Source organism: Pseudomonas sp. S1_E05, assembly GCF_056337105.1.
The window spans coordinates 6222826-6278396 of record NZ_JBFRHM010000001.1 but is presented as its reverse complement, the minus strand read 5'-3'; the positions used below and the strand labels follow the sequence as shown (position 1 = coordinate 6278396).

Annotated in this window: 55 protein-coding genes, 4 tRNA genes and 2 pseudogenes (2 of these 61 only partly in view); 26 read left to right on the top strand and 35 right to left on the bottom strand. The window is 60.8% G+C overall.

The features are described 5' to 3' along the window. Positions 1 to 67: the end of a DUF2062 domain-containing protein gene (locus AB4N33_RS29095; RefSeq protein ID WP_460141122.1), read on the top strand. Its footprint begins 452 nt before the window's first position; only the last 67 of its 519 coding nucleotides appear in the window; the start codon falls outside the window, past its left edge; it ends in the stop codon at positions 65 to 67. 60 nt (positions 68 to 127) lie between these two features. On the opposite strand, the gene AB4N33_RS29090 is transcribed toward AB4N33_RS29095, so the two are convergent. The 4 genes from AB4N33_RS29090 to AB4N33_RS29075 all read right to left on the bottom strand — a co-directional run bounded on the left by AB4N33_RS29090 (position 128) and on the right by AB4N33_RS29075 (position 3296). After that, on the bottom strand, positions 128 to 907 hold the full coding sequence (locus tag AB4N33_RS29090) for an ABC transporter permease (protein WP_460121891.1): 780 nt from the start codon (positions 905 to 907) through the stop codon (positions 128 to 130). Continuing rightward, positions 904 to 1836: an ABC transporter ATP-binding protein gene (locus tag AB4N33_RS29085; RefSeq protein ID WP_460121889.1), complete on the bottom strand. Its 933-nt coding sequence runs from the start codon at positions 1834 to 1836 to the stop codon at positions 904 to 906. The genes AB4N33_RS29090 and AB4N33_RS29085 overlap by 4 nt, the downstream gene beginning before the upstream one ends. A gap of 133 nt (positions 1837 to 1969) precedes the next feature. Then, positions 1970 to 2593 carry a glutathione S-transferase family protein gene (locus tag AB4N33_RS29080; protein WP_460121887.1) on the bottom strand — a complete coding sequence of 208 codons (624 nt, stop codon included), beginning with the start codon at positions 2591 to 2593 and terminating at the stop codon, positions 1970 to 1972. Positions 2594 to 2636: 43 nt separating this feature from the next. Next, positions 2637 to 3296, bottom strand: a complete 660-nt coding sequence (locus tag AB4N33_RS29075; protein WP_476458762.1) for a transglutaminase-like domain-containing protein — start codon at positions 3294 to 3296, stop codon at positions 2637 to 2639. 248 nt (positions 3297 to 3544) lie between these two features. Here AB4N33_RS29075 and AB4N33_RS29070 point away from each other — a divergent pair, with 248 nt between their 5' ends. Beyond that, a complete protein-coding gene (locus AB4N33_RS29070) occupies positions 3545 to 5992 on the top strand; it encodes an acyl-CoA dehydrogenase (protein WP_476458761.1) in 2448 nt (815 codons plus the stop codon). Positions 5993 to 6066: 74 nt separating this feature from the next. Then, positions 6067 to 6474 carry a PA2817 family protein gene (locus AB4N33_RS29065; RefSeq protein ID WP_460121882.1) on the top strand — a complete coding sequence of 136 codons (408 nt, stop codon included), beginning with the start codon at positions 6067 to 6069 and terminating at the stop codon, positions 6472 to 6474. A 29-nt stretch (positions 6475 to 6503) separates the two neighbouring features. Here AB4N33_RS29065 and AB4N33_RS29060 read toward each other — a convergent pair whose 3' ends face one another. Next, positions 6504 to 7478: a LysR family transcriptional regulator gene (locus AB4N33_RS29060; RefSeq protein WP_476458760.1), complete on the bottom strand. Its 975-nt coding sequence runs from the start codon at positions 7476 to 7478 to the stop codon at positions 6504 to 6506. 172 nt (positions 7479 to 7650) lie between these two features. On the opposite strand from AB4N33_RS29060, the gene AB4N33_RS29055 reads away from it, so the two are divergent. Then, positions 7651 to 8292: a LysE family translocator gene (locus AB4N33_RS29055; RefSeq protein ID WP_460121878.1), complete on the top strand. Its 642-nt coding sequence runs from the start codon at positions 7651 to 7653 to the stop codon at positions 8290 to 8292. A 114-nt stretch (positions 8293 to 8406) separates the two neighbouring features. On the opposite strand, the gene AB4N33_RS29050 is transcribed toward AB4N33_RS29055, so the two are convergent. The 4 genes from AB4N33_RS29050 to AB4N33_RS29035 all read right to left on the bottom strand — a co-directional run bounded on the left by AB4N33_RS29050 (position 8407) and on the right by AB4N33_RS29035 (position 8820). Further along, positions 8407 to 8482 (bottom strand) — tRNA-Gly (locus tag AB4N33_RS29050). A gap of 3 nt (positions 8483 to 8485) precedes the next feature. Further along, a tRNA-Glu gene (locus AB4N33_RS29045) sits at positions 8486 to 8561 on the bottom strand. 105 nt (positions 8562 to 8666) lie between these two features. Continuing rightward, positions 8667 to 8742: transfer RNA gene (locus AB4N33_RS29040), tRNA-Gly, on the bottom strand. 2 nt (positions 8743 to 8744) lie between these two features. Continuing rightward, a tRNA-Glu gene (locus AB4N33_RS29035) sits at positions 8745 to 8820 on the bottom strand. A 393-nt stretch (positions 8821 to 9213) separates the two neighbouring features. On the opposite strand from AB4N33_RS29035, the gene AB4N33_RS29030 reads away from it, so the two are divergent. Next, a complete protein-coding gene (locus AB4N33_RS29030; protein ID WP_460121877.1) occupies positions 9214 to 9966 on the top strand; it encodes a hypothetical protein in 753 nt (250 codons plus the stop codon). Between the two features lie 174 nt (positions 9967 to 10140). On the opposite strand, the gene AB4N33_RS29025 is transcribed toward AB4N33_RS29030, so the two are convergent. From AB4N33_RS29025 to AB4N33_RS29010, 4 genes and pseudogenes are all read right to left on the bottom strand, one after another. Beyond that, positions 10141 to 10845: a methyl-accepting chemotaxis protein gene (locus tag AB4N33_RS29025; RefSeq protein ID WP_460126585.1), complete on the bottom strand. Its 705-nt coding sequence runs from the start codon at positions 10843 to 10845 to the stop codon at positions 10141 to 10143. 204 nt (positions 10846 to 11049) lie between these two features. Next, positions 11050 to 11226 (bottom strand): annotated as a pseudogene (locus tag AB4N33_RS29020) (HAMP domain-containing protein); the annotation flags it as partial. Positions 11227 to 12210: 984 nt separating this feature from the next. Continuing rightward, complete coding sequence (locus tag AB4N33_RS29015; RefSeq protein ID WP_460121875.1) at positions 12211 to 13581, bottom strand: aminotransferase-like domain-containing protein; 1371 nt, start codon at positions 13579 to 13581, stop codon at positions 12211 to 12213. Between the two features lie 190 nt (positions 13582 to 13771). Then, positions 13772 to 14533, bottom strand: a complete 762-nt coding sequence (locus tag AB4N33_RS29010; RefSeq protein WP_460121873.1) for an SDR family oxidoreductase — start codon at positions 14531 to 14533, stop codon at positions 13772 to 13774. A gap of 92 nt (positions 14534 to 14625) precedes the next feature. Between AB4N33_RS29010 and AB4N33_RS29005 the strand changes: the two genes are divergently transcribed. Both AB4N33_RS29005 and AB4N33_RS29000 read left to right on the top strand, forming a co-directional pair. Beyond that, on the top strand, positions 14626 to 14751 hold the full coding sequence (locus tag AB4N33_RS29005) for a hypothetical protein (RefSeq protein WP_476458759.1): 126 nt from the start codon (positions 14626 to 14628) through the stop codon (positions 14749 to 14751). A 9-nt stretch (positions 14752 to 14760) separates the two neighbouring features. Continuing rightward, positions 14761 to 15765, top strand: coding sequence for an NADP-dependent oxidoreductase (locus AB4N33_RS29000; RefSeq protein WP_460141118.1), 1005 nt, complete (start codon positions 14761 to 14763; stop codon positions 15763 to 15765). Between the two features lie 127 nt (positions 15766 to 15892). Here AB4N33_RS29000 and pyrF read toward each other — a convergent pair whose 3' ends face one another. Next, positions 15893 to 16591 carry an orotidine-5'-phosphate decarboxylase gene (gene pyrF / locus AB4N33_RS28995; protein WP_476458758.1) on the bottom strand — a complete coding sequence of 233 codons (699 nt, stop codon included), beginning with the start codon at positions 16589 to 16591 and terminating at the stop codon, positions 15893 to 15895. 293 nt (positions 16592 to 16884) lie between these two features. Between pyrF and AB4N33_RS28990 the strand changes: the two genes are divergently transcribed. From AB4N33_RS28990 to xopAW, 3 genes are all read left to right on the top strand, one after another. Further along, the gene (locus AB4N33_RS28990) at positions 16885 to 17643 is read left to right on the top strand and encodes a response regulator (protein WP_460121867.1); all 759 of its coding nucleotides are present in this window, start codon (positions 16885 to 16887) and stop codon (positions 17641 to 17643) included. After that, positions 17643 to 18716: a sensor histidine kinase gene (locus AB4N33_RS28985; RefSeq protein ID WP_460141117.1), complete on the top strand. Its 1074-nt coding sequence runs from the start codon at positions 17643 to 17645 to the stop codon at positions 18714 to 18716. Before AB4N33_RS28990 ends, AB4N33_RS28985 begins: the two co-directional genes overlap by 1 nt. A gap of 96 nt (positions 18717 to 18812) precedes the next feature. After that, positions 18813 to 19469 (top strand): XopAW family type III secretion system calcium-binding effector, encoded by a 657-nt coding sequence (gene xopAW, locus AB4N33_RS28980; protein ID WP_460141116.1) that lies wholly within the window; start codon positions 18813 to 18815, stop codon positions 19467 to 19469. A gap of 304 nt (positions 19470 to 19773) precedes the next feature. Here xopAW and AB4N33_RS28975 read toward each other — a convergent pair whose 3' ends face one another. From AB4N33_RS28975 to AB4N33_RS28935, 9 genes are all read right to left on the bottom strand, one after another. Then, entirely contained in the window at positions 19774 to 20814 is a 1041-nt protein-coding gene (locus AB4N33_RS28975) for an AI-2E family transporter (RefSeq protein WP_460121862.1), read from the bottom strand. A gap of 68 nt (positions 20815 to 20882) precedes the next feature. Continuing rightward, the gene (locus AB4N33_RS28970; protein ID WP_460126582.1) at positions 20883 to 21689 is read right to left on the bottom strand and encodes a DUF4892 domain-containing protein; all 807 of its coding nucleotides are present in this window, start codon (positions 21687 to 21689) and stop codon (positions 20883 to 20885) included. Between the two features lie 106 nt (positions 21690 to 21795). Further along, on the bottom strand, positions 21796 to 22650 hold the full coding sequence (locus AB4N33_RS28965; protein WP_460141114.1) for an alpha/beta hydrolase: 855 nt from the start codon (positions 22648 to 22650) through the stop codon (positions 21796 to 21798). Beyond that, positions 22647 to 23453 carry an alpha/beta fold hydrolase gene (locus AB4N33_RS28960; RefSeq protein ID WP_460121858.1) on the bottom strand — a complete coding sequence of 269 codons (807 nt, stop codon included), beginning with the start codon at positions 23451 to 23453 and terminating at the stop codon, positions 22647 to 22649. Before AB4N33_RS28960 ends, AB4N33_RS28965 begins: the two co-directional genes overlap by 4 nt. 121 nt (positions 23454 to 23574) lie before the next feature. Further along, entirely contained in the window at positions 23575 to 24018 is a 444-nt protein-coding gene (locus tag AB4N33_RS28955) for a hotdog fold thioesterase (RefSeq protein ID WP_095056564.1), read from the bottom strand. 32 nt (positions 24019 to 24050) lie between these two features. Next, positions 24051 to 25718, bottom strand: coding sequence for an AMP-binding protein (locus AB4N33_RS28950; protein ID WP_476458757.1), 1668 nt, complete (start codon positions 25716 to 25718; stop codon positions 24051 to 24053). A 94-nt stretch (positions 25719 to 25812) separates the two neighbouring features. Beyond that, a complete protein-coding gene (gene sixA / locus AB4N33_RS28945) occupies positions 25813 to 26265 on the bottom strand; it encodes a phosphohistidine phosphatase SixA (protein WP_460141111.1) in 453 nt (150 codons plus the stop codon). Next, entirely contained in the window at positions 26262 to 26609 is a 348-nt protein-coding gene (locus AB4N33_RS28940; RefSeq protein ID WP_476458756.1) for a DUF4389 domain-containing protein, read from the bottom strand. Before AB4N33_RS28940 ends, sixA begins: the two co-directional genes overlap by 4 nt. Positions 26610 to 26640: 31 nt before the next feature. Further along, a complete protein-coding gene (locus AB4N33_RS28935) occupies positions 26641 to 27666 on the bottom strand; it encodes an NAD(P)H-dependent glycerol-3-phosphate dehydrogenase (RefSeq protein WP_460141109.1) in 1026 nt (341 codons plus the stop codon). Between the two features lie 196 nt (positions 27667 to 27862). Between AB4N33_RS28935 and AB4N33_RS28930 the strand changes: the two genes are divergently transcribed. From AB4N33_RS28930 to AB4N33_RS28905, 6 genes and pseudogenes are all read left to right on the top strand, one after another. Next, positions 27863 to 29986: a TonB-dependent receptor plug domain-containing protein gene (locus tag AB4N33_RS28930; RefSeq protein WP_476458755.1), complete on the top strand. Its 2124-nt coding sequence runs from the start codon at positions 27863 to 27865 to the stop codon at positions 29984 to 29986. Further along, positions 29987 to 30918 (top strand): annotated as a pseudogene (locus AB4N33_RS28925) (ABC transporter substrate-binding protein). Beyond that, the gene (locus AB4N33_RS28920) at positions 30915 to 32816 is read left to right on the top strand and encodes an ATP-binding protein (protein ID WP_476458754.1); all 1902 of its coding nucleotides are present in this window, start codon (positions 30915 to 30917) and stop codon (positions 32814 to 32816) included. The pseudogene AB4N33_RS28925 and the gene AB4N33_RS28920 overlap by 4 nt, the downstream one beginning before the upstream one ends. A gap of 247 nt (positions 32817 to 33063) precedes the next feature. Next, a complete protein-coding gene (gene fabA / locus AB4N33_RS28915) occupies positions 33064 to 33579 on the top strand; it encodes a 3-hydroxyacyl-[acyl-carrier-protein] dehydratase FabA (protein WP_003227150.1) in 516 nt (171 codons plus the stop codon). An 11-nt stretch (positions 33580 to 33590) separates the two neighbouring features. Next, complete coding sequence (gene fabB / locus AB4N33_RS28910; protein ID WP_460121840.1) at positions 33591 to 34811, top strand: beta-ketoacyl-ACP synthase I; 1221 nt, start codon at positions 33591 to 33593, stop codon at positions 34809 to 34811. 380 nt (positions 34812 to 35191) lie between these two features. Beyond that, the gene (locus AB4N33_RS28905; protein WP_460121838.1) at positions 35192 to 35380 is read left to right on the top strand and encodes a hypothetical protein; all 189 of its coding nucleotides are present in this window, start codon (positions 35192 to 35194) and stop codon (positions 35378 to 35380) included. Positions 35381 to 35442: 62 nt separating this feature from the next. Here AB4N33_RS28905 and AB4N33_RS28900 read toward each other — a convergent pair whose 3' ends face one another. From AB4N33_RS28900 to AB4N33_RS28870, 7 genes are all read right to left on the bottom strand, one after another. Next, positions 35443 to 35985 (bottom strand): DUF2058 domain-containing protein, encoded by a 543-nt coding sequence (locus AB4N33_RS28900; protein ID WP_460121836.1) that lies wholly within the window; start codon positions 35983 to 35985, stop codon positions 35443 to 35445. 28 nt (positions 35986 to 36013) lie between these two features. Next, positions 36014 to 36847 (bottom strand): nucleoside triphosphate pyrophosphohydrolase, encoded by an 834-nt coding sequence (gene mazG / locus AB4N33_RS28895; RefSeq protein WP_476458857.1) that lies wholly within the window; start codon positions 36845 to 36847, stop codon positions 36014 to 36016. A gap of 143 nt (positions 36848 to 36990) precedes the next feature. Next, positions 36991 to 39234 (bottom strand): GTP diphosphokinase, encoded by a 2244-nt coding sequence (relA, locus tag AB4N33_RS28890; RefSeq protein WP_460121834.1) that lies wholly within the window; start codon positions 39232 to 39234, stop codon positions 36991 to 36993. Between the two features lie 121 nt (positions 39235 to 39355). Further along, positions 39356 to 40708: a 23S rRNA (uracil(1939)-C(5))-methyltransferase RlmD gene (gene rlmD, locus AB4N33_RS28885; protein WP_460121831.1), complete on the bottom strand. Its 1353-nt coding sequence runs from the start codon at positions 40706 to 40708 to the stop codon at positions 39356 to 39358. Beyond that, complete coding sequence (cysM, locus tag AB4N33_RS28880; RefSeq protein WP_476458753.1) at positions 40708 to 41610, bottom strand: cysteine synthase CysM; 903 nt, start codon at positions 41608 to 41610, stop codon at positions 40708 to 40710. The genes rlmD and cysM overlap by 1 nt, the downstream gene beginning before the upstream one ends. 128 nt (positions 41611 to 41738) lie before the next feature. After that, the gene (locus tag AB4N33_RS28875) at positions 41739 to 43148 is read right to left on the bottom strand and encodes a histidine kinase sensor domain-containing protein (protein WP_476458752.1); all 1410 of its coding nucleotides are present in this window, start codon (positions 43146 to 43148) and stop codon (positions 41739 to 41741) included. Continuing rightward, entirely contained in the window at positions 43135 to 43857 is a 723-nt protein-coding gene (locus tag AB4N33_RS28870) for a response regulator transcription factor (protein ID WP_460121826.1), read from the bottom strand. The genes AB4N33_RS28875 and AB4N33_RS28870 overlap by 14 nt, the downstream gene beginning before the upstream one ends. A 26-nt stretch (positions 43858 to 43883) precedes the next feature. On the opposite strand from AB4N33_RS28870, the gene AB4N33_RS28865 reads away from it, so the two are divergent. From AB4N33_RS28865 to AB4N33_RS28845, 5 genes are all read left to right on the top strand, one after another. After that, positions 43884 to 44048 (top strand): hypothetical protein, encoded by a 165-nt coding sequence (locus AB4N33_RS28865; protein WP_460141101.1) that lies wholly within the window; start codon positions 43884 to 43886, stop codon positions 44046 to 44048. A gap of 23 nt (positions 44049 to 44071) precedes the next feature. Further along, positions 44072 to 46825 (top strand): response regulator, encoded by a 2754-nt coding sequence (locus AB4N33_RS28860; RefSeq protein WP_476458751.1) that lies wholly within the window; start codon positions 44072 to 44074, stop codon positions 46823 to 46825. A 158-nt stretch (positions 46826 to 46983) separates the two neighbouring features. Next, positions 46984 to 47976 (top strand): 2-hydroxyacid dehydrogenase, encoded by a 993-nt coding sequence (locus AB4N33_RS28855; protein WP_460121821.1) that lies wholly within the window; start codon positions 46984 to 46986, stop codon positions 47974 to 47976. 77 nt (positions 47977 to 48053) lie between these two features. Next, positions 48054 to 48488 carry a hypothetical protein gene (locus AB4N33_RS28850; protein ID WP_460141099.1) on the top strand — a complete coding sequence of 145 codons (435 nt, stop codon included), beginning with the start codon at positions 48054 to 48056 and terminating at the stop codon, positions 48486 to 48488. Next, positions 48488 to 48892, top strand: a complete 405-nt coding sequence (locus AB4N33_RS28845) for an META domain-containing protein (RefSeq protein WP_460121817.1) — start codon at positions 48488 to 48490, stop codon at positions 48890 to 48892. The genes AB4N33_RS28850 and AB4N33_RS28845 overlap by 1 nt, the downstream gene beginning before the upstream one ends. A 51-nt stretch (positions 48893 to 48943) precedes the next feature. On the opposite strand, the gene AB4N33_RS28840 is transcribed toward AB4N33_RS28845, so the two are convergent. Then, a complete protein-coding gene (locus tag AB4N33_RS28840) occupies positions 48944 to 49411 on the bottom strand; it encodes a TlpA disulfide reductase family protein (RefSeq protein WP_460141098.1) in 468 nt (155 codons plus the stop codon). Between the two features lie 114 nt (positions 49412 to 49525). On the opposite strand from AB4N33_RS28840, the gene arsC reads away from it, so the two are divergent. The 3 genes from arsC to AB4N33_RS28825 are packed head-to-tail and all read left to right on the top strand — an operon-like array spanning position 49526 to position 50900. Next, complete coding sequence (gene arsC / locus AB4N33_RS28835; RefSeq protein ID WP_460121814.1) at positions 49526 to 49879, top strand: arsenate reductase (glutaredoxin); 354 nt, start codon at positions 49526 to 49528, stop codon at positions 49877 to 49879. After that, a complete protein-coding gene (gene wrbA / locus AB4N33_RS28830) occupies positions 49876 to 50472 on the top strand; it encodes an NAD(P)H:quinone oxidoreductase (protein ID WP_460141097.1) in 597 nt (198 codons plus the stop codon). The genes arsC and wrbA overlap by 4 nt, the downstream gene beginning before the upstream one ends. 2 nt (positions 50473 to 50474) lie before the next feature. Further along, positions 50475 to 50900, top strand: a complete 426-nt coding sequence (locus AB4N33_RS28825) for a DUF2069 domain-containing protein (RefSeq protein ID WP_460121810.1) — start codon at positions 50475 to 50477, stop codon at positions 50898 to 50900. A gap of 102 nt (positions 50901 to 51002) precedes the next feature. On the opposite strand, the gene AB4N33_RS28820 is transcribed toward AB4N33_RS28825, so the two are convergent. Then, positions 51003 to 51677 carry a DNA-3-methyladenine glycosylase I gene (locus tag AB4N33_RS28820; protein WP_476458750.1) on the bottom strand — a complete coding sequence of 225 codons (675 nt, stop codon included), beginning with the start codon at positions 51675 to 51677 and terminating at the stop codon, positions 51003 to 51005. A 21-nt stretch (positions 51678 to 51698) separates the two neighbouring features. Beyond that, entirely contained in the window at positions 51699 to 52523 is an 825-nt protein-coding gene (ttcA, locus tag AB4N33_RS28815; RefSeq protein WP_476458749.1) for a tRNA 2-thiocytidine(32) synthetase TtcA, read from the bottom strand. A 295-nt stretch (positions 52524 to 52818) separates the two neighbouring features. On the opposite strand from ttcA, the gene AB4N33_RS28810 reads away from it, so the two are divergent. Both AB4N33_RS28810 and AB4N33_RS28805 read left to right on the top strand, forming a co-directional pair. After that, entirely contained in the window at positions 52819 to 53421 is a 603-nt protein-coding gene (locus tag AB4N33_RS28810) for a Yip1 family protein (RefSeq protein WP_476458748.1), read from the top strand. Between the two features lie 158 nt (positions 53422 to 53579). Further along, a complete protein-coding gene (locus tag AB4N33_RS28805) occupies positions 53580 to 54074 on the top strand; it encodes a SprT family zinc-dependent metalloprotease (protein ID WP_460141096.1) in 495 nt (164 codons plus the stop codon). 119 nt (positions 54075 to 54193) lie between these two features. Here the strand turns inward: AB4N33_RS28805 and AB4N33_RS28800 are convergent, their stop codons facing one another. Then, a complete protein-coding gene (locus AB4N33_RS28800) occupies positions 54194 to 55375 on the bottom strand; it encodes a CaiB/BaiF CoA transferase family protein (protein WP_476458747.1) in 1182 nt (393 codons plus the stop codon). Positions 55376 to 55519: 144 nt separating this feature from the next. After that, positions 55520 to 55571: the 3' end of a dicarboxylate/amino acid:cation symporter gene (locus tag AB4N33_RS28795; RefSeq protein WP_476458746.1), read on the bottom strand. 1283 nt of this gene lie beyond the right edge of the window; 52 of the gene's 1335 nt are visible here — the last part of the coding sequence; its start codon lies beyond the right edge, outside the window — the gene reads right to left on this strand; the stop codon is at positions 55520 to 55522.

The window sequence follows — 55571 nt, the reverse complement described above, 5'->3', positions numbered from 1 at the left end:
GATGATGTACTGGCGCTGGTGGGTCAGCCGGCAGTGGGCGCGGCGCAAGAAAAAGCGTATGCAATGAACACAAAAGGCCTCCATCTGGAGGCCTTTTCAATGGCACAACGCAACCCCTGTAGGAGCGTTAAGTCCGCATCCCCCGCCCACTCACGAGCAACCGCGCGCAGCCGATGTACAACACCACCGTGGCCACCAGCATGAACGTAATCGCCACACTGATCCTGATGTCCGAAACGCCCAGGATTCCGTAGCGGAAAGCGTTGACCATGTGCAACACCGGATTGGCCAGCGATACCGTCTGCCAGAACGGCGACAGCAGCGAGATCGAATAAAACACCCCGCCCAGGTAAGTCAGTGGCGTCAGCACAAAGGTCGGGATGATCGAAATATCATCGAAGTTGCGTGCGAACACCGCGTTGATGAAGCCCAGCAGCGAGAAGATCGTCGCCGTCAGCACCACCACCAGGATGGTGAGCCCCAGGTGATGCACCTGCAAGTGGGTGAAGAACATCGACAGGACCGTCACGATTAGCCCGACCATCAACCCGCGCAGCACGCCGCCCAGGGTGAAGCCGATCAGAATCGTATGCGGTGACACCGGCGACACCATCAATTCCTCGATGGAACGCTGGAACTTGCTACCGAAGAAACTCGATACCACGTTGCCGTAGGAGTTGGTGATCACCGACATCATGATCAGCCCGGGCACGATGTACTCCATGTAACTGAAGCCACCCATGTCACCAATCTGCCGGCCAATCAGGTTGCCGAAGATCACAAAGTACAGAACCATCGTGATGGCGGGTGGCAGCAGCGTTTGTGGCCAGATGCGGGTAAAGCGCCTGACCTCACGGTAAACGATGGTGTTGAGGGCGACGAGATTGGGTCGCAGCTCGGAATTCATACCGCCACCTTCGACAGATTTTTCTCCACCAGGGACACGAACAACTCCTCGAGGCGATTGGTTTTGTTACGCAGGCTCAGCACTTCGATGTTCTGCTGCGCCAACTGGGTGAACAGCGCCGTGATACCCATGGTCTTCTCGACCTGGACTTCCAGGGTATGCGCGTCGAGCAATCGGCTCGGGTAACCGAGCAACTGCGGCGCCACGCTCAGGGCGTTCTTCGTGTCGAGCAGGAACGTCTCCACATGCAGCTGGCTGAGCAGCTGTTTCATGCTGGTGTTTTCGACGATGGTGCCGTGATCGATGATACCGATGTGGCGGCACAGCTGCTCAGCCTCCTCCAGGTAATGCGTGGTGAGGATGATGGTGATGCCTTTCTGGTTCAGCTCGGTCAGGAACGACCACATCGAACGGCGCAGTTCGATATCCACCCCCGCGGTCGGCTCGTCGAGGATCAACAGACGCGGTTCATGAACCAGAGCGCGAGCGATCATCAGGCGCCGCTTCATGCCGCCGGACAGTGAACGCGAAGGTACATCGCGCTTGTCCCAAAGGCCGAGCTGCGTCAGGTACTGCTCGGCGCGCTCCTTGGCGACTTTCGGCGGGATGCCGTAATACCCGGCCTGGGTCACGACGATGTCGAAGGTCTTTTCGAACTGGTTGAAGTTGAATTCCTGCGGCACAACGCCAATGGAGCGCTTGAGCTGCGCAGGATTCTTGTCCAGGTCGTGGCCAAAGATGTTCACCGTGCCGCTGGTCTTGTTCACCAGGGTGGAGAGAATGCCGATGGTCGTGGATTTGCCGGCACCATTGGGGCCGAGCAAGGCGAAAAAGTCACCCTCGGCGACGTCCAGATCGATACCACTCAGGGCCTGGAAACCGTTGCCGTAGGTTTTGGTTAGCTGCCGGATGGACAGAGCGGAACTCATATCGGATCTACGCACCAAGAAGGGAAAGAAGGAATAAACGAGGGTGGGCGGCGCACAAGGCAGCCACGGCACATGAGTGCAATGGTGCTTGTCGCCGCCAGACAAGTACAGTGAAGTGTGTCGATAGTAAGTATTAAGTCAACGCGGTCATGACCGCTTTTTTGTACGCTGGACGCTCTTTCAACCGTGCATACCAGGCCTGCAGATGAGGTTGCGGCGCACGCTCGATCGGCATCTCGAACCAGGCATAAATAAAACTGCCGAGGGGGATGTCGCCCATGCCGATTTCATCACCCGACAGGTACGGTTTCACGGCGAGCGCCTCATTGGCCATCGACAACAACGTGTCGCATTCCTTGATCGCGGCGTGGATCGCAGGCCAGTCCTGTTGCTCGGCCGGCGTGCGCAGGACACCCCAGAACACGGTTCGGAACGGGCCGGCAAAACTGGAAGTGGTCCAGTCCATCCATTTATCGGCGAGGGCACGCTGCTTCAGGTCGGCCGGATACCACGCGGTGCCACCGGCATGCAGGGCCAGGAGGTAACGTACGATGGCGTTGGACTCCCAGAGTACAAAGCCGTCATCTTCGATCACCGGCACTCGCCCATTAGGATTCATCGCGCGGTATTGCGGCGTATCGACCACACCAAAGGCGCCACCGGCGTCGATGGCCTCATAGGCCAGGTTCAGCTCCTCGGCGGCCCACAAGGGTTTCCTGACATTCGACGAATTTTTCCGACCCCAGATCTTCAGCATGTCTGCCTCTTTATGGATGAATGCGCAGGCAGCATACGCTGGATCAGGCGCGGCTCAAATCGCTCTGCATATCACCCAGCAGCAGCGGCAGTTCATCGCTGAACAGATGCGGGTAGCACTGTTGCAGATGCTCGAAGAAGAAGGTTTCGGGTACGTCGGCGAACTGACCGTGATCGACCAGATACTCCATCAGTTGCTCACCGTCACGATTGAAAGGGTGGAAAACGCTATCGTTGATGCCATCGAATTCCAGCGGCGCCACGTTGAACAGTTCACACAATTGCTGGTTGAACGCCGGCGTGGCCTTGACCCAGGCGCCGTTCAGGTACAGCTCGGTATAACCGTGCATGGCGAACACATCGCTTTTGAGCAACGCCAGCAAGCGAGGGGTCGACAAATGATTGCGAACATCGGCCAGGCCAATTCGCGCGGGGATGCCGCAATGACGCGCGGCCCCCGCCAGCAATGTGGCTTTGGGCACACAATAACTTTCACCGGCGGCCAGTGCATGACTGCCACGCAAGGTGTGCGGATCACGACTGAATGTGTAAGGGTTGTACCGCACAGCCTCGCGCACCGCGTAGTAAAGATTGATGGCCTGCTCGAGCGGATCGCGCCGGCTGCCACGGTGTTTCTCCGCGAACTCCACGACCGACGGGTGGTCACTATCGATGAAGCGACCGGGATTCAAATACTCGTGCATGCGATTGATCTCCTGGGGGTGCCCCCGAGTCTAGCGACAGGCTCAGCACAGAGATAACGACGTTTCGGCCAAACTTGGACGCTTTGCCGCCCGCTCTCGAACGATTGGTGTGATCCGCTGCCAACCGCTCCTACAAACTCATCGAAGGTTTCTCACGATTTCTGTCTCACCGCTCTGGTCAACCTGTTCGGCCGATGCCGTCTAAGCTCTGAAGGTTGTTTTTGCCCTTGTTTCACGGAGGATTAAATATGCTGCTGTTGTGGATACTGGTTCTGGTTGTCGGGATTGCGTATTTAGCCCACCGTCGCGTCGCCCCCCTGCCCGCCTTGTGTATCGTTGCCGTTTATGTCGTGGCGATGGGCGCCTTCAGTCGCGCGCCTGGCTGGCTACTGCTGATCTTTTGGCTGCTGATCGCCGCTGTCGCAGCGCCCTTGCTGTTGCCTGACCTGCGTCGCAAATTTTTCAGCGCGCCGCTCTTCGACTGGTTTCAGAAAACGCTGCCGCCCATGTCCGAAACCGAGCGAGATGCCATCGACGCCGGCACGGTCTGGTGGGACGGTGAACTGTTCAGCGGCCGCCCGGACTGGGACAAACTGCTGTCCTACCCCAAGGTGCAATTGACCGAAGAGGAGCAGGCGTTCATCGACGGGCCGACTGACGAACTCTGCGCGATGGTGACCGACTGGCAGATTGGCCAGGACATGGACCTGCCCGCCGAAGCCTGGGCCCACATCAAAAACAACGGCTTTTTTGCGCTGATCATTCCCAAGGAATACGGTGGCAAGGGCTTCTCGGCCTACGCCCACTCCCAGGTGGCGATGAAACTGGCCACCCGCAGCGGCGACCTCGCCTCAACCGTGATGGTTCCGAACTCACTTGGCCCGGCAGAGCTGTTGCTGCACTACGGCACCGACGAACAACGCAACCATTACTTGCCACGCCTGGCCCGTGGCGATGACATCCCCTGTTTCGCCCTCACCGGACCACTCGCCGGCTCGGACGCCGGTGCAATGCCCGACACTGGCATCATCTGCAAAGGCCAATGGAACGGCGAGGAAACCCTCGGCCTGCGCCTGAACTGGGAAAAACGCTACATCACCCTCGGCCCGGTCGCCACCCTGCTCGGCCTGGCGTTCAAAGCCTATGACCCGGACCATTTGCTGGGCGATGAAGTGGACCTTGGCATCAGTCTGGCGCTGATCCCCACCGACACGCCCGGTGTGGAAATCGGCCGTCGACATCTGCCACTGGGCGCAGCATTCATGAACGGCCCCAACGCCGGCAAAGACGTGTTCATTCCTCTGGACTTCCTGATCGGCGGCCAGGAAATGCTCGGCAAAGGCTGGATGATGCTGATGAACTGCCTGTCGGTGGGGCGGTCGATTTCGTTGCCGGCAGTCGGCACCGGTGCGGCAAAATTCACCAGCCTGGTGACCGGCCAATATGCGCAGATCCGCGAGCAGTTCAACGTGCCACTGTCGGCGTTCGAAGGCATCCAGGAAGCCATGGCGCGCATCGGCGGCAATGCCTGGATGATGGACGCAGCGCGGATGCTCACCGCCAACGCGGTGGACCTGGGCGAGAAACCGTCGGTACTGTCGGCGATCCTCAAGTACCACCTCACCGAACGCGGCCGCGAATGCATCAGCCACGCCATGGATGTCCACGGTGGCAAGGCCATCATCATGGGGCCCAACAATTACCTGGGGCGCAGCTGGAATGGCGCACCCATCTTCATCACCGTGGAAGGCGCGAACATCCTCTCGCGAAACCTGATGATCTTCGGCCAGGGTGCGATCCGTTGCCATCCTTTCGTCCTGAAAGAAATGGCCTTGGCCGGTCGCGAGGACAAGCAGCAAGCCCTCACCGAATTCGATGGATTGCTGCTCAGGCATATCGGGTTCGCCGTGAGCAATGCGGCCAGTACGTTGGTACTCAACCTGGGCTTCGGTCACTTCGAGAGGGCGCCAGGCAACAAGCTCAGCCAAGGCTACTTCCGCGCCCTCAACCGCCAGGCAGCCGCTTTCGCCATGTTGGCCGATTTGAGCATGATGCTGCTGGGCGGTGAGCTGAAGCGCCGCGAACGCCTGTCGGCACGCCTGGGAGATGTACTCAGCAACCTGTATCTGGCGTCGGCCGCACTCAAGCGTTATCACGACCTGGATTCTCCCGAACACATGGCGCCTCTGTTCACCTGGGCCATGGAAGAAAGCCTTGGGCAGTCCGAGCGAGCCCTGGATGAGTTGCTGACCAACTTCCCCAACAAAGTGCTCGGTTGCCTGCTTCGGGTCATCGTGTTCCCGTTCGGTCGCCGTCACAAAGGCCCATCGGACAGGCTCGGCGCCGAAGTGGCAGCGGTGATCGGCCGGGCGAAGGGTGATCCAACCCTGGAAGAATTGCTCGGCGGCTGCTTCCGTCCACAATCACCCGATGACGCCGTGGGCGCGTTGCAACACGCGTGCAACCTGTTGAACGCGACGCAACCGGTGCATAAAAAGTTGCACGTGGCGCTCAAAGGCGGTCAGTTCAAACCGCTGGCCGGGGAACACGTCATCGACGCGGCGCTGGAGGCTGGTGTCTTGCAGCCCATGGAAGCGCATAACCTGCGTGAAGCCGAAGTGGCGCGGCGCAAGGTGATCGATGTGGATGATTTCGACAAAGAGGAATTGGCACCGACACCAGGAAAAGTCCGCTGATCCTGCCAACCATGTAAAAACGGGCGCGGGAGCTTTATACTCCCGCGCCCGTTTTGCTCTTGAGGACTTATCTCGTGTCCAACGTCGTTGCCGATCATCTCGTCTTGCTTGACCACTTGCGCAGCATCCTGGTCGCCGTGGGTGAGGCCGAACAGGTTCCCGAAGAAAGCCATGCCCTGTTCCTGGAGCGCTTCGACGAACTTCGTGCATCCCTGCCGATCGATCCGATCGAAAGCCAGTACCTGGGCCAGGACATCCTGTGCCAGGTGATGACCCGCTACCCACAGATCGCCCACCTGGTCCCGCGCGACCTGCTGTGGTACTTCGCCGGTGACTGCCTGCACTACATGCCCGACGACGAGATCGACCTGTATCAGGCACTGGAAGAACGGCGCTACGAAGCTGAACAGAACGACGAACCGTTCGACTGGCATCAGGAAAAACAGTTGCTGGCGATGTCGAACGACGACAGCAAGCACTGATACCAAAAGGCCCGCATCGCGGGCCTTTTTTATTGGGACTTTGACCCTGAAGGACGGGGGGTGGGTTGTTTGCCGGGTTTGCCCAGCGTCGGCTCTTTCTCAAGGCATTCCACCAGATAATCGATCAACACCCGCAGCTTCGGCGGCAGGTAACGAGTGGGCGAATGCAGCAGCCACGCACCGCCGTGGTATGAGGCGAGAAACGTCCAGTCTGGCAGCACCTGTACGAGCAAGCCCTGCTCCAGTGCATGACGCGCGGTGAAATACGGCAGGCTGCCAATCCCGATGTGCTGCAACACTGCACCCAGACGCACCCCGGTGTGATTGGCGGCATAGCGCCCGCGCACGCCAACGGTGACAGCCTTGGTGCCCTTCTTGAATTTCCAGCGTGCATCACTTGGCGTTTCGCCCAGGTAGATGCAGCTGTGATTGAGCAGGTCATGGGGATGAGTTGGCGTGCCATGCTCCGCCAGATACTGCGGTGTCGCACACAGTAGGTGATCGATGGTCAGCAATTGTCGCCCTACCAGCCCCGCAGGTGGATGATCGGTGATGCGAATCGCCAGATCGACGTGATCGTCGATCAGATCCACCTGGCGATCCTCGAGCAACAACTCCACATCCACCTTGGGATAACGCCGCAGAAACTCCGGCATGTGTGGGTGTATCACAAATCGACCCACTGCCTTGGGCACGCTGAGACGGACCAACCCTTGTGCTTCATCGGTGAACTGGCCGCTGATTTCCATCACCGATCTGGCGGCGTTGACCATCTCCTGGCAACGCTTGAACACCTCTTCGCCACCGTCGCTCAGGCGCAATTTACGTGTGGTGCGTTGTAGCAAACGCATGGCCAGCGCCTTTTCCAGGCGCGAAATGCTGCGGCTGACCGCCGACGGTGAACTGCCCAACTGACGTGCAGCCTCGGAAAAGCTCCCGGTCTCGACAACCTTGACGAAAATGGCCATTTCACCGAGTAACGGCAGGGGAAGATTTATGCTCACGACGCAACAGTCCTTTGATGTTTGAACGGATTATCACGCAATTGCACGCTTCATATAATGAAATACATAAACGTGAGTGAGAGCATGGAATATGACGCTTCGCCTCTTTTTCCATAGTGATGACCTCAAGGCCGACGTGGAAGTGCTTCACCCCTGACCTCATGGAGCTGAGATGCAGTTTTCGATTTACCTGGGAGAATTCCTGGCGTTGGCGACCATCCACTTTCTGGCCGTGGTCGCCCCCGGACCCGATTTTGCAGTCACCATTCGCCAAAGCGTACGTTTCGGACGTGGCATAGGAATCTGGACCGCCTTGGGCATTGGCGCAGGCATTTCCGTGCACGTGCTCTACACCGTGCTGGGGGTTGGCGCATTGATGCACACCCTGCCCTGGCTGTTGACCGTGGCCAAGATCATCGGCGGCGCCTACATCCTGTACCTCGGTGTCAGCCTGTTACGCAGCCAACCGAAAACAGTGCTCGAAGGTGAAAAGGAGGGTCATGAGCCGGCTGTCGAACAAACCCGGCTCAAGGCGTTCACCACAGGATTTCTGACCAACGCGACCAACCCGAAGGCCACGTTGTTCTTCCTGGCGATTTTCACCACCCTCATCAGCACCTCGACACCCCTTGTCATCCAGGCGCTTTACGGGTTGTGGATGTGCTTCGTCAATGCCCTGTGGTTCGTCATTGTCGCGCTGTTTTTCTCCAGCAACCGAGTGCGAGTGCTGTTCATACGCATGGGACACTGGTTCGAACGCACGATGGGGGTGATGCTGATTCTGTTCGCAGGGCGCCTGATTCTGTCGATGTAAAGCAGCGCCCACGCAAACGGCCCGCTCAGCCTGACTGACGGGCCTTTTTTCCGGCCTGGAGACGAATTGCAGACAAACAAAAACGCCGCTCAATGAGCGGCGTTTTTGTGAATTTGGAGCGGGAAACGAGACTCGAACTCGCGACCCCGACCTTGGCAAGGTCGTGCTCTACCAACTGAGCTATTCCCGCAAATGGCGTCCCCTAGGGGACTCGAACCCCTGTTACCGCCGTGAAAGGGCGGTGTCCTAGGCCACTAGACGAAGGGGACACGCTACCCGGAACACATGGTGTGTGTTTCGGTGTCCAGATCCCGCATCCGAAGATTGGGTTCTGGTTTCACTCAGTATCACCCGAAAGCAACACTGTTTAAAATTGGAGCGGGAAACGAGACTCGAACTCGCGACCCCGACCTTGGCAAGGTCGTGCTCTACCAACTGAGCTATTCCCGCATTGGCGTCCCCTAGGGGACTCGAACCCCTGTTACCGCCGTGAAAGGGCGGTGTCCTAGGCCACTAGACGAAGGGGACACACGTACAACATTCACTGCCTGCCGCGTTTCGCTGTGTGCTTTACGCTGCAAGTGGCGCGCATTCTATGGATGGATTGAAGGGTCGTCAACCCCCGAATATAAATTTATTTAAATCAATGACTTCGCCCCGCTTTGCGCCACGATTCAGGCTTTTTGCTCGCCCGTCGTTTGGCGCCTATATTCTGACACTCGCCAAGACGTTATAGTCCACCCATGAAAAACATGATGGCAATGTGCAATTTGATTGTGCCTGCTTATATAAGAAGCGTTGCGGTCGATACAGTGACAAGCGCATTCGATCCAACCCGTCGAGCGGCCCTATGCGGCCCCATGCCAAGCCACTAAACTCGCTCGCGAATCCCATAAAGAGGTCTTACCGTTGACTCCACTCATGATCACCCTGCTCGTCGTAGCCGGGATAGCACTTTTGATCGCCATTGGGTACATGAACCATGTGGTGGAAGCCAACAAACTGGAACGGGCTCGTACCAAGGTCGAACTCAATGACCGTCTGCGCCGCTGCGGCGAGATCACCGAGACCTTTCCGGGCCAGTTGATGACCCCGGCCCTCAAGCTGCTGTTGACCCGCCTGGAGCTGAACGTCTGCCAGCGCCTGTTGAACCTGGAAAAAACCAGCGCCAACCTGAAGTCCCGGATCAACGAGCTGAGTACGCTGATCGGCCAAGGTGAATCGATCCCGGTCAACAATCCGCCCGCACCGATCCAGACCGAAGCCAAGGCCAAGGATGTTCGCTTCCTGCTCGAGGCCCTGCACGGTCAGATCACCCGTGCGGCACAGGATGGTTTCCTGCCGCCAAACGAGGCCAAGCGCTGGATCCGCGAAGTTCGCCACATCCTGGTGTTGTTGCACATTGAGTTCTTCAACAACCTGGGCCAACAGTGCCTGCAACAAGACCAGCCTGGCCAGGCACGTCTCGCTTTCGAACGCGGCGTGCAATACCTGCGCAAGCAACAGGAACCGCAGGTCTATGCCGAACAACTCGAATACCTGGAAAAACTCCTGGCCCGCGCCAACGCCCAGGTCATGGACCAACACGCGCAGTCCGAAGACGAGGCAAACCAGTTGAACGAAGGCCTCAAGGAAGTCGAGGCGGATTGGAAGAAGCGCGTGATCTACGACTGATTCATGGCTCGGATGCTCGCACAACGGCCGCACCGAAGCTGAATGAGCGAGCATGTCGCAGCGTCGTGATGGTCATCAACGATTATGCGGGCTGTCTGAATGCCCGCGGTGCCTGGGCTACCATCGCGACGGTTCGACGCCCCGACAAGCCCGCTCCTACAGGAGCGGGTTCAGCTACAACCTGAAATGCCCCACCATCCCCTTAAGCTCACTGCCCAATTGCGCCAGCTCGATACTCGACGCTGCGTTGCCCTGCATCGCCAACGATGACTGATCGGCACTGGCGCGGATGCTGGTCACGCTGCGGTTGATCTCCTCGGCCACGGAGCTCTGTTCCTCGGCGGCTGCGGCAATCTGCTGGTTCATCTGCTGAATCAACGACACTGCCGAAGCGATACTGCCCAGAGCGCTCTCGGTCTGGAGCGCATCACTGACCGCCAGCTTCACCAACTCGCCACTGCTCTGGATCTGCTGCACCGACGACTGCGCCGCCGCGCGCAAGGCGCTGACCAGGCGCTCGATTTCCTCGGTCGATTGCTGGGTTCGCTTGGCCAGTGCCCGGACTTCGTCGGCGACCACTGCAAAGCCCCTGCCCTGCTCACCAGCCCGCGCAGCCTCGATAGCCGCATTGAGCGCCAGCAGATTGGTCTGCTCGGCAACACTCTTGATCACGCCGAGCACGGCACCGATGTTCTGGATTTCCGCACTCAGGCTCTCGATACTGGAACTGGCCGAGGACGCCGAATCCGCCAGTTGCTCGATCCGCGCCATGCTCTGACGTACCACGGCCTGGCCACTTTCGACTTTGCCGTCCGCTGTCTGCGCCGCCAGTGCAGCCTCCTCGGCATTGCGCGCCACATCATGTACCGTCGCGGTCATCTGGTTCATGGCCGTGGCGACCTGTTCGGTTTCCTCTTTCTGGCTGCTGACCTCCAGATTGGTCTGCTCGGTCACCGCCGACAGCGACTGAGCGGAGCTGGCCAACTGCTCGATACCCGCCTGCAGACCGCTGACGATTGTGCTAAGCCCCGCCCCCATCTGCTGCATTGCCTGCATTAACTGGCCGATCTCGTCCCGACGAGTCACCTCGATCGTGGCGCTCAAATCGCCTGCCGCGATCTGCTGGGCAACGCCGATCACTCGACGCAACGGCCCTACGATCAAACGAGTGATGACCAATGCCGCAATCAACCCGACCAGCAAAGCCAATGCCGACGAAGCGATAATCAGCAGCGCGTTCTTTTTCAGCTCGGTCTGCATCGATTGGTCTTCGGCGACGTAAGCCTGGTCAACGCGCTCCATCACTTGGGCCGCGCGCTGATTCAACTGCCCGTAGACGGTTTTTTCCTGGGCCAGAAGATCTGTATATTCCGCGAGTTTTTCACTGAAACCGCCGATATGCCCCACCACTTCATTGAGGACCGTCAGGTAACCCTCATCCTTGACCGTGGTTTTCAGTTGCTCGGCCTGGGCCAGCGCCTGATCGGCCTGTTCGATCTTGCCTTGGGCGCTATCATCGCCCTTGCGGCTTTGATCCAGGCGCATACGCGCTTCGTTCATGGCCTGCAGCATCAGTCGCGATACCTGGCTGACCTGACTGGCCTGCTCGATGAACTGGGCGCCGTCCTTGCCTTCGGAATCCTTCAGGGTGTAGGCGCCATCATCAGCGAGGCCCGATTGCAGCACATCGAGATTATTGGCGACGCTGGACACCGACCAACTGGCCATTTCCAGCGCCAGATCCTTGGCTTGGCTGAGCGAGACAAACTCGTCAAAGGCCTTGCGATAAGCCGCCAGGGACTGCTCGACATCGTTCATCACCGGGACGTTGGTCGGTGACTGTTCCTTGAGCTGATTAGCCAAGGCAATCAGCCCATCGACGCCCTCGCGCAGGGCTGTGGCAACTTTTGGGTTGCCATGCAAGGCGTACTCCTGCTCGAGCAGACGCACCTTGAGCAGGCCGCTGTTAAGCGACGACATCTGCTTGAGACCATCGAAACGCTGACTGATGGTCTGCAGGGACCAGATGCCAATGGCGGCGACCAATGCCGTCAACAACAGCACCAGCACAAACCCGATACCCAGTTTTTTCGCCATACCGAGGTTGGCAAAACGTCCTTGCACGGCCGAAATCATTGCACTGAGTCCCCTGACATAGTCTGTAGACGCAGATTCGCAACGGGCCTGTGTCAGCACAAGTCTCTGACGTCGGAATAATGGCAAAAAGCTACGCCAACGTCGTTTTCAGAACGCTTGAGGTCGATCCGAAGCGGTGGCCTGAAAGAACGCCCGGGCTCGGGGGTCGCAGGCACACGCTACATTGATACGCTGCCAGTCGCTGGCCTCGTCCGCAGGGCTGAACGCCGTGGCGGACGACAACAAAACCCCAAGGCGCTGGGCGTGCTGCCGCATCTGAGCGTAGTTGGAGAAACGAGGTCTCGCCCAGATAAACAAGCCGCCAACGGGCTTGCCGAAAACCTCCCAGTCGGCATCGTCCAGCAGATGCAGCGCAACCTCGCGGTCATGCCGCAGACGCTGGCGCAAGCGCAGCAGAAGCTTGCGGTAGGCACCACTGGCCAGCAAACACGCCAGCACCGCTTCACAAAACCCGGAAGCCCCCAGGCTGCTCACCCGCTTGAACTCGGCCAGACGCGATATCACCTCGGCACTGGCCATCACAAAGCCGACCCGCAATGAACTGCTGAGCGTCTTGGAGAAGCTGCCGACGTAGATGACATCCTCATCAAGCGCGGCCAGCCGGGTGCCGGGGCTTGCGTGCAGGTCGGCGTAGACGTCGTCTTCGATCACCTGCACGCCATGACGCCTGCTCAGTTGCAAGACCTGTTGTGCCACCATCGGAGCCAGATTGCTGCCCGTCGGGTTGTGATAAAAACTGTTGATGAACATCGCTCGCGGCTTGTTCTTTTGAAGCAGCGCCTCGAGCACCTCGATGTCAGGCCCGCGTGGTGTACGCGGGACTTCGATCATCGACACCCCCTGCAACCTGAGCAACTCGAACAGCTGAGCGTAGCCGGGACTTTCGACCACCACGCAGTCCCCTGGCTTGAGCAGGACTCGTGCGATCAGGTCAAGGCCCTGGCTGGCGCCGGCCGTGGTCATGATGCGTTGATCATCTGCGGCAATGCCCAATCTATTCAAGCGTTTGCCAATTTGGCGACGCAATGCCGGCAGCCCCAGTGGTGTGCTGTAGTTGAACAGGCTCGCCATGTCAGTGCGGCTGACCTCGCGAATCGCGTACGTCAGATCATCCGTCTCCCGCCAGCTTTCGGGGAGTCCACCGCCTCCCAGGGATAACTCACCCGCCAACGGCTGTAACTCCACACCCTCGAACCAGGGTGGACCTGCGATGGGTAACGGGGGCGTCGCAACAATGAACCCACAGCCGTGACGCGAGGACAACACGCCCTGCGCGACAAGGCGATCGCACGCTTCGACCACACTGGACTGGCTGAGCAGATTGATCCGGGCGATCTGCCGGGCGGAGGGCAGACGCGTTCCCGGCTCGATGGCGCCCTGGCGTAGCCAGCACGCCAGCGCATCGACGATTTGTTGTACGACGGGCACCAAAGCCTGTCGATCAATTCTCAATTCCATGAGCAAGCAAACTCCTGTTCGTTTGACCGAATCAGTAAATCACAAGCGCGCTCAATGGGTTGTGCGACAACGCCGCCAAAATTGGCGGTTCTAACCATTTGAAACAAAAATGCGGCAAAGAGGACATCCCTGTGGAAGCGAGCTGGCTCGCCTCACAGAAGGGGAGAAAAAGGCGGTGAACAGCGCCGCGTCAGAAAGCGGTGACGCCGCCGTCCACTGCCAGTGAATGCCCGGTGGTAAAGGCTGCACCATCGCTGCACAAGTACAGCACCGCGCTGGCAATTTCCTCGACCTTTCCGATGCGCCCCACGGGATGCATGGCATTGGCGAACTCGCCTTTTTTAGGATCCGCTTCATAGGCGCGGCGGAACATATCCGTATCGATGACTGCCGGGCACACCGCATTCACACGAATTTTCTTCTTGGCGTATTCGATGGCCGCCGATTTGGTCAGCCCGATCACCGCATGTTTCGACGCCGCATAAATGCTCATCTTCGGCGCGGCGCCGAGACCTGCGACCGAGGCCGTGTTGACGATCGCTCCGCCCCCCTGGGCCAGCAACAACGGCAACTGATACTTCATGCACAGCCAGACGCCTTTGACGTTGACGCCCATGATCGCGTCGAACTCATCGACGGTGCCTTCCGCCAGTTTGCCTTTTTCGATCTCGATGCCGGCATTGTTGAAGGCATAGTCAAGTCGACCATAGGTCTTGACCACCTCATCCATCAGATTTTTTACATCGCTTTCCAGCATGACATTACAGCGCACAAAGGTCGCTTCACCGCCGGCGGTGCGAATCAGCGCCACGGTGCCTTCACCACCTGCGGTGTCCATATCCGCCACCACCACGTTCAAGCCTTCGGCAGCGAATGCCTGGGCGGTCGCTCGGCCGATACCATTGGCGGCCCCCGTTACGACAGCAACCTGGCCGGAAAACGTCATGCTCATTGTTTTGTCCTCGAAGTGATGAACGCGTGGCCCCAGTCTAGTCACAGGTTTTACTTGCACGGCAGCACTATCAGAAGGCCAGTTGGGTTCCCATGAGTGCCAGTGATGAAACCAATGTTCCAATTATCACTGCACTGGATCAGCCTGCATTCGCCGTATCAGCCAAACTTGCGACCTTGGCCCTGAAGGTCTATCAACAAGGCTTCATTCGCCTTTGAGTGCCTGTCATGACTTCCCAGACCAATCGTCAGTTCCTGCTCGCCAAACGTCCGGTGGGCGCGGCTACCCGCGAGACATTCACCTACCAGCAAGTACCGGTCGGCGAACCGGGTGCGGGTCAGATCCTGGTCAAGAACGAGTACCTGTCCCTGGACCCGGCCATGCGCGGCTGGATGAATGAGGGCAAGTCCTACATCCCGCCGGTGGGCATCGGCGAAGTCATGCGCGCACTGGGCGTCGGCAAGGTCGTGGCCTCGAACAACCCGGGCTTTGCGGTCGGGGACTACGTCAATGGCGCACTGGGCGTGCAGGATTACTTCCTGGGTGAGCCGCGCGGGTTCTACAAGGTGGATCCGAAACTGGCGCCACTGCCGCGTTACCTGTCCGCACTGGGCATGACCGGCATGACCGCCTACTTCGCCCTGCTCGACGTCGGTGCACCCAAGGCCGGCGATACCGTGGTGCTGTCCGGCGCGGCGGGTGCGGTTGGCAGCATTGCCGGACAGATTGCCAAGATAAAGGGTTGCCGGGTCGTTGGCATTGCCGGCGGTGCGGACAAGTGCAAATTCCTTGTCGAGGAACTGGGTTTTGACGGCGCCATCGACTACAAAAGCGAGGACGTGCTCGCCGGCCTGAAGCGCGAGTGCCCGAAAGGCGTCGACGTGTACTTCGACAACGTCGGAGGCGACATCCTCGATGCGGTACTGAGCCGCCTGAACATGAAGGCACGCGTGGTGATCTGCGGCGCCATCAGCCAATACAACAACAAGGAAGCGGTCAAGGGCCCAGCCAACTACCTGTCGCTACTGGTGAACCGCGCGCGGATGGAAGGCTTCGTGGTGATGGACTACGCCGCCCAGTTCGCCGCTGCCGGCCAGGAAATGGCGGGCTGGATGGCCCAGGGGCAGCTCAAGAGCAAGGAAGACATCGTCGAAGGACTGGAAACGTTTCCGGAGACGCTGATGAAGTTGTTCAGCGGGGAGAATTTCGGAAAGTTGGTGTTAAAGGTGTGATCCGACACTCGGATTAATCACGCCCCTGTAGGAGCGAGCTTGCTCGCGAAGCGCTGTGTCAGGCTACTGTGTTGCCATCTGATACACCGCTATCGCGAGCAAGCTCGCTCCTACAGGGGGGATGGGGTCAGGCCAGTTCTGCAACGACCGCCGCCAATGCCTTCGACGGTTCCGCTGCCTGGCTGATTGGACGACCGATCACCAGATAATCGGAACCCGCATCCAACGCCTGGCGTGGGGTCAGGATGCGGCGCTGATCGTCCTGGGCACTGCCGGCCGGACGAATCCCCGGTGTCACCAGTTGCAGCGATGGGTGCGCCGATTTCAGCGCCTGGGCTTCCAGCGCCGAGCACACCAATCCGTCCATCCCGGCTTTTTCCGCCAGCGCTGCCAGGCGCAGTACCTGTTCCTGCGGTTCAATGTCCAGACCGATACCCGCCAGGTCCTCGCGCTCCATGCTGGTCAGCACCGTCACGCCGATCAACAGCGGCTTCGGCCCGGAGCGCTTGTCCAGCTCTTCACGGCAGGCGGCCATCATGCGCAGGCCACCGGAGCAATGCACGTTGACCATCCACACGCCCATCTCCGCTGCGGCCTTGACCGCCATGGCAGTGGTGTTCGGGATGTCGTGGAACTTGAGGTCCAGGAACACTTCGAAGCCCTTGTCGCGCAGGGTGCCAACAATTTCCGCGGCGCAACTGGTGAACAGCTCCTTGCCAACCTTGACCCGGCACAGTTTTGGGTCCAACTGGTCGGCCAGTTTCAGCGCGGCGTCACGGGTGGGGAAATCCAGGGCGACGATGATAGGAGTCTGGCAGGCGGACATGTGTGGGCTCTCAGGCAGGACGAAATCGGCGCGCATTGTAGCGGAACCAGCGCGGCAGCGGGACCCGATGATCGGTAAATCATCGCCCGCGCCCCGGCAAGATTAGCCCTTCAGTCGATTGTGTCGAGACCGATACACTCACGACACGCCCACAACACCCACGCCCGCTACCCTCGGCAGTCGCAACACGTCCTTACAGCACTTCCCGCCTCAGGGCCGGACGCCTATGCTGGAACCACAACCTCGCAGCCCATCTTTGTGGTTGGCAGCCTGAATGGCAGATGAACGCACGCATGCACAGCACTCAAGCCCCCTCGAACGACGATCAAAAAGCGCCCGGCGACGACAAACGCTGGAGCATCCGGGCACTGATCGTCGACGATGACGTTCCGATCCGTGAACTGATGATCGATTACCTGGCTCGTTTCAACATTCACGCCAGCGGCGTCACCGATGGCGCCGCCATGCGACAGGCCTTGCAGGCGGAACATTTTGACGTGGTGGTGCTCGACCTGATGCTGCCCGGTGAGGACGGTCTTTCGCTGTGCCGCTGGCTGCGTGCCGAATCGGATATCCCGATTCTCATGCTGACTGCACGATGCGAGCCGACCGACCGCATCATCGGCCTGGAACTGGGTGCCGACGATTACATGGCCAAGCCCTTCGAACCGCGAGAACTGGTGGCGCGCATCCAGACCATTTTGCGCCGCGTGCGTGACGACCGCACCGAACAGCGCGCCAACGTGCGCTTTGACAACTGGCGTCTGAACAGTGTGCTGCGCCAGCTGATCGCCGCCGATGGGCTGGTGGTGCCGTTGTCCAATGCCGAGTTTCGCCTGCTGTGGGTGTTCATCGAGCGCCCTCGCCGGGTGCTCAGCCGAGAGCAACTCCTGGACGCGGCACGCGGTCGCTCGATCGAGGCCTTTGATCGAAGCATCGACCTGCTGGTGTCCCGCCTGCGCCAGAAACTCGGGGATGACCCGAAAGCGCCACAATTGATCAAGACCGTTCGCGGCGAAGGCTATTTGTTCGACGCCCGGGATATCGGCTGATGCGAGCGCGCTTCGATACGCTGTTCGGTCGCCTGTTTGGCGTGCTGTTGCTGGCGATCATCCTGGCGCACCTGCTGGCCTTTGCCTGGTTTCATCACTACGGTCCTCCGCCGCCACCGCCGCCGCCCGGATTCGCCGAAGGCTTCGACGGCCGTCCGCCACCGGATCCACGTTTCGAGAACCGACCACCGCGCCCCTGGTTCGGCGGGCCGTTGGTGCCGCTGACGTTCCAGTTCGTTTCGCTGATCATTGCAGCCTGGTACGGCGCCAAACTGCTGAGCCGACCGATCCAGCGCCTGAGCGACGCCGCCGAACGCCTGAGTGAAAACCTCGACAGCCCACCGCTGGACGAGTCCGGCCCCCGGGAGGCCAGGCAGGCCGCGTCGACTTTCAACCTGATGCAGAAACGCATCATCGGGCAAGTGCAGCAGCGTTCGCGCATGCTTGGCGCGGTTTCCCACGACCTGCGTACTCCGTTGTCGCGGCTCAAGCTGCGCCTGGAACAGATCGACGACAACAGGCTGCAAAGCCAGATGCGCCAGGATCTGGACGACATGATCAGCATGCTCGACGCGACCCTCACTTATCTGCACGAACAGCGCACCAGCGAAGCCCCTCAGTGGATGGACGTGCAGGCATTGGTCGAGTCCCTGAGTGAAAACGCCCAGGACCAGGGCGCCGATGTCCAGGCAAACGGCCACTGCGCGCCCCTGCAGGTCCAGCCCATGGCCTTGCGCTCGTGCATCAACAATTTGATGGATAACGCCCTTCGTTACGCCGGGCAGGCGCGGATCGAACTTGAAGACAGCCGCGAGCAGCTGATCATCCGGGTCATCGACCATGGGCCGGGAATCGCTGCGGATAAACGCGAGGCCGTGTTCGAACCGTTCTTTCGCCTGGAAGGTTCGCGCAACCGTAATTCCGGTGGTGTCGGCCTGGGCATGACCATTGCCCGCGAAGCAGCGGAACGCCTGGGCGGGCAATTGACGCTGGAAGAAACGCCGGGCGGCGGTTTGACCGCCGTCATCCGCCTTCCCCGCATGGGAGCAAGCCCTCTCCCACCTTGTGTTTAGCGATCGGTACAAACCTCACACACCCACGACAAACAGCTCCCCGACTCTGCACAAGCCGGTGCACCCGCCGGTTTTCCATTCCAGGGAGTGAGCCCGATGATCGGTAGCGTCAGCAACTATATGAGCTATACCAGCAGCGTCACCAGTACCAGCAATGCCCGCAGCCAGCAGTTCCAGAAAGAGCTGCTGGGCAAACTCGACACCAACAGCGACGGCTCGGTGGATCAGGATGAGCTCAACAACGCCCTGTCGCAGAAGTCCGACGATGGCCTGTTGGTCAGCCTGAGCAAGAATTTCGCCGACCTGGACAGCGACGAAAGCGGCAGCCTGAGCAGTGAAGAAATGGCAGCGATGGCCCCCCCACCGCCACCACCCCGTGATCAGGCACCGGACACCGAGCTCGCTGACGCGCTGATCACCGCGCTGGACACTGATGGCGATGGCGCCATCAGCAATGACGAGTTGACCACCGGTTTGACCAGTGCCGGCAGCAGCGCCGACAGCAGCGAGATTTTTTCGGCCCTGGACAAGAATGAAGACGGCGTCGTCAGCAAGGACGAACTGGCCGCCAGCCTCACCCCGCCACCCCAGCAAGCATCCAGTGAAGACGCGTTCAGCCAGCTCGATACGGACAGCTCCACTGATCAAGCGAGTGTGACCCAGGCGCTGGAAAAAATGATCGCCAACCTGAGCAAGCAGTATTCGCTCGACAACGTCGCCACCGTGGGCAAATACCTCAACGTGGCCACGTAATCCCCGGCGACCTGACGACCACCGCGAGCAGGCTCGCTTCTACAGAGGTCCGCGTTCTCCTGTGGGAGCGGGCTTGCCGAGGCGTCGAACCGTCGCGATGGTCGTCAACGATGACGCGGGCCGCCTGAATGCCAGCGTTGCCTGATCCTCCATCGCGAGCAAGCTCGCTCCTACAGGGACACCACCGGATCTGTAGGAGCGAACTTGTTCGCGATGGAGGTCAACGATGACGCGGGCCGCCTGAATGCCAGCGTTGCCTGATCTTCCATCGCGAGCAAGCTCGCTCCTACAATGGGAGGCGTTTTCAGGGTTTTGCCTGGCTCTTGCTCCAATCGTTCAACAGGCTGTACGCCACCGCCAGTAACGTCGGGCCGATGAAAAGGCCGATGAACCCGAACGCAATCAACCCGCCGAACACCCCCAGCAACACGATCACCAGCGGCAGGTTGCCGCCACGGCTGATCAGGTAAGGCTTGAGCACGTTATCGACCCCACTGATGATGAACGTGCCCCAGATGCCCAGGAACACCGCCATCCCGTACTCGCCTTTCCAGGCCAGCCAGGCCGTCGCCGGAATCCAGACCAAGGGTGGCCCCATGGGAATCAGGCTGAGCAGGAAAGTGACGATACCGAGCACCAGCGCGCCCGGCACGCCGGCGATGAGGAAGCCGATCAACGCAAGGATTGCCTGGGCTGCGGCCGTGCCGATCACGCCGTTCACCACCCGCTGCACAGTACCCGCCACGAGTTCGATGTAGTAACCGGCACGATCACCGATCAAGCGCTGCAGCAAGCCATGGACGAAAGCGGCGAGGCGCGGCCCGTCGCGATAGAAAAAGAACACGAAGACGATGCTCAGCGTCAGCTCCAGAATGCCGCCGCCAATCTGCGCGCTGCGCGCCAGCAACCAGTTGCCGACCTGCCCCAGATAGGGTTTGAGCGACGCCAGCAATGCCGCACCTTGCTGGTCGATGCTGTTCCAGACCACCACCAGCCGCTCGCCCACCAGCGGAACGCCCCCCAGCCAGTCCGGCGCCTCGGGCAAGCCTTCCATCTGCACATCCTTGATGAATGCCGTGGCGTCGCGCACATGATCCGCCAGGTTGAAACCCAGCCACACCAACGGCACCGCCACCAGCAGCATCCAGCCCAGGGTCAGCACTGCCGCCGCCAGGGATTCGCGGCCGTTGAGCCAACGGGTCAGCAACAACATCAAGGGCCAACTGGCGAACGCGAGCACCGCGCCCCAGAACAACGCCGACCAGAACGGCGCCATGACCCAAAGGCTCGCGCCAAACAGCACCAGGAGCAGGATCTGCACCAACAGCCGATCGTTATTGATCATCCGGATCTCGAAAAAGTCAGTCTGCAAAAGAATAGGCGAATGCGCCCCGCGCACCCGCCTGGTACAGCTTATCGCAACAGCTCCATGTGCAGACCCGAGCCTTCGACGCTACCGGTTTCAAGGCGCGCCGTGCGCACGCCCTGGCCAATCAGCGCCTGACGCCAGGCTTCGGCATTCGGCCCGGACACGCTCACCCGCAGGGTAGTGTCCAGATTCAGGCCACGCGACAACAGACGCAGCCAGGTCTCCTCGGGGGCGCCGGTCAGCTGTGGAAAATCGAGCTCCCCCGTGCTTTTGAGCTCACGCAACAAGGTCGCGGAGGTTGGCAGCAATTCCCCCAGCGGCGCAGTCGCGTCAAACTGCTCAACGTGCAGGTAGGCCTTGCGATTACCCCGGGTGATGCCGTACAGCGCCACCAGCGTGTTGTCGTTGGGCGCCGCCAGTCGTAACAGCAGGTATGCCTGCTGCTCATCGGAACCATAGAGCTTGGCGTTGCCGAAGACTTCATTGGCCCACAAGCTGCTCTCGCCACAATCGCGGGCCTGGCACCAGAACAGCAACTGCGCATCCTGTTTTTGCAACGCTTCGCGAGCAGTGGTGAACGCAGCGTTGGAAGTTTGCTCCGGTGGCAATTCGTAGGTTACCGAAGTGGTATGCCCCCGCGCGCTGACCTGGCCGTCGAAGCGCAACTGGCCACTGATCTTGCGAATCGAACCCATCGGATAGATCCGCTCGAGTTCGGTCGCGGGCCGATAGTCGACGATCTGTGAATCGGTCATGCGCGGCACGATCGGCAAATCCTGACTGCCCGGAACATCCGCGGCAAATGACAGAGAACTGAAACTACAGAACGTCAGCAGGCTGAGTGAACGTATGGATAAGGTCATCGGATCAGCATCGCCCGGGCACCCTCGGTGTAGAGATCTTTCATGGTTGTCTCCCCATTCAACCCGACCAGCCTCGACAGTTGCCGAACGCAAGTCAAGGAATGGCGAAGAACCGATTGAAACAGTCTGCTACAAGATCCGCTCCGGACTCGTCATTCAGGTGCAAATGATGACCGCCTGGCAGCTGTTCAAGGCTAAAGGGTAGACGCTCCAGCAACTCGGGGTGTTTGGCGAGCATGCCGTCGGCCGCGACAACCAACAGCGCTGGGCAACTGATACGGTGGACGAAGGCCATCGCCTGCTCGGTGGTCAGGCGCAGCGGCGACGGCAGCGTCAGGCGATTGTCCGTTCGCCAGGTGTAGCCACCCGAGACTGGCATCAGGCCCCGTTGTGCCAACAGCTCGGCGGCTTCTCGACTGACGGCCACCAGGCCCTTCATGCGCGCTTCGATGGCGCGGTCGAGGGTGGCGTAGATCGGCTTGCGTTTCTCCCGCAGGTCCAACTGCGCTTGCAGCGCCATGCCCATGCGCTCGGCGGCGTTTTCACCTTTGTCCGTCGGCGGGATGACGCCATCGATCAGGGCAAGATGGGTCACGCGCTCAGGCATCGATCCGGCGATGATCAGCGAAGCGATGGCACCCATGGAGTGCCCCAGCAGCGCAAACCGTTTCAGGCCCATTTGCTCGGCGACCTGCAACACATCGTGGGCATAGTCCCACATGGCATAACCGGCACCCGCCGGACGATGCCCGGAATGACCATGACCGGCCATGTCCAGTGCGACGATGCGCAACCCTTTGAGCTTGGGCGCCAATCGGGCAAAACTGTTGGCGTTGTCCAGCCAGCCATGCAGGGCAATGACCGGCAAACCGTCTTCTGGACCGAACAGGTGCGCTGCCAGTTCGATATGCGGCAGGCTCAGGCGAACTTCTTCGACCACCGGCTTCATGCGCAATCCCGTTGTTGTCGACCGCCCCAGCGGCTGAACAGGTCCTTGAGCAGCGTGGCGGTGTCCTGTGGCCGCTCGAGGGGAAACATGTGCCCGCCCGGCATGGTCAGGGACTCGCCCTGTGGCAGGCGCCCGACGGAACTGGCGTGATGACGCATGACCACACGGCTGTCACGCCCACGCACGACCGCCAGCGGCACCTTCAAATGACGCGTATGGCCAGGGCTGGTGTGGGGCACGCCACGGTAGATACTGATTTCGGTGGCGGGATCGAAACGCAGGCGCAACTTGTCACCTACCGGTTCCAGACCGTGTTGCAGGTAGGCGTCGAAGCATTCCGGATCGAAACTGCGGAACAGGGTTTTACCGGCGAAATAGCGCCGGGCGCTGTCGAGGTCGGCAAACTCTTCCTTGCGCCCCAGCGTACGCCCCGCCGGTGTCAGGCGGTCGATGAAGCCAAAACGCTTGGCCGCCCGGATCACCCACTGATCGGCGCGGGTGAGCACTGGCGAGTCGAGCATGACTACGCCTCGGTACAACTCAGGGCAACGCAACGCCGCATGCAGGTGCAGCACGCCACCGAAGGAATGCCCCACCCCCCAAATCGGTTGCGCCTGTTGTTCGAGGTGGTGAATCAGCTCGTCCACCAGGTTATGCCAGTTGTCATCCGCCGGGAAACGCGGGTCATGGGCGTGCTGCGGCAAATGCGCCACCTGATACTCGGGCGCCAACGCCGCGAACAACTTGCCGTAGGTCCCCGAGGGAAAACCGTTGGCGTGAGCGAAAAATACCTGCTGCGACATACCGGCGAAGTCCAGAAACAATGACAGGCGTTGATTGTCCGCAAGACAGGGACCCGCAGCAATGACCGTAACTGCCAGGAATGATGACAGTCCGGTCAGGCGAATACCCCGCCGTTTGCAATCAACGCGCCGGCGGGTTCTCACCCAGTGGCACCACCGCCATGGTCAGGCGTGACACGCAACTGGCCTTGCCCTCGTCACTGGTCAGGCGAATGTCCCAGACGTGGGTGGTGCGCCCGATGTGGATGGGCTTGGCGACAGCGGTCACGCGCCCGCTGCGCAGGCCGCGCAAATGGTTGGCATTGATTTCCAGGCCCACGCAGTAGAACTTGCTGGCGTCGATGCACAGGTAGCTCGCCATGGAACCAACGGACTCGGCCAGCACCACCGAGGCGCCCCCATGGAGCAAACCATAAGGCTGGTGGGTGCGATGGTCGATCACCATGCTGGCAGTCAGGGACTCCTCGTCGAAGGCTTCGAAGCGGATGTCCAGCACTTCGCCAATGGTGTTCTTCTGAATTGCGTTCAATTGCTCGATGTTCGGAGTGGTACGCCACAAACTCATCGCAGGCATCCTTTATTGGTTTTGTTCGTGACTCAATCCTGCCACAGCACCGCATCCCTGTGCTCGCTCCATTCTGCAAAACGCGAACCGTAAGCCGCCTCGATCACGTTGCGTTTGATTTTCAGGGTCGGCGTGAGGAAACCGTTCTCCACCGCCCAACTGTCCTTGACCACCACCAGGCGATGCAAACGTTCGTGCTTGTCGAGAACGCCGTTGACCTCCTCCAGCAGTTTTTCCAGGCTCGAATGCAGTCCCGCGCGCGCGGCACCCACGGCGTCCTGTTGCCCGACAGCCGACAGCACGCACAGCCCCAGTGGCGCGATCAGACCGTCGCCGACCACACACACCTGCTCAATCCGGGAATGCACCGCCAGACGGTTTTCAATCGGCGCCGGGGCCACATACTTGCCTTTGCTGGTCTTGAAGATTTCCTTCAGCCGCCCGGTCAGGCGCAGGTTGCCTTCGGCGTCCTGCTCGCCCTTGTCACCGGTACGCAGGAAGCCGTCCCCGGTGAGGGTGTCGGCGGTTTTCTCCGGTTCCTTGAAATAGCCGAGCATGGTCGCCCCGCTGCGCACCAGGACTTCGCCGGATTCGTCGATCTTCACTTCAACATTCGGGCACGGCTTGCCAATCCAGCCTCGCTTGTTCTCGCCGGGCCGACCGATGTGGGAATACCCGCAGCTTTCGGTCATGCCATACACCTCCAACACGTCCAACCCAAGCTTGCGGTACCACAGCAGCAAGGTCTGAGGGACCGGGGCCGCCCCGGACAGGGCCACCCGCAACGCATCCAGCCCAAGCCCGGCGAGCACCTTTCGCCCTACCCGCTTGCCAATGAAAGGCAAACCCAGGAGCAAATCCAGGCGCTTGGCTGGGATCTTGCCGTATACGCCCATCTGGAACTTGGTCCAGATCCGTGGCACGCCGAACAATGCCGTGGGGCGCGCACGCTGCATGTCGATGAGGAAAGTGTCCAGGCTCTCGGCAAAAAATACGGTTTGCCCGGTGTAGATCGAAGCCAGTTCGACGAACATGCGTTCGGCAACGTGGCAGAGCGGCAGGTATGACAGCAGTCGATCCGACTCATTGAGACCGAACAACTGGGTGCCGCCGCTGGTGGCGAAACCCAGGGTGCCAAAGGTGTGCATTACACCCTTGGGCAGACCCGTGGTGCCGGAGGTGTAAATGATGGTCGCCAACCGATCGGCGGCAGGCATCGGATTGTCCAGGATCGGCGAGCAGGCTTGCAGGTCGTCCCAGCTGTAACTGAAGCTGCCCGGCGGGTGCAGCGGCAGGCTGATGGTGGGCAGATCTGGGCTGACTCCACGGGACATGGCGGGCCAGTCATCGAGCTTGCCGATGAACGCCAGGGCCGCCTCGGAGTGTTGCAGCACCTGCGCGACGGAATCGGCGGTGAGGTTGGGGTACAACGGCACCGACACATGCCCGGCCATCCAGATCGCCAGGTCAGCGATGATCCAGTGGGCGCAGTTTTTCGAGATCAGAGCGATGTGGCTGCCCTGGGGCAATTCGCGGGCCCGCAACCAGTGCGCCGCGCACCGGGCTTGATGACCGACGTCTGCCCAGGTCAGGGTTTCGACCTGGCCGCCGCCCACTGGCTGAACCAGGTAGCGCTGACGGGGATGACGGGCTTCACGCTCGTAGAAGACGTCCAGCGGCAAACGAAAAGCAGCAGACATGCGACTCGCTCCTTTGTTTTTGGTCTGGAGCAAGCGTAGCCAACCAAGCGGTTGCTTGGTTGATTACTTCACAAAAAGATACATATCACCGCATCTACGGGTGCTTGATACCATTCAGCTTCATCGCCCCGGCCACCGGGAGATCGCCCTCCAGTTCGGCCAGGCCCGCAGTCTTGACCGCTTCGGGTTCTTGCACGTGGCCGTGTTGCAGGTAACCCAGCAAATTACCCACCAGCGGGTTGTGGCTGACCAGCAACGCGTGGTCCACCGAGACCAATTGTTCGGCAACCGCTTGCGGGCGGTTGTCTGGGGTCAGCCATTCCACAGTGCGGATGTCCGGTGCGAAACCCAGGGCCGTGCGCACGATCTCGGCGGTTTGCTGTGCACGCAGGTAGGGACTGGCATAAATGGCCGTGATGGGACGCCCCATCAACTCGGCCGCTGAGCGTAACACCTCTTCCCGACCGTGGGCCGTCAGTGCCCTTTCGGAGTCCGGACGTTTGCCGTAAGGCTCGGCTTCACCATGACGCAATACCCAGAGTTTCATAGCTTGGGTTCCTCATCTCGGGCCGGATGCGGCGCCGGCGCCACGACGTGCGCAGCTTCACCTTCCGGGGTGCGCGGCGCCGGCCAGTCGGCGAACGGCCAGGGTTTCTGGTCGCTGTGGAACGTGCCGAATCGACCGATCTGGGCCAGGAACTGGCTCAGGCTGTCGCCGAAATTCATCAGGCTGGCGCTCGGAGCGCCATAAAATAAACGATAGACCAGCTGCACCAGCACCACGGCGCCGAGCATGAACTGCGCCACCTGCCACACCAGCAGGAAAACGATCATCCATAACACCCGCAGAAGGATGGACTCGTACTGGTCTTCTACTTTCGGTTCGCTCATGTGCAATGCCCTGCCCTTGTCTAAAGCGTGATCAGTTGAAACCACTGGTGGAAATGAAATCGACATCAGTTTTGGGTTCGCCGCGCATCAGCAGTTCAATCACCTGACTGAGCGTGCGCCCTTCGAACAGGATTGCGTGCAGCCCGGCGACCAGCGGCATATATACGCCGACTTCCTGGGCCTTGGCCTTGAGCACTTTGAGCGTGTTGACACCTTCGGCCACTTCGCCCAGGCGCGCCACGGCGTCTTCCAGGCTCAAGCCCTGGCCCAGTGCAAAACCGACCTGATAGTTGCGGCTCTTGGGCGAAGAGCAGGTCACGATGAGATCACCGACCCCCGCAAGCCCGAGGAATGTCATCGGGTTGGCACCCTGATTCACTGCGAAACGGGTCATTTCCGCCAGTGCACGAGTGATCAGCATGCTTTTGGTGTTTTCGCCCATGCCCAGTGCCACTGCCATGCCAGCGATGATCGCATAGACGTTTTTCAACGCCCCGCCCAGTTCCACGCCAAAACGGTCGGCGCTGGCATACACGCGAAAGGTGCGACCGTGCAGCGCAGCCTGAACCTGCTGGCAGAGCGCTTCGTCTTCGCTGGCGACCACGGTGGCGGTCAACGCGTGCTCGGCGACTTCCCGGGCCAGGTTTGGCCCGGACAACACACCTATGCGCGCCTGGGGAGCGATCTCTTCGAGGATCTCGCTCATCAGCTTGAATGTGTGGGCTTCGATTCCCTTGGTCAGGCTCACCAGCATCTTGCCGCTCAGCAGCTGCGCGTGAGGGGCCAGCACCGACCGCAGCGCGCTGGAAGGCAGCGCAACGAAACACAGCTCACACGCCGCAAGCGTCGCCAGCAGATCCGTGGTGGGCTCCACGGCAGCAAGCACCTTGATGCCCTTGAGGTAGCGCGGGTTCTCGCGATTGACCGCAATGGCTTCGGCCTGTGCGGGGTCACGCATCCACAGGCGAACCTGGTGCCCGTTCTCGGCCAGCAGATTAGCCACGGCGGTACCAAAACTTCCGCCTCCCAGAACCGCAATCGGGCGCTGTTCAGTCATATGCAATCCGTTAATCCATACCAGTGGCGATGACGGCATTATACGGAGCGGCCCAGTGACGGACAGCCCCTGCATCAAATACCGGCACTTGTATGAAGATGACCAATAATGACGAGGAAAATGCGGTCATCGTGACTGGAAAAGTCGATGGGCTCGGTTAACATGCGCGCCAGTGATTCGCTATCAAGGATGTGTCGTGTCGTTTGGCTCTGCTTCAACTCGCTCGCCGCTGGTCCTGGCGCTGCTCCTCAGCCCGCCGTTGCTCGCTGACGACCTGTTCACCGACAGCGAGCAACTGCCGCAGGTGCTGACGGCCACGCGCCTGAAACAGTCGCCCGCCGCAGTGCCCGGCAGCATGACGGTGATCGACAGTGAACTGATCGACAGCAGCGGCGCCCGGGACATCAGCGAACTCTTGCGCCTGGTGCCGGGCATGATGGTCGGCAACATCACCGGCAATCAGCCCGCCGTGAATTATCACGGCACCAACGCCAGCGATGCGCGGCGTCTGCAGGTGCTGATCGACGGTCGCTCGGTGTACCGCGCCGGCCTGGCCACGGTGGACTGGAGTGATATTCCCGTGGCCATGGAGGACATTGAGCGCATCGAAGTCTTCCGCGGCCCGAACACCGTCAGCTATGGCGCCAATGCGCTGATGGCGGTGGTCAACATCATCACCCGCAACCCGGCTGACAGTTTCGGCACGCGATTGAAGGTCACCCGCGGTCAGCGCGGCATCGACGACTTCTACGCCAGCCAGGGCGTCGGCTGGGACACTGGTGACCTGCGCCTGTCGATGTCCGGCCAGCAGGACGACGGCTTCGATTCGGACCGTCATGGCGCCGATTACCGTGACAGCCGACGCCTGAACCGCATCAACCTTGCCATCAGCCAGGCGCTCGACGAGTGGCAAAGCCTGGACTGGCAATTCAATGCCAAGGAAGGCAGTAATCAGCGGCCATACACCTACCGGCCGGTGTTCTCGGGGATTACCGCCGCCGGCAACAATTCCGACGTGAACGCCAAAGACTATGCCGGCTCGTTGCGCTGGAACCTGGACATCAATCCTGAACACAGCCTTTATATCCAGGGTTCGGCCCAGCACTGGGATCGCCAGCAGACGTGGCGGGCCTGCGACGCCGAAATCTCCTTCAGTCCCGAATTGACCGAACTCTGGCAGCTCAACCCCAATTACACCGAGCGACTGGCGCGCAACATCACCCAATACCTGGGTCCCGGCGCCCCGACCGGCACGGCGGCGCAACAGACGCTGGGCAACCAGGTGCTGGACCAGTGGCGCGCCGGTGCCGGGCAAAGCCTGTGCGGCGACATTGACCAGAGCATCCGCGAGTCGCGGTACGACCTTGAATTACAGGACACCCTCAGCCTGTCTGACAGCCTGCGACTGGTCAGCGGCATGAACTATCGTTACGACCGGGCCGACTCCGAGACGTACTTCAATGGCAAGTTCGATGACACCACCTGGCGTACCTTTGGCCATCTCGAGTGGCGGGCAACCGAGCACTGGCTGTTGCAGGGTGGCGCGATGTTCGAGGACACCCGGTTGACTGGCAGCTCGTTGACTCCGCGAATGGCGGTCAACTACCTGATCAATCCTCGCCATGGCCTGCGCGCAGTGTACTCGGAAGCGATCCGTTCGCCGGACATGTTCGAGAACAATGTCAACTGGAGCTACCGGGTCACCAACCTGCAACCTGCGGCCTTCGGTCAGAGCAGTGCGCGTTATTTCGTCAGGACCCGCGGCCCCGGGGACCTCGACAAGGAACGCATGCGTTCCAGGGAAGTGGGCTACAACGGCTATTTCTCCGAGTGGGGACTGGCCGTGGACGTGAAGGCGTTCCACGACGAGATCACCGGCATGATCAGCGAGCCCTTGCGCAATAACCAGTACATCGCCAGCAACGCCAACAGCTCGCGTTTCACCGGGGCGGAAACCCAGGTCGACTGGCGCCTGGGCAGTGCCGACCGGTTGCGCCTGACCTACGCCTATGTCGATGCCCGGTCAAGCAACCCGCTGGACGCCCGACAGACCGCCCGCAACAGTGGTTCCGCTGGCTGGTTGCGCAACTGGGGCCAGGGCTGGAACAGCGCGCTCTTCTACTATGGTGATGACGCCCTCAACGGCTATCGCTTTGAACGGGTCGATACACGCATCGCCAAACGCATAGGCTTGGGCAAGGCCACGCTGGAGCTGGCCGGCGTGCTCCAGCAACGCCTCGATCATCAGCCCACCACCTTCGTCGACAACCGTTATGACCAGCAGCGGGTCATGTACTTCAGTGCGGAGCTGGTGTTCTAGATGCCGCCGCGCCTGTCACGGACGATGCCCACCCTTGGCCGCCTGCTGGCCGGGTTGTGTCTGGCACTGGTCGCTTGGCTGGGGAGCCTGTCCGCCCGCGCCGAGGATATTTTACTGACGGGTGCCGAAGACAGTCCGGGCATGCAGGCCTTCGCCACGGCCCTGGGCGAACTGCGCCCCACCGACACCGTACATTTTCAACCGCTCAGCCAGTTGCCGGCACCGAGCCAGTTACCCAGGAAAACCCGATTGATCCTGCTCGACCTGCCGAGCCTCGACTGGCGCCTGCAAGACCCCCGAGGCCCCGCAACGCTGGCGCTGCGCATCAGCCGCCTGCAAGCCCGCGAACGACTGGGAGCCACGCTGCCCCCGTGGTTGACCCTGCTTTGGAGCGATCCGCCGCTGGATCGACAACTGCATCTGACCCGTATCCTGTTGCCCCAGGCCAGGCGAGTCGGCGTACTTTACGACCGTCATAGCGAATTTCTTCTCAATGAACTGCGTCTGGCCGCCAGGAAGCTAGACCTGGAGATCGTCACCCAGCGCTGGGACAATTCCCATGACAGCCGCCCTTTACAGGCCTTGCTGAAGAACAGCGACGTGCTGCTGGGCCTGGAGGATCCCGACCTGTACAACTCAAGAACCGCGAAAACCTGTTGCTCAGCAGTTACTCGCGCCAGACCGCCTTGATCGGTCCCAGCGCCGCTTTCGTCAGGGCCGGCAGCCTGGCCAGCAGTTACAGCGACCAGAGCGACTGGCTGACGGTTCTCGACGAACTGCTCGACCGTCCGACGGACAGTTGGCCGCGCGCGCATTATGCCAATCACTTCAAAGTCTTGAGTAACCCACAAGTGGCTCGTTCATTAGGTATTGAACAGATCGATGAAGCCCGGGTCGCAACACAGTTGGCCGCAGGAGAAAGCCGCCCATGACTTTCCGTCGTCGCTGGGACATCAACACCCGCACGCAAATCATCAGCCTCGGCCCGGCGCTGCTGCTCACCTTGCTATTGATCAGCTTTTTCACCTTCGTGCGCATCCAGGATCTGCGCCAGGAGCTTAACCACACCGGCCAACTGATTGCCAACCAGTTGGCGCCGGCGGCGGAATACGGGGTGATATCCGGCAATAACGAAGTCCTCGATAGCCTGCTCAAAGCCACCCTGGCCACACCGAACGTTCGCTTTTTGGAAGTCCAGGACAGCGCCAACCGGATTCTGGTGTACGTCGAACATCCCTCGGAATCCCACAGCCGCTCGCAGCAGGTCGAAGTGTTTCAGGCACCGGTTCGGCTGCAACGGATCGCGCTGCACAACGACTTTTTCCCCGGCAGCAAGGTGGCCAACGCAGCGCCTGCCGAGGACTACCTGGGCCGGGTAATCGTCGGCCTGTCCAACGATGCCTTCAGCAAACGCCAGCAAGAAATCCTGTTCAAGGCCGGCATCCTCGCGCTGTTCGCCCTGCTGTTTACCTACCTCATCGCCCGGCGCCTGGCCGGCAGCCTGTCGCAGCCGATCCGTGACATTGGCAACGCCGTCAAGGCCATACAGGGCGGCGACTACACGACTCCATTGCCGATTGTCGACGACACCGAACTCGGCGCGCTGTCGCAGCACATCAATAACCTGGCCAGCGGCCTCGAACAGGCCAGCCGCGAACAGCACCAGGCCATGGCACAACTGATCCAGACCCGCGAGGAGGCAGAGAAGGCCAACAATGCCAAATCCGATTTCCTGGCGATGATGAGCCACGAACTGCGCACACCGATGAATGGCGTGCTGGGCATGTTGCAACTGCTGGAGACCACCGAGATGACCGACGAGCAGGTCGAGTACGCGGCGTTGGCTTCGGAGTCCACCGAACACCTGCTCAAAGTCATCAACGATATACTCGACTTCTCGCGCATCGAACGCTCTGAACTGGAACTGGAACACATTGCGTTCAACCTGGCAGACCTGATCGGTAGCTGCGCCCAATCGTTCCAGCACAGCGCGGCGCAGCGGGGGCTCCATCTCGCGCTGCAAATTCCCGAAGACATGCACACCCTGCAGGTTCAGGGCGATCCGACACGAATCCGCCAGATCCTGGTGAATCTGGTCGGCAACGCGCTGAAATTCACCGAGCAGGGCCGCGTGAGCATTGAAGCGCAATGGCAGGCGCTGGACCACGAACTGTTCTGGTTTACATGCACCGTACGCGATAGCGGCATCGGTATTCCGGCCGAGAGTCTGGAGTCGATGTTCAACGCCTTCCAGCAAGCCGACAGTTCCATATCCAGGCGATACGGCGGCACTGGCCTGGGCCTCCCAATCGCCCGCACGCTCGCCGAACGCATGGGCGGTACGCTGCGTGCCCAGAGTGAGGAAGGACGCGGCTCGGCCTTCACCCTTGAGATTCCACTGGCGCGCCATAAACAGCCGTTGCCCGTACTGGCGCCTCGGGTACCTGCGGGTAACAGCGACGGTGCGGGCCGCAATGTGCTGTTGGTCGAAGACAACCCGGTCAACCAGACCGTGATCGAGGCCATGCTACGCAGCCTGGGCTTTACCGTCAGCGTCGCCACCGATGGCGCTCAAGCGGTACGCAGTGCCGAAAGCCTGATTTTCGAAGCGATCCTGATGGACTGCCGGCTGCCGATCATCGATGGCTACGAAGCCACTCGACAGATTCGCCAGTTACCCGGTTGCAGCGACGTACCGATCATTGCACTGACCGCCAATGCCCTGCAGGGCGACCGCGAAACCTGCCTGTCGGCGGGAATGAACGATTATCTGGCCAAGCCGTTCAAACGTACGGATTTGCAGCAGATTCTCCAACGATGGGTGCAGTGATACAGGCCTTTCGAGCATCTGTGACTGGCGTGAAAGGCGAAATTGCGGCAGTCTTAGGCACCCGAATAGCCTCGAAAAGGGGCTTGAATAATAATTTCAGTGCACAAGTGTACTTTCATGTCCTTGGTGCTGTGACTTTCACTACAACGCAATAGTCTATGAGTAGGCTGCCGACTCGAGGCATGAACGCTTCGATCGGCCGGGAAGATTTGCCCCACCTGCCGCATGGGATTATTGAGGAGCTCGCATGACCAAACAAAACGCCTTTACCCGGGAAGACCTGCTGCGCTGCAGTCGCGGTGAGCTGTTCGGCCCAGGTAACGCGCAACTGCCCGCCCCTAACATGCTGATGGTTGATCGCATCACCCTGATCAGCGAAGAGGGTGGCAAGTACGGCAAAGGTGAATTGGTCGCCGAGCTGGATATCAATCCGGACCTGTGGTTCTTCGCCTGTCACTTCGAAGGTGACCCGGTGATGCCAGGTTGCCTGGGCCTCGATGCCATGTGGCAGCTGGTTGGTTTCTTCCTCGGCTGGCAAGGCCTGCCGGGCCGTGGCCGCGCGCTGGGTTCGGGCGAAGTGAAGTTCTTCGGTCAGGTGCTGCCAACCGCCAAGAAAGTCACCTATAACATTCATATCAAGCGCGTCCTCAAGGGCAAGCTGAACCTGGCCATCGCCGACGGTTCGGTCACTGTCGACGGTCGCGAGATCTACACCGCCGAAGGCCTCCGGGTCGGCGTTTTCACCTCCACTGACAACTTCTAAGGGTTATCCGCATGCGCCGCGTCGTTATCACTGGTCTGGGCATCGTTTCGTGCCTGGGCAATGACAAAGAGACCGTCTCCGCTAACCTGCGTGCAAGTCGCCCTGGCATCCGGTTCAACCCGGAATATGCCGAAATGGGTCTGCGTAGCCAGGTTTCCGGCTCCATCGACCTCAACCTCGAAGAACTGATCGATCGCAAGATCTATCGTTTCGTCGGCCACGCGGCGGCTTATGCCTATCTGGCCATGAAAGACGCCATCACCGACTCCGGCCTGACCGAAGAGCAAGTGTCCAACCCGCGTACCGGCCTGATCGCCGGTTCCGGTGGCGCGTCCACGCTGAACCAGATGGAAGCGCTGGACATCCTGCGCGAGAAAGGCGTCAAGCGCGTTGGTCCATACCGCGTAACGCGGACCATGAGCAGCACCGTTTCGGCGTGCCTGGCGACGCCATTCAAGATCAAGGGCCTGAACTACTCCATCGCTTCTGCCTGCGCCACCAGTGCTCACTGCATCGGTACCGCCATGGAACAGATCCAGATGGGCAAGCAGGACATCGTGTTCGCCGGCGGCGGTGAAGAAGAACACTGGAGCCAGTCGTTCCTGTTCGACGCCATGGGCGCCCTCTCCAGCAAGCGCAACGACACCCCGGCACAAGCCTCCCGCGCCTACGACGCCGACCGTGATGGTTTTGTCATCGCTGGCGGTGGCGGCATGGTGGTAGTCGAGGAACTGGAACACGCCCTGGCTCGTGGCGCGAAGATCTACGCGGAAATCGTTGGCTACGGCGCGACGTCCGACGGCTACGACATGGTTGCCCCAAGTGGTGAAGGTGCGATCCGCTGCATGCAGCAGGCGCTGTCCACCGTCGATACCCCGATCGACTACCTGAACACCCACGGCACCTCGACCCCGGTCGGCGACGTCGCGGAAATGAAAGGTGTACGTGAAGTGTTTGGCGACAAGGCACCGGCCATCAGCTCCACCAAGAGCCTGTCCGGTCACTCCCTGGGCGCCGCCGGTGTTCATGAAGCGATCTACTGCATGCTGATGATGGAAGGCAACTTCATTGCCGGCTCCGCCAACATCGACGAGCTGGACCCGGAAGTGGCTGACCTGCCAGTGCTGACCAAGACTCGCGAAAACGCCAAGATCGACACCGTGATGAGCAACAGCTTCGGTTTCGGTGGCACCAACGCGACGCTGGTACTCAAGCGCTGGGAAGGCAAGTAATCCCCTTCTGCTGCGCCGTACCTGAAAACGCCCCGACTGGTTCGGGGCGTTTTTTTGCCTACCCCCTCCTCTGTAGGAGCGAGCATGCTCGCGATGGTCGTCAACGATAACGCTGGCTGCCTGAATGCCCGCGGTGACTGGGCTACCATCGCGAGCATGCTCGCTCCTACAGGGGGCGTAATCACCTGTTCAAGATGAAGCATTTGTCATGCAACCAAACGCCCTGCGACCGAATGTCGCGGATTTTGCGGGCTGTAGCACTGTTGCGAATTTCGCAATGAATCTTTACCGATTTCGCGCGTTTACTTAGCCGGCTAACAAATCCTATAACTGAGTTCTGCACACGCCTTGCTGCAGATCACAGAAATTGGAGCTAGCAGATGACTGTAAAAGTAACTGAACGCGACGATTCACACATGTCCCATGAAGGCGTAGCCGCCGGTATCCGGATCTGGGACGTGCATCAACAAGACTTGCTGGTCGGGATGTTTCATAACGAAATCGACGCCCACAACTACAAGGCCGAACTGGAAATACAAGAGCGGCAACGCGAGCTACGCTCCGCATGAAACCACAGCATTAAAAACGACAAACCCCGCCATGAGCGGGGTTTGTCGTTATGCAAGCAGGCTTACCACATCAGATCGTCAGGGATCTGGAAGGCTGCGTACGGATCGTCCTCAGCCGCCGCTTCTTCGGTCTGCACATTCAACTGCACGATGCGCTGCGGGTCGCGCTCCTGGATCTTCAGGGCCGCTTCACGGGGGATCACTTCGTAACCGCCGCCATGGTGCACGATGGCCAGCGAACCGTTGCTGAGCTTGTTGCGCATCAGCGTGTTGACGGACAGGCGCTTGACCTTCTTGTCGTCGACGAAGTTGTAGTAATCCTCAGTGGTCAGCTTTGGCAGGCGCGTGGCTTCGATCAGTTGCTTGATCTGTGCGACACGGGCCTTGGCTTCGGCTTTCTCCTGCTGCTGGCGATTGAGTTCCTGGTCGCGCTTGACCTTCTCGGCCTTGGCTTCCTGGGCGGCACGCTGCTGGGAGTCATCGAGTTCAATCTGCCCCTTGTGGGCCAGACGTTGCTGCTTCTGCTTCTCTTTGCCGACCTGCTTGGCCTGCTTTTGGTTGACCAGCCCTGCTTTGAGCAACTGGTCGCGAAGGGAAATGCTCATGGTGCTTGTTTCTCGCTTGGGCCGCTGCTCAACCGCAGCTGGGTAAATTCTTTTCCTGGCGTTTGGCTTCGCCCCACAGGGCGTCCAACTCTTCGAGGGTGCAATCTTCCATGGGTCGGTGGGTGTCGCGCAATGCCTGTTCGATAAAACGGAAGCGTCTTTCGAACTTGCCGTTGGCGCCACGCAGCGCAGTTTCCGGATCGACTTTCAAATGACGCGCCAGATTGACCACCGAAAAAAGCAGATCACCGACTTCATCGGCAATCGCTGAGGGGTCGTCAGCGGCCATCGCTTCGAGGATTTCGTCGAGTTCTTCACGCACCTTGTCCACCACCGGCAAGGCATGGGGCCAATCGAAACCCACCTGCCCCGCACGCTTTTGCAGCTTGGCCGAACGGGACAATGCCGGCAACGCGGCAGGCACGTCATCGAGCAACGACAATTGCTCAGGCGCCTCGGATTTCTCGGCGCGCTCCTCGGCCTTGATCGCTTCCCAACGCTGCTTGACCTGTTCCTCGCTCAGGCGCGGAACATCCAGCGGTGCGTACAAATCGCCCGTGGGGAATACGTGCGGGTGACGGCGGATCAGCTTGCGCGTGATGCTGTCGATGACGCCGGCAAATTCGAAGCGCCCTTCTTCACGTGCCAGTTGGCTGTAATAAACCACCTGGAACAGCAAATCACCCAGCTCGCCCTGCAAGTGATCGAAGTCACCTCGCTCGATGGCGTCGGCCACCTCGTAGGCTTCCTCAAGCGTATGCGGGACGATGGTGGCGTAGGTTTGCTTGATGTCCCAGGGACAGCCGAACTGCGGATCGCGCAGACGGCTCATCAGGTGCAGCAGGTCTTCAAGGCTGTACATCATTCACTCTCACCACATCTGAACCTGTAGGGGCGACGGTGCGACGATTCGACTTGCTCGCGATGAGGGCGTGTCAGCAGTATTTGATTGCCTGACACACCGCTATCGCGAGCAAGCTCGCTCCTACAGTGGGTCTCGTGGTCTCATGGGGTTCGGTTACGCCGCGTCTCGATGATGTTCGGCAACTGTGAAATCCTGCCCAGCAACCGCCCCAGTGCATCCAGGCCTGGAATCTCGATGGTCAGGGACATCAGTGCGGTGTTGTCCTCCTTGTTCGAGCGCGTGTTGACCGCCAGCACGTTGATCCGTTCGTTGAGCAGCACCTGCGAGACATCACGCAGCAGACCGGAACGATCGTAGGCACGGATGATGATGTCCACCGGGTAGGTGAGCACCGGCACCGGGCCCCAACTGACCTGGATAATCCGCTCCGGCTCGCGACCGGCCAGTTGCAGCACCGAGGCGCAGTCCTGGCGGTGGATGCTCACGCCACGGCCCTGGGTGATGTAGCCGACGATGGCGTCCCCCGGCAGTGGCTGGCAGCAGCCGGCCATTTGCGTCATCAGGTTGCCGACGCCCTGGATCTGAATGTCGCCGCGCTTGCCCGGCTTGTAGCCGGTGGCCTTGCGTGGGATCAGCTCCAGCTGTTCGTTGCCGCGCTCCGGCTCGACCAGTTGCTGCGCCAGGTTCACGAGTTGCGCCAGACGCAAATCGCCAGCACCGAGCGCGGCAAACATGTCCTCGGCGGTTTTCATGTTGGCCTTGTCGGCCAGTTTCTCGAAATCCACCGCCGGCAGGCCGAGGCGATTAAGCTCGCGCTCCAGCAGGGTTTTACCGGCGGCAACGTTCTGGTCACGCGCCTGCAACTTGAACCAGTGGACGATCTTCGCCCGCGCTCGGGACGTGGTCACGTAACCCAGGTTCGGGTTCAGCCAGTCGCGGCTTGGCGTGCCGTGCTTGCTGGTGATGATCTCGACCTGCTCGCCGGTTTGCAGGCTGTAGTTGAGCGGTACGATGCGCCCGTTGATCTTCGCGCCACGGCAGTTATGGCCGATTTCGGTGTGCACGCGATAGGCAAAGTCCAACGGCGTTGCCCCCTTGGGCAAGTCGATGGCGTGACCGTCCGGGGTAAAGATGTAGACCCGGTCCGGCTCGATATCGACGCGCAGTTGTTCGGCGAGGCCGCCGATATCGCCAAGCTCTTCGTGCCACTCGAGCACCTGACGCAGCCAGGAGATTTTTTCTTCGTAGTGGTTGGAGCTGGGTTTGACATCGGTGCCCTTGTAGCGCCAGTGCGCGCAAACGCCCAGCTCGGCTTCTTCGTGCATGGCGTGAGTGCGGATCTGCACTTCCAGCACCTTGCCTTCAGGACCGATCACAGCGGTGTGCAGCGAGCGGTAGCCGTTCTCTTTCGGGTTGGCGATGTAGTCGTCAAATTCTTTCGGGATGTGTCGCCACAGCGTGTGGACGATCCCCAGCGCGGTATAGCAGTCGCGCATTTCCGGCACCAGCACACGGACCGCGCGCACGTCGTAGATCTGGCTGAACTCCAGGCCCTTGCGCTGCATTTTGCGCCAGATGGAATAGATGTGTTTGGCCCGCCCACTGATGTCGGCTTCGACACCGGTGGCCTGCAACTCGCTCTTTAGCTGGCACATCACGTCGCTGATGAAGCGCTCGCGATCCAGGCGCCGCTCGTGCAGCAGCTTGGCAATTTGCTTGTACTGGTCGGGCTCGAGGTAACGGAAGGACAGATCCTCCAGTTCCCACTTGATATGACCGATACCCAGGCGGTGCGCCAGCGGTGCATAGATGTCGAAAACTTCACGGGCAACGCGATTGCGCTTCTCGTCATCGGCGGTTTTTACCGCACGGATCGCGCAGGTGCGTTCAGCCAGTTTGATCAAGGCAACACGCACGTCGTCGACCATGGCCACGAGCATCTTGCGCAGGTTTTCCACCTGCCCCTGAGTGCCCATCACCATGGATTTACGCGGGCTCAGGCTGTCGCTGATCGCCGCCATGCGCAGCACGCCGTCGATCAGTTTGGCCACTACCGGACCAAAGCGCTGGCTCACGGCCGGTAGCTGGATCTGCCCTTCGCGGACGCCACGGTACAGGACCGCAGCTACCAGGGAGTCCTGATCGAGTTTGAGGTCGGCGAGAATCTCGGCGATCTCAAGGCCCGTGCTGAAACTCGAGGTCCCTTCGGACCACAGGTTTTTTGCCGCATTGGCCTGTTGTTCTGCCGCACGAGCGAACTCGCACGCGTCCTTCAAGGCTTCGCGATCCAGTGCCATGTCGACACTGACCGCATGATCGAGCCAAGCCTCGAGATTGATACTGCCGTCGGTGTTGATCGGCTGGTGTGCTCTCACCTGTACCATCTTGCTTTACCTTCCCTACGACGCAGATTCAATGCGTCAAATCGCTGACCTTCGTTGCCGGTGCACTCGCGGGGCGAGACGAGTGCTGCACGGGCGGGTCAGTCGGACCAGACGAGCCGTCCTAGCTCGCTTCAAATAACGCCATGGCCTCGACATGTGCCGTCTGAGGAAACATATCGAGAATCCCGGCACGTTTTAACCGGTAGCCCTGCTTGATCAATTCGACCGTGTCGCGCGCCAGAGTTGCAGGGTTGCACGACACATACACCAACCGTTCGGCGCCCAGTGTCCTGAGTTTGCGTACCACCTCGAAAGCGCCGTCTCGCGGTGGATCCAAGAGTACCGCACAAAAGCCTTCGCGCGCCCATTCGGCATCGGTCAAAGGCTGGGATAAATCGGCCTGAAAAAACGTCGCATTATGCAGATTGTTGCTCGCGGCGTTCGCGGCAGCCCGATCGACCATCGCCTGCACACCCTCGACCGCCACCACTTCGCGAACGACCTTCGCGAGCGGCAAGGCGAAGTTGCCCAAACCACAGAATAGATCGAGAACACGCTCATCTGCTGTCGGTTTCAACCACTGCAGCGCCTGGGCGACCATCGTTTCGTTGACCGCGGCGTTGACCTGGACGAAATCGCCCGGCCGGTAAGCCAGTTCCAGATCCCACTGTTCGAGGCGGAAGCCCAGGCTCTGATCGCCGTCGACCGGGTGTGGTTGGCCCTCGCCATGCAGCCACAATTGCGCCTCATGGAACGCGCAGAAATCCTTGAGGACGGTCAGGTCGGCATCAGACAACGGCGCCATGTGGCGCAGCAACACCGCCAGCTTCGTTCCGCTGAACAACTCCACATGCCCAAGAGCCTGCGGCTTGCTCAAGCGACGTAACATCTCCGGCAGACGCGTCATGATCGGTTGCAAGGGCTGTACCAGCACCGGGCATTCGTCGATGGAGACGATGTCCTGACTGCCCGCCGCACGGAAACCCACCTCGAGCTTTTTCGCCTTGAGATCCCAACGCACCGCCACGCGGGCGCGTCGACGATAAGCAAACTCCGCACCGGTCAATGGCGCAGCCCATTCTTCAGGCTCGACGCCTGCAACCCTGGACAATTGCTCCGCAAGCATGCGCTGTTTCAGGGCAAGTTGTTCATCGTGAGGCAAATGCTGGACACTGCAACCGCCGCAACGACCGGCGTGTTTGCACGGTGCCGGACGCCGCAGCTCGCTGGCGGTGAACACCCGCTCGGTACGCGCCTCGACCACTTTGCCGTGGGCACCCAACACTCGGGCCTCGACTTCTTCCCCGGCCAGTGCGCCAAGCACAAACCAGGTACGACCTTCGAAAAATGCGATGCCGCGACCGTCACTGGCAAGGCGCTCGATGCTCAAGCGCTGCTTCTTGCCGGTCGGAACCTGCGGCGCCTTGGTGCCACCGGTGGGCTGGAAGCGCAGGCCTTTCTCATGCTTGGCCATCAGTTGGGCGCGTCGAAAATGCCGGTGGACAGGTAACGGTCGCCACGGTCGCAGATGATCGCGACGATCACCGCGTTTTCAACTTCTTTGGACAGGTGCAGCATGCCGGCCACGGCACCGCCCGAGGACACGCCACAGAAGATGCCTTCTTCGCGGGCCAGGCGACGGGTCACGTCCTCGGCTTCGCTTTGCGCCATGTCGATGATGCGATCCACACGGTCGGCCTGGTAGATCCTGGGCAGGTACTCCTGCGGCCAGCGGCGGATGCCGGGAATCGACGCGCCTTCCATCGGCTGCAAGCCAATGATCTGCACGTTTTCGTTCTGCTCTTTCAGATAGCGCGACGTGCCCATGATGGTGCCGGTCGTGCCCATGGAGCTGACGAAGTGCGTGATGGTGCCCTGGGTCTGCCGCCAGATTTCCGGGCCGGTGGTGGTGTAGTGCGCCTCGGGGTTGTCACCGTTGGCGAACTGGTCCAGCACCTTGCCACGGCCTTCGGCCTCCATGCGTTGGGCGAGATCGCGGGCACCTTCCATGCCTTCTTCCTGGGTGACCAGGATCAGCTCGGCGCCGTAGGCGGTCATGGCAGCCTTGCGTTCGGCGCTGGAGTTGTCTGGCATGATCAGGATCATCTTGTAACCCTTGATCGCGGCGGCCATCGCCAGGGCGATCCCGGTGTTGCCCGACGTCGCTTCGATCAGCGTATCGCCGACGTGGATCTGCCCGCGCAACTCGGCACGGGTGATCATCGACAACGCCGGACGGTCCTTGACCGAACCCGCCGGGTTATTCCCTTCAAGCTTGAGCAATAGGGTGTTGCTGGTGGCGCCAGGGAGGCGCTGCAAACGAACCAGCGGAGTGTTGCCGACGCAATCGGCGATGGTTGGGTACTGCAAGGTCATGGCGTATTCGCAATCCAGACTGCGGGGGCGCCTATCATACCGGCAAACGTGGGCAGGCCATATCACGCAAAGTGTGGTGCTTATGGCTTATGGGAATAAGCGATTCATTTCCTGTGGGAGCGCGTGTGTCAGGCGCCCAGCGGCGCTCTCGGGTTCATCGCGAGCGTGCTCGCTCCTACAGGGGCGTCGTCTTCGGCCAACAGGCGTATGTTCAGGCGCAATCCGCTGCCGGTGTTCTCAGCCCAGAGTTGTCCACCCTGGCGTTGCACCGCGTTGCGCGCGATGCTCAGGCCCAGGCCGAAGCCACCGTTGCCCGGGCGTGAGCCGTCCAGGCGAATGAACGGCGAGAAGATGCGCTCCAGGTCTTCTTCATCCACCCCACCGCCCTCGTCTTCCAGCCACAAATGCCAGAAGTCACCCTCCCGGCGGCCATCCAGGCGCACGATGCCATCCGTCGGGGAGTGACGAATGGCGTTGCGCAGGATGTTTTCCAACGCCTGTGCCAGGGTGTTGAGGTTGCCGCGCACCCAGCAGGACGCGTCCACCCGGCATTGCAAGCGGCCCGAGGGGCAGGCGCTTTCGTAGCAGGCGTTTTCCGTGAGCATTTCCCATAGGGCCTGAACCTGAATCGCTTCGTCAGGCAACGGCGCGCGCTCGGTATCGAGCCAGGCCAGTTGCAGCGTGTCCTCGACCAGGCGCTGCATGCCATCGACTTCGCGGCCGATGCGCTCGCGCAGTTGCGCCAGGTTCTGCTCGCCTTCGCTGGCCACGCGCAAACGGCTCAAGGGCGTGCGCAATTCATGGGACAGATCGCGTAGCAGTTGTTGTTGCAGGGCCACGGTGCTTTGCAGGCGTTCGGACATGTGATCGAACGCGCGGCCCAACTCGCCCAGTTCATCGGAACGGTTGGTGGTTCGCCGCGACAGGCGCACGCCCAGTTGGTCGGCACGCCAGGCGTTGGCCTGCTCGCGCAATTGATTGAGGGGCACCACCAGCAGGCGATACAACCCGATACACAGCAGCAGGGTGAACAAACCGGGAATGACGCCATTGGTGATCACGCGCCAGAACATCTGATAGCGCCCGGGCTGGAAGCGCTTGGGCAGTTCAATCACCAGGCTGCCGGCCGAAGGATCACCGGGAAACGGCACGCGCATCCACGGCAGGTTGTTCTTGTGGATCGGCCAATCGAGGCCACGCAGGAACGTCAGGCGTTCGATCTGCTGATCGGTCAGCGGCAAGTTGCTCAATGACTGCAAATCACCGCTGATTACGCCCGACCATCCGTGCTCACGCTGGCGCATCAGCGCAAGCCAGGCATCGACGCCGTCGCTTTGCCCCTGGTGCCACGCCTGTTCGGCTTCGGCAGCGTATCGCGTCAGTGTGCCCCGGGCCTCGTCCGAGAGAAACTGGTTGCGTTGCTCCATGTAGCGACCCCAGGACCAGCTCAACCAGATCATCAGCAGACAGAAGCACACCAGCAGACAGGCGAGCTTCCAGAACAACGAATGACGGCCCGGCAGGTCAGCCCACTTCATGGTCGGCACTCAAGACGTAGCCTTTGCCCCAGACCGTGCGCACTTCGCGCTCGGTGTAGCCGATGGCCTTGAGCTTGCGGCGGATCTGGCTGATGTGCATATCGAGACTGCGGTCGTGCGCCGAGTACCCGCGCTGCAACACGTGCTGATAAAGGAAGGCCTTGCTCAACACCTCATCACCGTTGCGGTTGAGCGTGTCGAGCAAGCGGTATTCGCTGCGGGTAAGGCCGGCGGCCTGTTGACCGCAGAACACGTCAGAACTTTCTTCATCAAAGCGCAGGTTGTCCGCTGCCGGCGCAACCGGTTCGATGGCCGGCCGCCGGTCAAGCGCGACACGGCGCAGTATCGCCTCCAGCCGCACGCACAATTCGGCCATGCTGAAGGGCTTGGGCAGGTAATCGTCGGCGCCAAGGCGAAAACCACTGATGCGATCGGCCTCGGCCCCCAGTGCAGACATGAGCACCACCGGGGTGGAATGGCTCTGGCGCAACTCGGTCAACACCGACAGGCCATTGAGGCCCGGCAACAGAATATCCATCAACACCACGTCGAAGGTTTTCTCACGGGCCATCGCCAGGCCCTCCTGCCCGTTCTGGCACCAGGTGACCTGGAAACCGCTGCGGCCCAACTGCTCGTGTACGTAGGCACCGAGCACCAGGTCGTCTTCGATGGAAAGAATTCGGGGATGGCCAACAGCGCTGGGAGTCATGATTATCTGCAAATAATTCTCAGTTGATGATTATTCAAGATTGCCTCGCCCGGGACAAGCCGAGGTTGACCGGCACCCTCAAAGCCCCGGCCAACCCGACGAATGGCGACATCAATTTTACGAGCAATGCCCGCGAGCAAATCGCTACACTGCGCAAATGGCGCGCACCGGACGTGCGCGCCGGTTCCTAAATGGCGGGATGCGGGAGAGTGGCGTGCTCAAGAAACTGGGAATAAAAGGTCGCGTGCTGTTGCTGACCTTACTTCCAACCAGCCTCATGGCGTTGGTGCTGGGCGGCTATTTTACCTGGGTACAGCAATCGGACCTGCAAACCCAACTGATGCAGCGCGGCGAAATGATCGCCGAACAGCTCGCGCCTCTCGTCGCCCCGGCCATGAGCCACAATGACGCCGAGTTGTTGGAGCGCATCGCCACCCAGTCCCTGGAAACGCCCGACGTACGCGCAGTGACGTTCCTTGCGCCAGACCGCACGCCGCTGGCCCACGCCGGCCCGACCATGCTCAATCAAGCCCCTCTGGGCAATGGCTCGCAAATGCTGCGACACAGCGGCAACGACGCGACCCGCTACCTGCTGCCCGTGTTCGGCAAACACCGCAACCTGGCCGGCGACCTGATTCCCGAAGAAACCGAGCGCATGCTGGGCTGGGTCGAACTGGAAATCTCGCACAACGGCATGCTCCTGCGCGGCTACCGCAGCCTGTTCGCCAGCCTGTTGCTGATCGCCGCCGGCCTGGCCGCCGCGGCGTTGCTGGCGTTGCGCATGGGCCGCACGATCAACCGGCCACTGAACCAGATCCAGCAGGCAGTGGCGCAACTCAAGGACGGTCACCTCGAAACCCGCCTGCCGCCCCTCGGCAGCCAGGAACTGGATGAACTGGCCTCCGGCATCAACCGCATGGCCGGCACCTTGCAGAATGCCCAGGAAGAGTTGCAGCACAGCATCGACCAGGCCACCGAAGACGTACGCCAGAACCTGGAAACCATCGAGATCCAGAACATCGAGCTGGACCTGGCGCGCAAGGAAGCCCTGGAAGCGAGCCGGATCAAATCCGAATTCCTCGCCAACATGAGCCATGAGATTCGTACGCCGCTCAACGGCATTCTCGGCTTCACTCACTTGCTGCAAAAAAGCGAATTGACCCCGCGCCAGCTCGACTACCTGGGCACCATCGAAAAATCCGCTGACAGCCTGTTGGGCATCATCAATGAGATCCTCGACTTTTCGAAAATCGAGGCCGGCAAGCTGGTGCTCGACCACATTCCGTTCAATCTGCGTGATCTGCTCCAGGACACACTGACCATCCTTGCCCCCGCCGCACACGCCAAGCAGCTGGAACTGGTGAGCCTGGTGTACCGCGACACCCCGCTGTCGCTGGTGGGCGACCCGTTGCGCCTCAAGCAGATCCTCACCAACCTGGTGAGCAACGCGATCAAGTTCACCCGCGAGGGTACGATCGTCGCGCGCGCCATGCTGGAAGACGAACACGAAGACAGCGTGCAACTGCGTATCAGCATCCAGGACACCGGTATCGGCTTGTCCAACGAGGATGTGCGCGCACTGTTCCAGGCCTTCAGCCAGGCCGACAACTCGCTGTCACGGCAGCCCGGTGGCACCGGCCTGGGCCTGGTCATTTCCAAGCGATTGATCGAACAGATGGGCGGCGAGATCGGCGTCGACAGCACCCCTGGCGAGGGGTCGGAGTTCTGGATCAGCCTCAACCTGCCCAAGACCCGCGACGATGCCGAAGACATGCCCGGTGCGCCGCTGCTCGGACGTCGCGTCGCGGTACTGGAGAACCATGAACTGGCGCGCCAGGCCTTGCAGCACCAACTGGAAGATTGCGGCCTGGAAGTCACGCCATTCAACACCCTGGAAAGGCTCACTAATGGCGTGATGGGCGCCCACCAGACCGATCAGGCCATCGACCTCGCCGTGCTCGGTATTACCAGCAACGACATGCCACCCGAACGCCTCAACCAGCACATCTGGGACCTCGAACACCTGGGCTGTAAAGTGCTGGTGCTGTGCCCGACCACCGAACAGACGCTGTTCCATCTATCGGTGCCCAACCCCCACAGCCAGCTTCAGGCCAAACCGGCCTGCACCCGCAAGCTTCGCCGGTCGTTGTCCGACCTGGTCAACCCGCGTCAGACACGCAGCGAGCCCGGCGAACCGGTCGCCAGCCGCGCTCCGAAAGTGCTGTGTGTCGACGACAACCCGGCCAACCTGCTGCTGGTGCAAACCCTGCTTGAAGACCTCGGCGCCAAGGTCCTCGCGGTCGAAAGCGGCTACGCTGCCGTCAAGGCCGTACAAAACGAAACCTTCGACCTGGTGCTGATGGACGTACAGATGCCTGGCATGGATGGACGCCAGAGCACCGAAAGCATTCGCCAGTGGGAAAGCGAACGGCACAGTACGCCGATGCCGATCGTGGCGCTCACCGCCCATGCCATGGCCAACGAAAAGCGCGCCCTGTTGCAAAGCGGCATGGACGATTACCTCACCAAGCCGATCAGCGAACGGCAACTGGCCCAGGTGGTGCTGAAGTGGACTGGCCTGGCCTTGCGCAATCAGGGGCCGGACCGGTCCAGCGACGGCCAGGGCAGCGGCCACGAACTGCAAGTGCTCGACCAAGAGGAAGGCTTGCGCCTGGCTGCCGGCAAACAGGATCTGGCCGCAGACATGCTGGCGATGTTGCTGGCTTCGCTGGAAGCTGATCGCGAGGCGATCCGCGTAGCGCGCGAGACCCACGACCACACTGCGCTGATCGAACGGGTGCACCGCCTGCATGGCGCCACCCGTTATTGCGGGGTGCCGCAACTCAGGGCCGCCTGCCAACGCAGCGAAACCCTGCTCAAACAGCAAGACCCGAAAGCCGGCGCCGCCCTGGAAGAACTCGACCGGGCGATCAATCGCCTGGCCGCCCATGCGCGGATTAATGTTTGATCAAACCGCTTTCTGTAGGAGCAGCCGGTCGACGCTCGATTGCTCGCGATGGTCGTCAACGATGACGCGGGCAGCCTGATTCCCCAAGGTGTCCTTGAGTCCATCGCGAGCATGCTCGCTCCTATAGGATTGCAATCTTCCCCCCCAAGGAATAACGCATGCGTACGATTCTCTTCAGCAGTCAGAACTACGACCGCGACAGTTTTCTGGGCGTCGACCTTCCCGCCGGCATCGAGTTGCATTTCCAGTCGGCACGGCTGAGCCTGGACACCGCGGCGCTGGCCGAGCAGTTTGAGGTGGTCTGCGCGTTCATCAACGATGATCTCAGCGCTCCCGTGCTCGAACAGCTGGCCGCCGGCGGCACCCGACTGATCGCCCTGCGCTCGGCCGGTTACAACCACGTCGACCTGGCCGTGGCCAAGCGCCTGGGGTTGACGATCGTGCGGGTGCCAGCCTATTCCCCCCACGCGGTGGCCGAACATGCGGTGGCGTTGATCCTGGCGCTGAACCGGCGCCTGCACCGCGCGTACAACCGCACGCGCGAAGGTGATTTCACCTTGCACGGGCTGACCGGCTTCGATCTGGTGGGCAAGACCGTCGGCGTGGTCGGCACCGGGCAGATCGGTGCGACCTTCGCGAAAATCATGCACGGTTTCGGCTGCCAGCTCCTGGCCTATGACCCTTACCCCAATCCCCAGGTCCAGGCGCTGGGCGCACGGTACATGGAGTTGCCGCAGTTGCTCGCCCAATCGCAGATCATCAGCCTGCATTGCCCACTCAATGCGCAGAGCAAGCACCTGATCAACCGCGACTCCCTGGCGCACATGCAACCCGGCGCCATGCTGATCAATACCGGGCGCGGTGGACTGGTGGACACGCCGGCGCTGATCGACGCCTTGAAGGACGGCCTTCTGGGATACCTGGGCCTGGACGTCTATGAAGAGGAAGCCCAACTGTTCTTCGAGGACCGTTCCGACCTGCCGCTGCAAGACGACGTGCTGGCACGGCTGTTGACCTTCCCCAACGTGATCATCACCGCGCACCAGGCGTTTCTGACTCGCGAAGCCCTGGGTGCGATTGCGGCGACTACGTTGCAGAATATTGCCGCCTGGGCTGCCGGCAGCCCGCAAAACCGGGTGGATGTCGACTGAACCGGATCGAAGGTCGCTTCTGCGCGCAGTGCGGCAACGATGTCCGTGCTAGCATTCCGCGCAGATTTGGAGGACCCATGGTCGAACACGATTTCCGCTACAACCTGATGAACCCGCAACACACCCTCACCGAATGCCGCGCCCTGGTACCTGGGCGTTATCAGGTCACCGGCAACGGTGGCTCGATTCGCAACAATGACGTGCTGATCGTGACCCTCAAAGGCGCCAAGGACCTGTCCATGCGCCTGACCGTCGAAACGGTTCGCCACCTGATCAACCCGCCCGGCCAATGGGTCGCGGTGGCCAATGGTCCGGTTTTCGGCGAGTTGGCGATCCACACCTGGAAGGTCAATTGCGACAGCTGCGCCAAGGAGCTGAGCTTCGAGTTCGCGGTCGACGCCAAGTTGGGCAACAAGGCTGAAAAGCCAGCCGCCACTGCGCGGATTGCCGAGCTGGGCTGGAAAAGCGTTGGCGAAAAGCACCTGTGCCCGAAATGCCAGGAGCCTGCGTGATGAAACGCCTCGCCCTGACTGCGATGGTCAGCGCCAGCCTGCTGGGCTGCGCTGCCGAGCCGGTGCAACTGCAACAAAACCGCAGCTACATCCTGGAATGGATCGGTGAGCGGCCATTGATGGATTACAGCCACCTGACCATCACCCTCGGCGAAGACGGTCGGGCTTATGGCAGTGGCGGCTGCAACCACTGGTTCGCGCCCTACACGCTCGATGGCGACAAGCTGAGTTTCGGCAAGATCGGCAGCACCCGCAAAATGTGCGCGCCAGCGCTCATGGAGCAGGAAAAACGCTTCCTCCAGGCGCTGGAAGGCGTGCAACGCTGGGACGTGTCGTCGATCGAGCAGATGCGTTTCTGGCCTGCCGAGGGCAAGCCGCTGCGCTGGTGGCTTGAAGAGGGTTGAGCCCATCACACTGATCGGTCCCGCGTTTGCGCGCGAGACCGATCACGTCTTTCAGTTGGTCGCTTGCAGGGCCTCCAGCTTGGCCATGACCCCCGCCGCTGTCTGTTCGCCCATCAATTGCTCGCGCACCTTGCCCTTGTTGTCGATGATATAGGTCACCGGCAGCGCTTCGCTGCGCGGTAGATCGAAAACTTCGCTTGGGTCCTGTGCGAGCACGGTGAACTTGATGCCCAGCTTTTCACTGGCGCTTTTCAGTTCTTCACCCTGCACGTTGTCGAAGTTGACCCCGAATACGCCGATTTTCCTGGCTTTCAATTGCTCGGCCAGTGTGTTCAGTTCCGGGATCTCGGTGCGGCACGGGCCACACCATTCCGCCCAGTAGTTGAGCACCAGCCATTGCTTGTCCAGTCGTTCGGACGCGACTTTCTGGCCGTTCTGGTCGATCCCATAATCGTTGCCACAGCCCCCCAGCATCAGCGCTGCGAATATCGCGAATGCCGCTGCCAATCGCCTTGTCATGTCGTGATCCTTGTTCAAAATTGAATGCGCCTGCGACCCATCGCCTCCCAAGGTTCAGGATTGCGCGCTGCACAGTTAGAATAGCTGCCACCTTACGCCAAATGCGACCCGCACATGACCGATCTGACGCTTTACCACAACCCGCGCTGCTCGAAATCCCGTGGCGCGCTGGAACTGCTCGAAGGCCGTGGCCTGACCCCGACCGTGGTCCGTTACCTCGATGAACCGCTGGATGCCGCGCAAATCCAGGGCTTGCTGAAAAAGCTCGGGCTGAGCGCCCGGCAGATCCTGCGTACCGGCGAGGATGAATACAAAACCCTCAACCTCGCCGACGCCACCTTGAGCGAAGCGCAGTTGATCGCTGCGATCGCCGCACACCCCAAACTCATGGAACGCCCGATTCTCGCCGTCGGCGACAAAGCCGTCATTGGTCGTCCACCGGAGCAGATCCTGGAACTGCTGCCATGAGTACGCCGTACATCCTGGTGTTGTATTACAGCCGCAGCGGCTCGACCAACGAGATGGCCCGGCAGATTGCCCGGGGTGTCGAGCAGGCCGGAATGGAAGCGCGCCTGCGCACCGTGCCGGCCATCTCCGCAGAATGTGAAGCCGTGGCGCCGGACATCCCCGTCGAAGGCGCGCTGTACGCCAGCCTCGACGACCTGAAGAACTGCGCGGGCCTGGCCCTGGGCAGTCCGACGCGCTTCGGTAACATGGCGGCGCCGCTCAAGTACTTCCTGGATGGCACCAGTAATCTGTGGCTGACCGGTGCGCTGGTGGGCAAGCCAGCGGGCGTGTTCACTTCCACCGCCAGCCTGCACGGCGGCCAGGAAACCACTCTGCTGTCGATGATGCTGCCATTGCTGCACCACGGCATGCTGATCACCGGACTGCCCTACAGCGAATCGGCGCTGCTGGAAACCCAAGGCGGCGGCACCCCCTATGGCGCCAGTCATCACGCCGGTGCCGATGGCAAAAGCGGCCTGGACGCCCACGAAGTGGCGCTATGCCGCGCGTTGGGCATGCGCCTGGCCAAGACCGCACAGAAACTGGAGGGCTGAGGGTGGCCAAGAAGACGAAAGTCCTGCCCGCCATTGAATGGCTCGAACCGCGCGTGCGGGCCATGCGTGTGATCAGCCTGCTGTGTTTTGTCGGCCTTGTGGCGCTGCTGTGCGTCTACTACCTGCTGGTAGCGGATCTGCACGGTGCCCGGCCCTGGGTGATCCTGTTGATCGAACTGGTGCCGTTGCTGTTGCTCGCCCCCGGGATGATCACCGGCAGCCCGCGTGGCCACTCATGGATGTGCTTTGCCGTGAACCTGTATTTCATCAAGGGCGCGCTCGCCGCGTACGACCCGAACCGGCAGTGGTTTGGCGTGCTGGAAATGGGCGCGAGCCTGGCGGTGTTCTGCTCGGCGTTGTTGTATGTGCGGTGGCGGCATCAGTTGAACCGCAAGTTGGCGGGTGAAGGTCAGGTCTCTGTCGCCTGACAGCACCCCTGTAGGAGCGGGCTTGCCCGCGATAGCGGCGGCACCTCCAGCATCAATGTGTCAGGAGTACCGCCATCGCGGGCAAGCCCGCTCCTACAGGGATCAGTGATTGGCGGTGTAGGCCAGCATCATCGAGATCTGGCTCATTGGCCGCCCGCCGCTCTCTTCGTGCCACTGGTTGAACACCTCCTGCACCAGGGCGAGGTCGCGCAGGCTGGTCGGCACCTTGTCGATGATCTTCTGCGCATTGAGCGCCGCGACAACGTCATAGCTCGGAACAAAGGTGTCCTTGCCGACCATGCGCAGGAAGCGGGGGGCCGATAGCCCGCCCAACTGACTGCCGCGCTTTTTCAGGTACGTCCACAATCCGACGATGTCGGTCACTGGCCAGTCGGCGATCAAGTTGCCAAAGCTGCCCTTCTCATAGGCCACGTCGAGCACGAACTGCGCATTGCGCGGAACACTCTTGAGCTTGCCCAGGTGGCGGATGATCCGCGCGTCCTGCATCAGGCGCTCAAGGTGTTCGGCGCTCATCAGCACGACCTTTTCCGGGTCGAACCTGAAAAACACTTCCTCGAAGGCCGGCCACTTGGCGTCCACCAGGCTGTGCTTGAGCCCGGCGCGGAACACGCGCAAGGCCATGGTCGAGAGGTAGCGATCGTCGGTGATATCGCGCAACTGCGCAGGGGTCTTGGGAACGGGAAGATGGGCTTGCAGTTCAGCGGCCGAACCGAAGCGGTTCAGGCAGTACTCGTTCAGCCACTTGTAATCGCGCATGCCCTCTCCTGAGGTGTTTGATCAGAGATTCACGACATTGACGAAGCGCGAGGCCGCCGTTTCGTCGATCTTCAGGCTGGTGAAATCGAACAGGTTGCGGTCGGCGAGTTGCGACGGGATCACGTTCTGAAGACTGCGGAAAATGCTCTCGGTGCGGCCCGGCGTCTTGCGCTCCCACTCCACCAGCATTTCCTTGACGACCTGGCGCTGCAGGTTTTCCTGGGAGCCGCAGAGGTTGCACGGAATGATCGGGAACTGCTTGAAGTCCGAATAGGCCTGAATGTCCTTTTCGTTGCAGTACGCCAACGGGCGAATCACCACGTTGCGCCCATCGTCGGCGCGCAATTTTGGCGGCATGGCCTTGAGCGAGCCATTGAAGAACATATTGAGAAAGAAGGTTTCGACGATGTCATCGCGGTGGTGACCGAGGGCCATCTTGGTCGCGCCGATTTCATCGGCAAAGGTATAGAGCGTGCCACGACGCAGGCGCGAGCACAGCGAGCAGGTGGTCTTGCCTTCCGGGATCAGTTCCTTGACGACCGAGTAGGTGTCTTTTTCGACAATGTGGTACTCGATACCGAGGGTTTTCAGGTACGCCGGCAGCACGTGCTCGGGGAAGCCCGGCTGCTTCTGGTCCATGTTCACGGCAACGATCTCGAACTTGATCGGCGCAACTTTCTGCAAGTGCATCAGCACGTCGAGCATGGTGTAGCTGTCCTTGCCACCAGACAGACAGACCATGACCTTGTCGCCGTCCTCGATCATGTTGAAATCGGTGACGGCTTCACCCGCCAGGCGGCGAAGGCGCTTTTGCAGTTTGTTCTGGTTGACCGAGAGAGTGCCCATGACGCGAAATCCGTGAGGTGTGACGAAAGGCCGGCATTTTACGCATAAACGCCGGGCGGGCGAAGCGCTCTCTGTCTGCTGTGCCGCTACCACGGGGGTAGTGCGTTGGAAATATCCGACGGCAATTAACAGCCCTGTTTACAGCGCGATTTGCTCTAACCCCTCTGCACCTGCGCCAGTAAGACCTTCCTATACTGCGACATAAGGTCGCATAGATATCCAGACCTTTACTGGCCGCATTGGCCTGTAAGCGCTCCACTGGGGGGCGACGGTAAAAACAAGAGGAGTGACTGGCATGATCCATCACGTAGTGGGGCTCTTCACCCACCCCGACCAGGAATGGAAAGAAATCCGTGGCGATCAGGAGGAAAGCATCAGCCACATGTACCTGACCCACACGCTGATCCTTGCGGCGATCCCCGCCGTGTCGGCGTTTATTGGCACCACACAGGTCGGCTGGGTTATCGGCAACCGTCCGCCGGTCATGTTGACGATGGAAAGCGCGCTATGGATGACAGTGATGTCGTATCTGGCGATGCTCGGGGGCGTGGCCGTAATGGGCGCTTTCATTCACTGGATGGCGCGTACCTACGACGCCAATCCGAGCCTGGCACGCTGCGTGGCGTTTGCGACCTACACCGCGACCCCGTTGTTCATCGGCGGCCTCGCGGCCCTGTACCCGCACATGTGGCTGGGGATGATCGTCGGAACGGCGGCCATCTGCTACACGGTGTATCTGTTGTACGTGGGTCTACCGACCTTCATGAACATTCCATCGGATGAGGGATTCCTGTTTTCAAGCTCGGTGCTCGCCGTCGGCCTGGTCGTACTGGTGGCCATCATGGCGTTCACGGTCATTGTCTGGGGACTCGGCGTGGGGCCGGTCTATACCAACTAGCGACGCGTCACCCAATCAAGAAAATCTGCCAATACGGGCCGCCGCAAGGCGGCCTTCTAATGTCCGGATACCAAGGGTACAACGACCATTCGGCACCTGGGCGATTCGCAAGGCCCCGGGGTTGCGGCATACTCGACGTCTCTGGAGATCCATCAAGCATGCCCGAGCAACTCAACACCCGCGTCGAAGACTGTTTCCAACAAGCCGAATCCTTTTTCAAACGACCTTTTAAACGCCCTGTGGTGAGCCTCAAGCTGCGCGGGCAAAAAGCCGGTGTCGCGCATCTGCACGAGAACCTGCTGCGTTTCAATCCGCAACTGTACCGGGAAAACACCGAAGACTTTCTCAAGCAGACCGTGGCCCATGAGGTCGCGCACCTGATCGCGCACCAATTGTTCGGCGACACCATCCAGCCCCACGGCGAAGAGTGGCAGTTGATCATGCGCGGGGTGTACGAACTGCCGCCCAATCGCTGCCACACCTATGACGTCAAGCGCCGCAGCGTGACCCGCTACATCTACAAGTGCCCGTGCGCCGACAGCGATTTCCCTTTCTCGGCCCAGCGCCACAGCCTGGTGCGGCAGGGCCGGCGGTATTTGTGCCGGCGGTGTCGCAGTACGTTGGTGTTCAGTGGGGAGATGCGGGTGGAGTAGCTGGTTTTTGTGGTGGCTGGACTGGCCCCATCGCGGGCAAGCCCGCTCCCACAGTGATCTATGGCGTTCGCAAAACCCCTGTAGGAGCGGGCTTGCCCGCGATAGGGCCCGCCAAACCACTACAGAATTACCTTGGCCCCCCGCAACTGTGCAATCCGCTGATCGCTGAACCCCAACTCCCCCAACACCTGATCCGTGTGCTCCCCAACTGCCGCGCCGATATGCCGAGGCTCAGGCAACCCACCTGAGAACTTCAACGGGCACGCCATCTGCGTCTGGCTCGAACCATCCCCCCGCGGCACCTGGGTCACCACCTGCCGCGCCTGCAACTGCGGATGCTGCACCGCTTCTCCCAGGCTCAGGACTGGTTCTACACAGGCATCCAACTCGGCAAACAACGCGCACAACTCCGCGAAGTCATGCTTCTCGAATTCGATCTTCAATGCCTCCTTGAGCTGCTTCTGCCGGGCAGGTTGCGGCGACAGGCCCAGGGCTGCCAGTTCTTCGAGTCCCAGCGCCGTGCACAATTGCTTCATGAAAGGCGGCTCCAGGCTGCCCACTGACAACCAGCGGCCGTCCCGTGAACGGTAGTAATCATAGAAACTGCCACCATTGAGCACCTGGGTCTCGCGCCCAGGCTCCTCGCCACAGGCCAGGTACCCGGCGCCGGCCATGGCATTCAGGCTGAAGGCACAATCGGTCATGCTCACATCCAGGTACTGCCCGACACCGCTGTGCTGGCGGGCGATCACCGCCGCCAGCAGTCCGGCGACGGCGTGCAACGAGCCGCCGGCGACGTCCGCCACCTGCATGCCCAGCGGCAGTGGCCCGGCGTCAGCGCGGCCGGTGTAGCTCGCCTGCCCTGCCAACGCGAGGTAATTGATGTCATGACCGGCGCGATCCCGGTAGGGACCCGTCTGCCCATACCCGGTGATCGACACGTAGATCAGCCTGGGGTTGATTGCTTTCAGCGATTGATAACCCAAGCCCAGTCGCTCCATCACGCCAGGGCGAAACTGCTCCAGGACAATGTCGTAGTCCTGCAGCAGAGACTTGATGATCTCCAGTGCCTCGGGCTGCTTAAGGTCGAGCGCAAGGCTGCGCTTGTTGCGATTGAGGTAGGCATGGCTCGCCGACACGCCCCGGTCATGGGGCGGCAGCACGCGCAGCAGATCAGTGCGGGTCGGCGACTCGATGCGCAATACCTCGGCGCCCATGTCGGCCAGAAGCAGCGAGGCAAACGGCCCCGGCAACAGTGTCGAAAAATCCAGAATCTTCAGCGATGCCAATGGACCGAGCATGAGTGACCTCCAGGTGCAATAACCCAAGCCTAGGCAGCCGTTGGCGTTGCGGCAATCACCCGAAGTGTCAGCAACTGTGACCGTTACGCTCAAATCACAGGCATGAAAAAACCCGCCGAAGCGGGTTTTTCCTAAGCGGCGGGTTTACTTCACGCTGCTTGGGGCTGGGCCTTCGGCCACGCCCAGGTCGTCTTCT

What these genes read in the sequence shown, in the direction of transcription:
- rlmD (WP_460121831.1), bottom strand. Translation starts at nt 40,708, where the DNA reads ATGGCCAAGCATGAGAAAGGCCTGCGCTTCCAGCCCACCGGTGGCACC.
- AB4N33_RS29005 (WP_476458759.1), top strand. Translation starts at nt 14,626, where the DNA reads ATGAGTGCCAGTGATGAAACCAATGTTCCAATTATCACTGCACTGGAT.
- AB4N33_RS28955 (WP_095056564.1), bottom strand. Translation starts at nt 24,018, where the DNA reads ATGAGTTTGTGGCGTACCACTCCGAACATCGAGCAATTGAACGCAATT.
- AB4N33_RS29030 (WP_460121877.1), top strand. Translation starts at nt 9,214, where the DNA reads ATGATCACCCTGCTCGTCGTAGCCGGGATAGCACTTTTGATCGCCATT.
- AB4N33_RS28940 (WP_476458756.1), bottom strand. Translation starts at nt 26,609, where the DNA reads ATGAGCGAACCGAAAGTAGAAGACCAGTACGAGTCCATCCTTCTGCGG.
- AB4N33_RS28875 (WP_476458752.1), bottom strand. Translation starts at nt 43,148, where the DNA reads ATGAAGTGGGCTGACCTGCCGGGCCGTCATTCGTTGTTCTGGAAGCTC.
- AB4N33_RS29070 (WP_476458761.1), top strand. Translation starts at nt 3,545, where the DNA reads ATGCTGCTGTTGTGGATACTGGTTCTGGTTGTCGGGATTGCGTATTTA.
- AB4N33_RS28850 (WP_460141099.1), top strand. Translation starts at nt 48,054, where the DNA reads ATGGTCGAACACGATTTCCGCTACAACCTGATGAACCCGCAACACACC.
- AB4N33_RS28865 (WP_460141101.1), top strand. Translation starts at nt 43,884, where the DNA reads ATGATTATTCAAGATTGCCTCGCCCGGGACAAGCCGAGGTTGACCGGC.
- pyrF (WP_476458758.1), bottom strand. Translation starts at nt 16,591, where the DNA reads ATGTCCGCCTGCCAGACTCCTATCATCGTCGCCCTGGATTTCCCCACC.
- AB4N33_RS28960 (WP_460121858.1), bottom strand. Translation starts at nt 23,453, where the DNA reads ATGTCGCAGCAGGTATTTTTCGCTCACGCCAACGGTTTTCCCTCGGGG.
- wrbA (WP_460141097.1), top strand. Translation starts at nt 49,876, where the DNA reads ATGAGTACGCCGTACATCCTGGTGTTGTATTACAGCCGCAGCGGCTCG.
- fabA (WP_003227150.1), top strand. Translation starts at nt 33,064, where the DNA reads ATGACCAAACAAAACGCCTTTACCCGGGAAGACCTGCTGCGCTGCAGT.
- AB4N33_RS29000 (WP_460141118.1), top strand. Translation starts at nt 14,761, where the DNA reads ATGACTTCCCAGACCAATCGTCAGTTCCTGCTCGCCAAACGTCCGGTG.
- AB4N33_RS28990 (WP_460121867.1), top strand. Translation starts at nt 16,885, where the DNA reads ATGCACAGCACTCAAGCCCCCTCGAACGACGATCAAAAAGCGCCCGGC.
- AB4N33_RS28855 (WP_460121821.1), top strand. Translation starts at nt 46,984, where the DNA reads ATGCGTACGATTCTCTTCAGCAGTCAGAACTACGACCGCGACAGTTTT.
- AB4N33_RS28805 (WP_460141096.1), top strand. Translation starts at nt 53,580, where the DNA reads ATGCCCGAGCAACTCAACACCCGCGTCGAAGACTGTTTCCAACAAGCC.
- relA (WP_460121834.1), bottom strand. Translation starts at nt 39,234, where the DNA reads ATGGTACAGGTGAGAGCACACCAGCCGATCAACACCGACGGCAGTATC.
- AB4N33_RS29075 (WP_476458762.1), bottom strand. Translation starts at nt 3,296, where the DNA reads ATGCACGAGTATTTGAATCCCGGTCGCTTCATCGATAGTGACCACCCG.
- AB4N33_RS28920 (WP_476458754.1), top strand. Translation starts at nt 30,915, where the DNA reads ATGACTTTCCGTCGTCGCTGGGACATCAACACCCGCACGCAAATCATC.
- AB4N33_RS28985 (WP_460141117.1), top strand. Translation starts at nt 17,643, where the DNA reads ATGCGAGCGCGCTTCGATACGCTGTTCGGTCGCCTGTTTGGCGTGCTG.
- ttcA (WP_476458749.1), bottom strand. Translation starts at nt 52,523, where the DNA reads ATGGGCACTCTCTCGGTCAACCAGAACAAACTGCAAAAGCGCCTTCGC.
- AB4N33_RS28840 (WP_460141098.1), bottom strand. Translation starts at nt 49,411, where the DNA reads ATGACAAGGCGATTGGCAGCGGCATTCGCGATATTCGCAGCGCTGATG.
- AB4N33_RS28950 (WP_476458757.1), bottom strand. Translation starts at nt 25,718, where the DNA reads ATGTCTGCTGCTTTTCGTTTGCCGCTGGACGTCTTCTACGAGCGTGAA.
- AB4N33_RS29085 (WP_460121889.1), bottom strand. Translation starts at nt 1,836, where the DNA reads ATGAGTTCCGCTCTGTCCATCCGGCAGCTAACCAAAACCTACGGCAAC.
- AB4N33_RS28800 (WP_476458747.1), bottom strand. Translation starts at nt 55,375, where the DNA reads ATGCTCGGTCCATTGGCATCGCTGAAGATTCTGGATTTTTCGACACTG.
- AB4N33_RS29055 (WP_460121878.1), top strand. Translation starts at nt 7,651, where the DNA reads ATGCAGTTTTCGATTTACCTGGGAGAATTCCTGGCGTTGGCGACCATC.
- AB4N33_RS28900 (WP_460121836.1), bottom strand. Translation starts at nt 35,985, where the DNA reads ATGAGCATTTCCCTTCGCGACCAGTTGCTCAAAGCAGGGCTGGTCAAC.
- AB4N33_RS28810 (WP_476458748.1), top strand. Translation starts at nt 52,819, where the DNA reads ATGATCCATCACGTAGTGGGGCTCTTCACCCACCCCGACCAGGAATGG.
- AB4N33_RS28845 (WP_460121817.1), top strand. Translation starts at nt 48,488, where the DNA reads ATGAAACGCCTCGCCCTGACTGCGATGGTCAGCGCCAGCCTGCTGGGC.
- AB4N33_RS28935 (WP_460141109.1), bottom strand. Translation starts at nt 27,666, where the DNA reads ATGACTGAACAGCGCCCGATTGCGGTTCTGGGAGGCGGAAGTTTTGGT.
- xopAW (WP_460141116.1), top strand. Translation starts at nt 18,813, where the DNA reads ATGATCGGTAGCGTCAGCAACTATATGAGCTATACCAGCAGCGTCACC.
- AB4N33_RS28965 (WP_460141114.1), bottom strand. Translation starts at nt 22,650, where the DNA reads ATGAAGCCGGTGGTCGAAGAAGTTCGCCTGAGCCTGCCGCATATCGAA.
- arsC (WP_460121814.1), top strand. Translation starts at nt 49,526, where the DNA reads ATGACCGATCTGACGCTTTACCACAACCCGCGCTGCTCGAAATCCCGT.
- AB4N33_RS28820 (WP_476458750.1), bottom strand. Translation starts at nt 51,677, where the DNA reads ATGCGCGATTACAAGTGGCTGAACGAGTACTGCCTGAACCGCTTCGGT.
- cysM (WP_476458753.1), bottom strand. Translation starts at nt 41,610, where the DNA reads ATGACCTTGCAGTACCCAACCATCGCCGATTGCGTCGGCAACACTCCG.
- AB4N33_RS29025 (WP_460126585.1), bottom strand. Translation starts at nt 10,845, where the DNA reads ATGACCGCGACGGTACATGATGTGGCGCGCAATGCCGAGGAGGCTGCA.
- AB4N33_RS29010 (WP_460121873.1), bottom strand. Translation starts at nt 14,533, where the DNA reads ATGAGCATGACGTTTTCCGGCCAGGTTGCTGTCGTAACGGGGGCCGCC.
- AB4N33_RS29015 (WP_460121875.1), bottom strand. Translation starts at nt 13,581, where the DNA reads ATGGAATTGAGAATTGATCGACAGGCTTTGGTGCCCGTCGTACAACAA.
- sixA (WP_460141111.1), bottom strand. Translation starts at nt 26,265, where the DNA reads ATGAAACTCTGGGTATTGCGTCATGGTGAAGCCGAGCCTTACGGCAAA.
- AB4N33_RS29080 (WP_460121887.1), bottom strand. Translation starts at nt 2,593, where the DNA reads ATGCTGAAGATCTGGGGTCGGAAAAATTCGTCGAATGTCAGGAAACCC.
- AB4N33_RS29090 (WP_460121891.1), bottom strand. Translation starts at nt 907, where the DNA reads ATGAATTCCGAGCTGCGACCCAATCTCGTCGCCCTCAACACCATCGTT.
- mazG (WP_476458857.1), bottom strand. Translation starts at nt 36,847, where the DNA reads ATGTACAGCCTTGAAGACCTGCTGCACCTGATGAGCCGTCTGCGCGAT.
- fabB (WP_460121840.1), top strand. Translation starts at nt 33,591, where the DNA reads ATGCGCCGCGTCGTTATCACTGGTCTGGGCATCGTTTCGTGCCTGGGC.
- AB4N33_RS28905 (WP_460121838.1), top strand. Translation starts at nt 35,192, where the DNA reads ATGACTGTAAAAGTAACTGAACGCGACGATTCACACATGTCCCATGAA.
- AB4N33_RS28975 (WP_460121862.1), bottom strand. Translation starts at nt 20,814, where the DNA reads ATGATCAATAACGATCGGCTGTTGGTGCAGATCCTGCTCCTGGTGCTG.
- AB4N33_RS28870 (WP_460121826.1), bottom strand. Translation starts at nt 43,857, where the DNA reads ATGACTCCCAGCGCTGTTGGCCATCCCCGAATTCTTTCCATCGAAGAC.